The organism is Veillonella tobetsuensis, assembly GCF_002959935.1.
GTDB lineage: Bacteria > Bacillota > Negativicutes > Veillonellales > Veillonellaceae > Veillonella > Veillonella tobetsuensis.
The window spans coordinates 1-57,671 of the sequence record NZ_PPDF01000005.1; the positions used below are offsets into that span (position 1 = coordinate 1).

Annotated in this window: 51 protein-coding genes, 1 rRNA gene and 1 other annotated feature (1 of these 53 running past the window's edge); of the genes, 44 read left to right on the plus strand and 8 right to left on the minus strand. The window is 41.2% G+C overall.

Annotated features, from left to right (window positions below; genetic code table 11):
- The 20 genes from rrf to VTHSUH11_RS01945 form a co-directional block, all read left to right on the plus strand.
- Positions 1–115: ribosomal RNA gene (gene rrf, locus VTHSUH11_RS01850) — 5S ribosomal RNA — on the plus strand; the annotation flags it as partial.
- Positions 116–732: 617 nt separating this feature from the next.
- Entirely contained in the window at positions 733–1,623 is an 891-nt protein-coding gene (locus tag VTHSUH11_RS01855; protein WP_105092433.1) for a pirin family protein, read from the plus strand.
- A gap of 124 nt (positions 1,624–1,747) precedes the next feature.
- Positions 1,748–2,104, plus strand: a complete 357-nt coding sequence (locus VTHSUH11_RS01860) for a CGGC domain-containing protein (protein ID WP_105092434.1) — start codon at positions 1,748–1,750, stop codon at positions 2,102–2,104.
- A 40-nt stretch (positions 2,105–2,144) separates the two neighbouring features.
- A complete protein-coding gene (locus VTHSUH11_RS01865; RefSeq protein WP_105092435.1) occupies positions 2,145–3,266 on the plus strand; it encodes a M48 family metallopeptidase in 1,122 nt (373 codons plus the stop codon).
- Positions 3,267–3,349: 83 nt separating this feature from the next.
- Positions 3,350–4,411, plus strand: coding sequence for an ABC transporter substrate-binding protein (locus tag VTHSUH11_RS01870; RefSeq protein WP_105092436.1), 1,062 nt, complete (start codon positions 3,350–3,352; stop codon positions 4,409–4,411).
- A gap of 94 nt (positions 4,412–4,505) precedes the next feature.
- On the plus strand, positions 4,506–5,456 hold the full coding sequence (locus VTHSUH11_RS01875) for an ABC transporter substrate-binding protein (protein ID WP_105092437.1): 951 nt from the start codon (positions 4,506–4,508) through the stop codon (positions 5,454–5,456).
- A gap of 604 nt (positions 5,457–6,060) precedes the next feature.
- Complete coding sequence (locus VTHSUH11_RS01880) at positions 6,061–6,672, plus strand: MotA/TolQ/ExbB proton channel family protein (RefSeq protein WP_059361016.1); 612 nt, start codon at positions 6,061–6,063, stop codon at positions 6,670–6,672.
- Positions 6,669–7,073 (plus strand): ExbD/TolR family protein, encoded by a 405-nt coding sequence (locus VTHSUH11_RS01885; RefSeq protein ID WP_105092438.1) that lies wholly within the window; start codon positions 6,669–6,671, stop codon positions 7,071–7,073. Before VTHSUH11_RS01880 ends, VTHSUH11_RS01885 begins: the two co-directional genes overlap by 4 nt.
- Positions 7,074–7,077: 4 nt before the next feature.
- Entirely contained in the window at positions 7,078–7,821 is a 744-nt protein-coding gene (locus VTHSUH11_RS01890; RefSeq protein ID WP_105092439.1) for an energy transducer TonB, read from the plus strand.
- 46 nt (positions 7,822–7,867) lie between these two features.
- On the plus strand, positions 7,868–9,814 hold the full coding sequence (locus tag VTHSUH11_RS01895; protein ID WP_105092440.1) for a TonB-dependent receptor: 1,947 nt from the start codon (positions 7,868–7,870) through the stop codon (positions 9,812–9,814).
- A gap of 133 nt (positions 9,815–9,947) precedes the next feature.
- Complete coding sequence (locus tag VTHSUH11_RS01900; protein ID WP_105092441.1) at positions 9,948–11,897, plus strand: TonB-dependent receptor plug domain-containing protein; 1,950 nt, start codon at positions 9,948–9,950, stop codon at positions 11,895–11,897.
- Positions 11,898–11,978: 81 nt separating this feature from the next.
- Positions 11,979–12,941: an ABC transporter substrate-binding protein gene (locus tag VTHSUH11_RS01905; protein ID WP_105092442.1), complete on the plus strand. Its 963-nt coding sequence runs from the start codon at positions 11,979–11,981 to the stop codon at positions 12,939–12,941.
- Entirely contained in the window at positions 12,934–13,971 is a 1,038-nt protein-coding gene (locus VTHSUH11_RS01910) for a FecCD family ABC transporter permease (RefSeq protein ID WP_105092443.1), read from the plus strand. Before VTHSUH11_RS01905 ends, VTHSUH11_RS01910 begins: the two co-directional genes overlap by 8 nt.
- The gene (locus VTHSUH11_RS01915; RefSeq protein ID WP_059361043.1) at positions 13,971–14,816 is read left to right on the plus strand and encodes an ABC transporter ATP-binding protein; all 846 of its coding nucleotides are present in this window, start codon (positions 13,971–13,973) and stop codon (positions 14,814–14,816) included. Before VTHSUH11_RS01910 ends, VTHSUH11_RS01915 begins: the two co-directional genes overlap by 1 nt.
- 91 nt (positions 14,817–14,907) lie before the next feature.
- Positions 14,908–15,837 carry a magnesium chelatase ATPase subunit I gene (locus tag VTHSUH11_RS01920; RefSeq protein ID WP_105092444.1) on the plus strand — a complete coding sequence of 310 codons (930 nt, stop codon included), beginning with the start codon at positions 14,908–14,910 and terminating at the stop codon, positions 15,835–15,837.
- Between the two features lie 2 nt (positions 15,838–15,839).
- Positions 15,840–17,891 (plus strand): VWA domain-containing protein, encoded by a 2,052-nt coding sequence (locus tag VTHSUH11_RS01925; protein WP_105092445.1) that lies wholly within the window; start codon positions 15,840–15,842, stop codon positions 17,889–17,891.
- Between the two features lie 3 nt (positions 17,892–17,894).
- On the plus strand, positions 17,895–21,518 hold the full coding sequence (gene cobN, locus VTHSUH11_RS01930; protein WP_105092446.1) for a cobaltochelatase subunit CobN: 3,624 nt from the start codon (positions 17,895–17,897) through the stop codon (positions 21,516–21,518).
- Position 21,519: 1 nt separating this feature from the next.
- Positions 21,520–22,431 (plus strand): ABC transporter substrate-binding protein, encoded by a 912-nt coding sequence (locus VTHSUH11_RS01935; RefSeq protein WP_105092447.1) that lies wholly within the window; start codon positions 21,520–21,522, stop codon positions 22,429–22,431.
- 29 nt (positions 22,432–22,460) lie between these two features.
- Positions 22,461–24,320 (plus strand): TonB-dependent receptor plug domain-containing protein, encoded by a 1,860-nt coding sequence (locus tag VTHSUH11_RS01940; protein WP_105092448.1) that lies wholly within the window; start codon positions 22,461–22,463, stop codon positions 24,318–24,320.
- 147 nt (positions 24,321–24,467) lie between these two features.
- Positions 24,468–25,784, plus strand: a complete 1,317-nt coding sequence (locus tag VTHSUH11_RS01945) for an aminotransferase class I/II-fold pyridoxal phosphate-dependent enzyme (protein ID WP_105092449.1) — start codon at positions 24,468–24,470, stop codon at positions 25,782–25,784.
- A gap of 240 nt (positions 25,785–26,024) precedes the next feature.
- Here the strand turns inward: VTHSUH11_RS01945 and VTHSUH11_RS01950 are convergent, their stop codons facing one another.
- On the minus strand, positions 26,025–26,486 hold the full coding sequence (locus VTHSUH11_RS01950) for an ArsR/SmtB family transcription factor (RefSeq protein WP_105092450.1): 462 nt from the start codon (positions 26,484–26,486) through the stop codon (positions 26,025–26,027).
- Positions 26,487–27,039: 553 nt separating this feature from the next.
- On the opposite strand from VTHSUH11_RS01950, the gene VTHSUH11_RS01955 reads away from it, so the two are divergent.
- The 7 genes from VTHSUH11_RS01955 (at position 27,040) to VTHSUH11_RS01985 (ending at position 33,103) form a co-directional block, all read left to right on the plus strand.
- The gene (locus VTHSUH11_RS01955; RefSeq protein WP_105092451.1) at positions 27,040–28,347 is read left to right on the plus strand and encodes an FAD-dependent oxidoreductase; all 1,308 of its coding nucleotides are present in this window, start codon (positions 27,040–27,042) and stop codon (positions 28,345–28,347) included.
- Positions 28,344–28,622 carry a ferredoxin family protein gene (locus tag VTHSUH11_RS01960; protein ID WP_105092452.1) on the plus strand — a complete coding sequence of 93 codons (279 nt, stop codon included), beginning with the start codon at positions 28,344–28,346 and terminating at the stop codon, positions 28,620–28,622. The genes VTHSUH11_RS01955 and VTHSUH11_RS01960 overlap by 4 nt, the downstream gene beginning before the upstream one ends.
- A 4-nt stretch (positions 28,623–28,626) precedes the next feature.
- Complete coding sequence (locus VTHSUH11_RS01965) at positions 28,627–29,637, plus strand: electron transfer flavoprotein subunit beta/FixA family protein (protein ID WP_105092453.1); 1,011 nt, start codon at positions 28,627–28,629, stop codon at positions 29,635–29,637.
- Complete coding sequence (locus VTHSUH11_RS01970) at positions 29,637–30,638, plus strand: electron transfer flavoprotein subunit alpha/FixB family protein (RefSeq protein ID WP_105092454.1); 1,002 nt, start codon at positions 29,637–29,639, stop codon at positions 30,636–30,638. Before VTHSUH11_RS01965 ends, VTHSUH11_RS01970 begins: the two co-directional genes overlap by 1 nt.
- 340 nt (positions 30,639–30,978) lie before the next feature.
- Positions 30,979–31,737 carry an SDR family NAD(P)-dependent oxidoreductase gene (locus VTHSUH11_RS01975; RefSeq protein WP_105092455.1) on the plus strand — a complete coding sequence of 253 codons (759 nt, stop codon included), beginning with the start codon at positions 30,979–30,981 and terminating at the stop codon, positions 31,735–31,737.
- 135 nt (positions 31,738–31,872) lie between these two features.
- On the plus strand, positions 31,873–32,472 hold the full coding sequence (locus VTHSUH11_RS01980) for a hypothetical protein (protein ID WP_105092456.1): 600 nt from the start codon (positions 31,873–31,875) through the stop codon (positions 32,470–32,472).
- Positions 32,473–32,518: 46 nt separating this feature from the next.
- On the plus strand, positions 32,519–33,103 hold the full coding sequence (locus tag VTHSUH11_RS01985; RefSeq protein ID WP_105092457.1) for a hypothetical protein: 585 nt from the start codon (positions 32,519–32,521) through the stop codon (positions 33,101–33,103).
- Between the two features lie 229 nt (positions 33,104–33,332).
- Here the strand turns inward: VTHSUH11_RS01985 and VTHSUH11_RS01990 are convergent, their stop codons facing one another.
- The 3 genes from VTHSUH11_RS01990 to VTHSUH11_RS02000 form a co-directional block, all read right to left on the minus strand.
- Entirely contained in the window at positions 33,333–33,680 is a 348-nt protein-coding gene (locus tag VTHSUH11_RS01990; protein ID WP_105092458.1) for a hypothetical protein, read from the minus strand.
- 227 nt (positions 33,681–33,907) lie between these two features.
- On the minus strand, positions 33,908–34,180 hold the full coding sequence (locus VTHSUH11_RS01995; RefSeq protein ID WP_105092459.1) for a type II toxin-antitoxin system RelE/ParE family toxin: 273 nt from the start codon (positions 34,178–34,180) through the stop codon (positions 33,908–33,910).
- Positions 34,181–34,186: 6 nt separating this feature from the next.
- On the minus strand, positions 34,187–34,468 hold the full coding sequence (locus VTHSUH11_RS02000; protein WP_005387422.1) for a type II toxin-antitoxin system RelB/DinJ family antitoxin: 282 nt from the start codon (positions 34,466–34,468) through the stop codon (positions 34,187–34,189).
- 184 nt (positions 34,469–34,652) lie between these two features.
- Between VTHSUH11_RS02000 and VTHSUH11_RS02005 the strand changes: the two genes are divergently transcribed.
- The 9 genes from VTHSUH11_RS02005 (at position 34,653) to VTHSUH11_RS02045 (ending at position 44,082) form a co-directional block, all read left to right on the plus strand.
- Positions 34,653–35,282, plus strand: coding sequence for a hypothetical protein (locus VTHSUH11_RS02005; protein ID WP_105092460.1), 630 nt, complete (start codon positions 34,653–34,655; stop codon positions 35,280–35,282).
- A 495-nt stretch (positions 35,283–35,777) separates the two neighbouring features.
- Complete coding sequence (locus tag VTHSUH11_RS02010; RefSeq protein ID WP_105092461.1) at positions 35,778–36,185, plus strand: hypothetical protein; 408 nt, start codon at positions 35,778–35,780, stop codon at positions 36,183–36,185.
- A gap of 82 nt (positions 36,186–36,267) precedes the next feature.
- Positions 36,268–36,471 (plus strand) — a binding site (T-box leader).
- 307 nt (positions 36,472–36,778) lie between these two features.
- A complete protein-coding gene (locus VTHSUH11_RS02015) occupies positions 36,779–38,317 on the plus strand; it encodes a 2-isopropylmalate synthase (RefSeq protein WP_105092462.1) in 1,539 nt (512 codons plus the stop codon).
- Position 38,318: 1 nt separating this feature from the next.
- Positions 38,319–39,578, plus strand: a complete 1,260-nt coding sequence (gene leuC, locus VTHSUH11_RS02020) for a 3-isopropylmalate dehydratase large subunit (protein WP_105092463.1) — start codon at positions 38,319–38,321, stop codon at positions 39,576–39,578.
- A gap of 1 nt (position 39,579) precedes the next feature.
- Positions 39,580–40,071: a 3-isopropylmalate dehydratase small subunit gene (locus tag VTHSUH11_RS02025; protein ID WP_016476163.1), complete on the plus strand. Its 492-nt coding sequence runs from the start codon at positions 39,580–39,582 to the stop codon at positions 40,069–40,071.
- 381 nt (positions 40,072–40,452) lie between these two features.
- On the plus strand, positions 40,453–41,523 hold the full coding sequence (gene leuB, locus VTHSUH11_RS02030; protein WP_105092464.1) for a 3-isopropylmalate dehydrogenase: 1,071 nt from the start codon (positions 40,453–40,455) through the stop codon (positions 41,521–41,523).
- Between the two features lie 140 nt (positions 41,524–41,663).
- Positions 41,664–41,993: a DMT family transporter gene (locus tag VTHSUH11_RS02035; protein WP_105092465.1), complete on the plus strand. Its 330-nt coding sequence runs from the start codon at positions 41,664–41,666 to the stop codon at positions 41,991–41,993.
- A 100-nt stretch (positions 41,994–42,093) separates the two neighbouring features.
- Complete coding sequence (locus VTHSUH11_RS02040) at positions 42,094–42,636, plus strand: hypothetical protein (RefSeq protein ID WP_059361103.1); 543 nt, start codon at positions 42,094–42,096, stop codon at positions 42,634–42,636.
- A gap of 258 nt (positions 42,637–42,894) precedes the next feature.
- Positions 42,895–44,082: an oxygen-binding di-iron domain-containing protein gene (locus VTHSUH11_RS02045; RefSeq protein ID WP_105092466.1), complete on the plus strand. Its 1,188-nt coding sequence runs from the start codon at positions 42,895–42,897 to the stop codon at positions 44,080–44,082.
- A gap of 69 nt (positions 44,083–44,151) precedes the next feature.
- On the opposite strand, the gene VTHSUH11_RS02050 is transcribed toward VTHSUH11_RS02045, so the two are convergent.
- Genes VTHSUH11_RS02050 through VTHSUH11_RS02060 form a run of 3 tightly spaced genes read right to left on the minus strand, consistent with a single transcriptional unit; the run spans position 44,152 to position 46,017 of the window.
- On the minus strand, positions 44,152–44,727 hold the full coding sequence (locus VTHSUH11_RS02050; RefSeq protein WP_146104607.1) for a hypothetical protein: 576 nt from the start codon (positions 44,725–44,727) through the stop codon (positions 44,152–44,154).
- Between the two features lie 41 nt (positions 44,728–44,768).
- Positions 44,769–45,368 carry a hypothetical protein gene (locus VTHSUH11_RS02055; protein WP_105092468.1) on the minus strand — a complete coding sequence of 200 codons (600 nt, stop codon included), beginning with the start codon at positions 45,366–45,368 and terminating at the stop codon, positions 44,769–44,771.
- Positions 45,369–45,378: 10 nt separating this feature from the next.
- The gene (locus tag VTHSUH11_RS02060; RefSeq protein ID WP_059361112.1) at positions 45,379–46,017 is read right to left on the minus strand and encodes a hypothetical protein; all 639 of its coding nucleotides are present in this window, start codon (positions 46,015–46,017) and stop codon (positions 45,379–45,381) included.
- Between the two features lie 122 nt (positions 46,018–46,139).
- Here VTHSUH11_RS02060 and VTHSUH11_RS02065 point away from each other — a divergent pair, with 122 nt between their 5' ends.
- A complete protein-coding gene (locus VTHSUH11_RS02065) occupies positions 46,140–46,793 on the plus strand; it encodes a hypothetical protein (protein WP_244899963.1) in 654 nt (217 codons plus the stop codon).
- A 74-nt stretch (positions 46,794–46,867) separates the two neighbouring features.
- Here VTHSUH11_RS02065 and VTHSUH11_RS02070 read toward each other — a convergent pair whose 3' ends face one another.
- The gene (locus VTHSUH11_RS02070) at positions 46,868–48,145 is read right to left on the minus strand and encodes an STAS-like domain-containing protein (protein WP_105092470.1); all 1,278 of its coding nucleotides are present in this window, start codon (positions 48,143–48,145) and stop codon (positions 46,868–46,870) included.
- Between the two features lie 371 nt (positions 48,146–48,516).
- On the opposite strand from VTHSUH11_RS02070, the gene VTHSUH11_RS02075 reads away from it, so the two are divergent.
- The 7 genes from VTHSUH11_RS02075 to VTHSUH11_RS02100 all read left to right on the plus strand — a co-directional run.
- A complete protein-coding gene (locus tag VTHSUH11_RS02075) occupies positions 48,517–49,443 on the plus strand; it encodes a YiiG family protein (RefSeq protein WP_105092471.1) in 927 nt (308 codons plus the stop codon).
- Positions 49,444–49,861: 418 nt separating this feature from the next.
- The gene (gene ileS, locus VTHSUH11_RS02080; protein WP_105092472.1) at positions 49,862–52,696 is read left to right on the plus strand and encodes an isoleucine--tRNA ligase; all 2,835 of its coding nucleotides are present in this window, start codon (positions 49,862–49,864) and stop codon (positions 52,694–52,696) included.
- A gap of 362 nt (positions 52,697–53,058) precedes the next feature.
- Positions 53,059–53,310, plus strand: coding sequence for a hypothetical protein (locus tag VTHSUH11_RS09620; RefSeq protein ID WP_244899964.1), 252 nt, complete (start codon positions 53,059–53,061; stop codon positions 53,308–53,310).
- A 6-nt stretch (positions 53,311–53,316) separates the two neighbouring features.
- A complete protein-coding gene (locus VTHSUH11_RS02085) occupies positions 53,317–54,201 on the plus strand; it encodes a HipA domain-containing protein (protein WP_244899965.1) in 885 nt (294 codons plus the stop codon).
- A 510-nt stretch (positions 54,202–54,711) separates the two neighbouring features.
- Positions 54,712–55,845 (plus strand): inverse autotransporter beta domain-containing protein, encoded by a 1,134-nt coding sequence (locus tag VTHSUH11_RS02090; protein WP_105092473.1) that lies wholly within the window; start codon positions 54,712–54,714, stop codon positions 55,843–55,845.
- 43 nt (positions 55,846–55,888) lie between these two features.
- Entirely contained in the window at positions 55,889–57,115 is a 1,227-nt protein-coding gene (locus VTHSUH11_RS02095; RefSeq protein WP_105092474.1) for an inverse autotransporter beta domain-containing protein, read from the plus strand.
- A gap of 122 nt (positions 57,116–57,237) precedes the next feature.
- Positions 57,238–57,671 carry the beginning of an inverse autotransporter beta domain-containing protein gene (locus tag VTHSUH11_RS02100; RefSeq protein WP_105092475.1) on the plus strand. The gene runs 700 nt beyond the window's last position, so only the first 434 of its 1,134 coding nucleotides appear in the window; the start codon lies at positions 57,238–57,240; its stop codon lies off the right edge, out of view.

Sequence of the window (57,671 nt, forward strand, 5' to 3'; positions counted from 1 at the left end):
GCGATAGCTATGAGGGTCCACCTGTTCCCATCTCGAACCGAACACAGTAGTTAAGCTCATAAACGCCGAAAGTACTTGGCTGGAGACGGCCTGGGAGGATAGGAAGTCGCTGATTAAGCTAAAGGCACACCTAAGGGTGTGCCTTTTTTTGCATGTGCGACTTCCTATCCGACCAGGGGATCTGGGAAACCTAGGGCAATAGGGCGTAAAGGAGCGCAGCGACGCGTACGTCCATTGCATCAGGTTCGACGAAGCCCTACCATTAGATCCGTGCATTAAAAGACTATTTTAAATACGATCATGGGCGAGTGTGATAGGAAGCCGCGGCTAGTGGTAGGAGGCAAATCATATCCATCCAGTAACGCGGTGCGAAGCACCAATGTTACTGAACCGTACAACTGTTGAGCTTCTTCAAATACTTGTAATTAACCGATACCGCGGTGCGCAGCACCTATGGTATCGCATCGTAAACTAGTTGAGTAACTTTAAATTTATGTAAATTAACTATAGCTAATCAATTTCGCAGCACATATCACTAATGGTATTATGGAGCCGTAAACTAGTTGAGTAGCTCGAAACTTATGTAAATTACTATTCTAATATCCCACCCTTGACATATCGAAAAAAATAGATATAATAGTATTAAGATATATGAGCAGCTATTCATATATAATGCAACTATTCATATATAATGCAACTATTATGAATCCTGTTCGATTAAGAGGTGATAGAATGAATCCTGTAAGAACAATTGAAAGAATTATTAAAGCTCCTGATATTCATTGGGTAGGCACTGGATTTAGAGTACGTCAGTACTTCCCTAATGGCGATGAGTCACCTATGCTTGATCGTATGTCTCCATTTTTGTTACTCGACTATAATGAGCCATATTATTTTGAGGCTAGTCCTTTTGATACAGGTGACACTCCACATCCCCATAAAGGCTATGAAACGGTAACATTTTCTTTTTCCGGCTCCATTGAACATAAAGATGCAGCTGGTAATAGTGGTGTTATTCACTCTGGTGATGTGCAATGGATGACTGCAGCTAGTGGTGTTTTGCACAAAGAATTTCATGAAAAAGAATATGCAAAGCGGGGACGTTTGTTCCATGCTTTACAATTATGGATAAATCTACCTGAACGTCATAAAAATGATGCACCTGCATATCAATATATACCTGCTACCACAATGGGGCGGTATCAATCTCTTGATGAAACAATCGATGCCATCGTTTACACCGGTGCTTTCAGACATATAATAGGCCCTGCTAAATCCCATACACCGATGAATATTTACAAATTGAAACTTCAACCTAATTCATGGATCTCTATTTCTGAGAATATGACTTGGAATACAGGTTTTCTTGTGATTAATGGTACAGGTAGTGCCAATGGTGAAAGCATAGAATCTGGAGACTTTGTACTTTTCAACAATGATGGAGAGCGCTTTGAGGTAGAGTCTGGTGATGAAGGTCTTGAAATCTTCGTTCTCGCTGGAGAACCACTCAATGAACCCGTGGTAAAACAAGGGCCATATGTTATGACAAATAAAACAGAGCTTCTCCTCGCTTATGGGGAATACATAAACGGTAAATTTGGCCGCGAAGAAGCTATTATGTAATATAACACCCTGATGTATAATGGTATACATCAGGGTGTTTCTTGTAAGTAATGTATCCTGAGACACATTGTTTTATATTGATTATGGTATAATTATTGCGTACAATGTTTTGACAGGAGGTTTTATGTCTAAAAAAATTGCGGTCCTCGTGAATGAGGATACAATGCAGCGCTGTTCTTGTGGCGGTTGCTTAAAAGCATTTATGAATAAAGCGGATTCCTTTGAGCGTTATGCAGATGAGGATATTGAGTTGGTAGGTTTCACGCATAGTGGTGGTGATCTTGCCAAGAAAATTGAGTCTTTCAAGAAAAAAGGTGTTACTACGGTACATCTTTCTACATGTACGCGTGGTAAGAATGAAAATTATGAAAGCATAGCCCAACAATGTGCAGAGGCTGGCTTTGATGTGGTTGGTTATACGCATGGTTCTAAAGTATCAAAAGAAGGTAAAGTTGCAATAGAATTGAATGCTAAAAATTAATTGCTTCTACTTCGATTGAGAGAGAATGAGAGGATACAATATGAATAAGAAATTTAAATCTACTATGTTAGCCGCTGTTATGGGGCTTTCACTAACGACAGCTGCTGTTGTACCTGCAACAGTGGAGGCTGCAGGGGCCGTTGAAACATTGGCAGGTGGCGCTTTAGCCTTTGCGTATGTATCGACTGCGGTTAATAAAATGGATAATTCTGCGGAAGGGCAGGCTGAAAGTTTAGCTCGTGCTAAGTCTCAAACGGGTTATTTAGAGGATAGTGCAGCGCAAGCACGTGTTGAACGTATCATGAAAACCTTGGTGGCAACGCCTAGCGTAAAGCGTTCTTATGTGGTGTATGCAAACCCTAGTGACGAGTTTAATGCTTTTGCTACCATCGGTCGTGTTATGTCTGTCAATCAAGGGGCCTTAGAGCTTTTGGATGACGATGAACTAGCATACGTTATGGCCCATGAAATTGCTCATGGTGAGCACAAGGACATCGTTAATGGCCTTAAGAAACAAGTAGGTCTATCTACGGCTGTAAGCCTTGCTGGTAGTGGTGATGTAGGTATTTTATCTAATATTGCTGGCAATTATATGGCGAACCAAGTATTTACGATGAGCCAAGAGAAAAAAGCGGATGAATTGGGTTTTCAAATTCTCAGTGAATCCCCGTATAACGTAGGCGGTGCGGCTGCTTCTATGGCAGTTCTTCGCAACAAATATGGCGATTTGTATCGTGAAGGTTTGAATCAAGTATTTACCCCTAATAATCATCCTAAGACGAGCAGTCGTGTGAAGGACAATATCGATCGCATGTATACCTATTCTGGTAATCACGTAAACGTCGATAATGGAGCTGTGTTTGTAAATGATGTGAATATCTATAGCCCTGCCAATAGCGGTCGTTATACAGGTGAAGAACGGGCTTATTTCATGGCTGGTAAATTGGCTCGCTTGTATCATAATGGTCAAATTCAGCCGGGCAGTGCTTCTTACACAGGGCCTACTGTAACCGTAGCAGGTCAATCTATCGTGACCACACCGAATGCGGATGTGGCGCTTATGGTGGCGACAAATTTAAATAACTCGTTTGTGAAAGCCGCAGGCCCAGCGAAAGGGAAACAAGCAGCAAAACCAAGTAAGAAAAAATCTAGTAAAAAATAATTCGTATTTTTACTAAAGAATAATTTGTACTTTTACTAAGAAAATCGTATAAGTCGTAAGTGATATACGAAGAGAGACTACTTATGTTTAAAAAATGGGTTCTATTACCTTATGTAGTGCTTGGAATTTGTCTTGCTATCGGCCTACTTATTGGGATGGCCCCAGATTTACTAGGTGATGTCATACCTAGGCATGGCGTGATAGGCCGTATGTTGGCCTCAGCTAATCAGCGGAAAATAGAGGATAGCCAACATACTGTGATGGTGGTACCTGATTACGTGCGCCGTGTTGTCACATTGGGGGCAGGGACTGTTGACTTGGTTAGTGTGGCCGGCGAACCTTATGTTGTGGCCACCGATGGATCTCCTTATAGCTCTAGTGCTGTTATAAACGGCCGTGTGCAGCCTACAGTGGAATCTATACAATCTTATGAACCGGATGTGGTAGTGGCACCGGACACAACGCCGCCAGGCTTAGTGGCATCGTTGCGTGCTGCGGGTATTCCCGTGTTTATTTACACCATGAAAGATAGCCTGAAGGATATTAGCCTTAATACGAAGCAAGTGGCTAAGCTATTTAACAGTACAAGTGCAGAATCTTCGATTAATAGTTCTGTTATGAATGTCAAAAAACAGGTGGAGCCTCATAAAAATGATGTGAAACCGGTGATTGTGTTATATAATCCGACGCATGGTTTGTATCGTTCAGGTGTACTTCGGGATATGATTGAAATGATTCATGGTATCGATGGTGCAGGAAACTTGAAAATCATAGAGCGTGGTAAGGATCCTAATGTTCTATCTGATGTTTGGGATTATCGGGCGAGCAGCCCTACTTTCAACATGCAAGAAAACATGGGGACAAAAGCTGATTTAATTCGCATCAACCCAGATGTTATTTTTGTACCAACGCGATATATTGATAAATTGCCTGACTATAAAGAAGATCTTAATGCGGTTATTAAGGATCCCGAGTTACAGAATGTGACGGCCATTAAAAAGGGGTATGTATATCCTATTCATGAAATGCATATAATGAGCTATTCGTCATGGATGTACTTTGGGATGCAGCAAATGTCGAAATGGCTATATGGCGATTGGTCGTATGATAATTTTGTAAAATACCAAAGCGTGCCGGCGAATTAACGATATAAGTCATATGTCGTTGTTGATGGTTTATCGTGAGTACATCATTACAATGAGTATATCATATCATTTTGAAAGCATAGGAGGAGAGCTTGTGCAACTACGACGTTTAATGATTTTTTTGACCATTTGTATTGTGGGCCTAGTGATAGCAGCACTTGGTATGTACCATTCTTGGCAGGATTTTAAGAGTGGTGGTATTTGGGGACTATTGACCTCAAAAGGGCATTACTCCATGGTGGATGGTACGAGTGAGACCGTCATGCTAGACCATAAGGCGGAGCGTATTGTTGCAGTAGGACCTAATGCTGCGGATTTGGTGAGTGAACTAGCCGGTGATTCCGTCGTGGCTAGCACAGAGGCGCCGTACCAAGTTACCAATACTGTTAAGCAACGGGTGGCACCTAATGTAAATGCCATTGCTGCATTAAAACCAGATATTGTTATTATTGAAGATGCGAATGGATCGACAGAACTAGTTCGGCCTTTGCGGGATAAGGGCATCAAGGTAGCCTTGCTTAGAGCGCCTGAGACTGTGAAAGATGTAGAAGATCAAACTCGAAATGTAGGGCGATTACTAGGTAGAAAAGATAAGGCTGAAAGCCTCATCGGTACAATGATGAACTACATTCGCGATACAGAATCACTTCGCTTTGCGCGTCGTGATGAACCGAAGAAGACCGTTGCTGTGTATAACCAAAATGGTTTGTATGGCAAATCAAAGACCTTAGTTGCCGATATGCTTACCTATGTAGTGGTAGACAATGCAGCCATTAAATCGGGTGTAAGATTAACTGACTATGGCACAAAGGCGGACCTCATCAAGGCGGATCCTGATGTTATTATCGTGCCGATGGATACACGGGCACCCGACTATAATCGAGATGCGGTTTATGCAAGCTATTATAATGATCCAGCGCTAGCAAATCTCAAGGCCATAAAGAATAAAAAGATTGCCATCGTATCTAATGAATCAATGCTAGCTAAGACCTACCATGTAGGTCGAGGCATCTATAGCATGGCTCAAGTGGTGTACGAGCGTTAAATTGGTGCGAACGTTAAATTGATATGAGTGTTAAATTGGTGCGAACTTTAAATTGATATGAGCGTTACATTGGTACGCGCGTTACATTATGTAATGAGGACGAGTGATTCATCCTCTGTAAGTCTTGTTATATTTATGGAGATGAGTATAATTATACTCAGTTTCATAAAGCTATAAAAAATATTCATAACTCAAAATGAAGAGAATAAATATGTATTTAGGCGCACTCCATAACAATATATAATAAGCTATGATAATACTGATAAATACTGGAAAAGCAGTCTGTAGGGATAATTTCTATAGACTGCTTTTTTTATATATTCACAAGGTTAATGAATGTAATTTTTTTGGAATATAATTATTGTTTTTCTTGAATAGAAATATGTCTATATAGAATGGAACAAATCGTTATATATACAATATAATGCATTGAATATGAATACCCATACAGGGTATAGGTTTATTGTACTAGCTATGGCTTTATGGAATAATAAACTAATTGAAGATTAATCGTAATTTATCGATTAATGACTAACTTGTTGGTGTGTAACACTTGTTAGCGTATAAGTTATTACTGTAAATCTTAAAATGTATGGAGGTTATTATGGAGTATGCAATTCATCTTTTTAATGCGGGTGGCGTAGTCATGTATCCGCTAGTTTTATTTATGTTGGCAGCATGTACGATTTTATTTGAGCGAATTCGTATGTATCGTCGCATTGACAGTGAAATTCAACAATTGTCGTCTAGCATTGAAGCAGGTCGTAATGCGAATGATTGGATTGCATTAGAACAAGCGATTAAGAATAATGATGATGCACTTAGTCAATTTGTAACACCGATTGTAGATTCCGTATATAACTTTGAAGGTTTGGAAAACCGTCTTCACGATGTAGTTGGTTTCATGGATGAAAGACTAAAACGCGGCTTACACTGGCTTAGTATGATGGTTACAATGGCTCCATTACTTGGCCTATTGGGTACAGTAGTGGGGATGATTCGTTCTTTCGCTGCCGTTGGTGGCGATATTGGGGCGCCTACAGTTATTACTGGTGGTGTATCTGAAGCATTGATTGCCACTGCTACAGGGCTTTCAGTAGCCATCGTAGCATTAGCCATCCACAGCTGGTGCACAGATAAGGTTAACTATGATATTGCAAAATTGGAACAACGATTAGGTTCTATCTTGGATTTATATATTAGGAGTCAACGATGAAACGTAGTTCAGTAGGGATACAAAAAGAACCTACCATCATGATTATACCTATGATAGATATCGTTTTTTTCTTGCTCGTATTTTTCATGATGAGTACATTGTATATGAATACTGAGGAACAAATTCCTCTTAACTTACCAAAGGCATCTGCATCGACAGCAAAAACGATTGAGCCTATTACTATTTCTTTAACCGCTACCCATAAGATGTATCTGAATGAACGTGAAATTAAACCTGATGATTTGGGCAATGAAATTCAAGCTATTGTTGCGAAGGAACCACAACAGGCTTTTATCGTCCGTGCATCTGAAGATATTGCGTATAAGGATGTTATTAGCATTTTGGATAATCTAAAGATGAGTGGTGCTCGATTTGTCAGCGTAGCGACAGAACGGAAGTGATCATATGGTGAGTAAACGATATGGCATTCCTTTTATAGCTGCATTGGTGGTCAATTTAGCATACTGGGGTGTTGTAGGCGATTGGTTTGGTCATATAAAACCACCAGAAACGCCAAAGAAAGATTTGGTCATCAATCTTGACATGGTGCAACCGGAACCTCCTGAGCAGGAGAAGAAACAGCAAGAGAAAATTGTCTCTGATGATAAAGAAAATGCTGCGGGCGGTAAGTCGGGTAGTGTATTACCGGATTTATCGGGGAAACCGACACCGGGTTTAAAAGACCTTAACCCCTACTTAGGCGGCAATGAAACAGCTAGTGTGAACCTAAAAGGGAATACGGATAACCCGTTAGGCATATCTGGTAGCGGTGATGTTAAGGGTCCAGGTGGTGGCCCCGTTGGCAATGGTGGTAAAGCAAATGACGGCCCTGGTACACAGGACGGCAATCCTGGGACTAGTGATACGGAAGGTTCGGGATACTTTGATGCTTCTGGGTATATTGCTAGTTTAGATGCCAATAAAGTCATGCCAGCACAAGCTGTACGTAGAGGAATTACAGGGACAGTTACCATTAGGGTTTATTTTGATGGCGAAGGTAATTATGTAAGTGCTGCAATTGAGAGGAGTAGTGGTTCTAGCCTTCTTGATAATGATGCATTGGCACTGGCGGCTAGGTCCGGTGGTGCTACAAATACGACCGGAGAACCTAAATCAGACATTTTTTATATAAGATACGAACTTGAATAGAGATGTATATTATATATTTAAAATAGTTTTTAGTAGAAAATATAGGATGATGAGCGATATGAATAAATATGTATATGTGACCACGATGATGGCCTTACTTAGCATGAGTATAAATGGTTATGCAGAAGATATAACAACTCATCAAAATCAAGAATTGTCCAATGTGATTAATGTAACCGCTAATCGCACAGCCCTCCTAGATTTGGACACACCTGTAGCGATGAATGTAATTACACTTGAGGAGTTAAAAAATACTGGTGCTACCACTGTTTTTGATGCGGTGGCGACCGTACCAGGGGTAACAATAAATTCTTATGGTGCCGGCGGTGCCGATTTTGGTGGCATGGATAGCCGTACGAATATTCGAGGCCTTGACCGTGGTGCCCTTGTTCTTGTAAATGGCGTGCCTATGAACCTCAATGGCAAAGGTGGACTCGGCTCTATTCCTACGAGTGCCATAAAACGTATCGAAGTAGTGAAAGGAGCTGCTTCTACATTGTATGGTGCAGAGGCATTAGGTGGTGTTATTAACGTTATTACCAAGACTCCATCTACAGAGGGTGGCTCTGCTACAGTTGCTATAGGTAATCGTGGGTCTAAACGTTTTGATGTGTCATACGGTACAGAAAAGTTTATCATTGGTATTGATAGAAAATATTGGGGTACACAGGATCCATCCACACCGATTCGCTACGACTATGCAGGTACTAAACACTACGATTACTATAGTACTCGCAACAAGGGCAATTCGTTGGGGCTCTTTATGAGTGGTAAGCTTTCAGATAAGGTAACATTGAATTTTAATCGTGCTGAAAGTAAATCGTCCTTTGGTCTAATCAGTACGGAAACAAATCCGGTTAATCAAGCAAGACATTCTACGACGTATCATTATAAGGATGACCGCAATAATGCTTCCTTAATTTATAAGGACAAGGGTACTACAGGAACCTTGTTCTATAATGACCGTACGATGCGTGGTACGAGCCGGGCGCACAATACGTCCCAAGCTAAGGCGACTGAAACAAGCTATCGCGCACGTCAATATGGTTTTGATGTACAGCATGAATGGGATTTTAGAGATGGTAAGGACTATTTAATCGCAGGTGTTACAGGTAAACAAGAAATCTATCATGCAACGGCTGTTCCTGTGTACGTTCATCCTAAACGCAATAGTTATGCTGTGTATGGTAGTTATTCTTATGAAATTAACCCTAAATGGACATCTATTGTAGGTTTGCGTTACACCATAATCGATGACCCAATTAGGAATCAACATGTGTTGACGCCACAATTCCAATTGTTGCACTCTATCAATAAACAATCCTCCATGTATGTGAACATAGGGAAAGCTTTTACAATGCCTAGTTTGAGCGATACATTCCGTAGCGTTAGCCGTCGTTATACAGCGGTAAGCAGCAAAAATCTCAAACCAGAAGAGGGTTGGAACTATGAAATTGGGTACAAGCGGATTAACAAAAAGGATAATTGGAAGGTTGATGTGTTCTATATGGATTTCAAAAACTTCTTCCAATGGCAACCGGATGCAAATGGTCGGCCTTTGGTGCGAGTAAATGGAGGGAAATTCCGCAACGTGGGCATCGAAGCCGAATATGGTAGACGTTTGTCCGACCGCCTCAAATGGAACGTGAGCGGATCTTACTCTAATCCAAGACAAAAGGAAATGAATGAAAATTACTGGAAACAAGCGGCTCCTAAATTGCAATTCACTACAGGCATTCGCTATGAAAGCCCAACGTGGGAAGCAGGCACATCCTTTAGCTTTGTTACAAAACGGTTGCGCAATCGAGATGGTGGCTTAAACCCTAATATTGCCCTTTGGAACGCTTATGTGGGCTATCATTTCAATAAGGATGCAACACTTCGTCTAGATGCACGCAATTTGTTAGACCGTCACAACGTTATCACCAATGGGGATTATGAATACTGGGGTGATCCATTCACATATGAATTGAGTTATACACAAAAGTTCTAATATTTATTTGTAGAGATTTATATAAAATCCAGTACTGATAGGGGGTATGGGTTTTGTGTAGTCCTTTTAAATGTGTAATAATACAAATATGTAGTTTTTATGAATAATTAGTGTGTGTTATGAGGGTTTTGTTATGAATAAACAAATGAAACGACGTACGTCTCTACTTATCTGTATGGCTTTGATGGGTTTAACTGTGAATGCTTATGCAGCAGATGTAACTGCTACATCATCTGACACAGAAACACATGTTATCAATGTGACGGCAAATCGTACGGCGCTTATGGATTTAGATACGCCAGCAGCGATGGATGTCATCACTGAGCAAGATATTATGAATAGTGGTGCTAAAAATGCTTTTGATGCGGTTAATATGGTGCCAGGTGTTACGTCCTTCTCCTATGGTGCATCGGGGCTCGAATATGGTGCTATGGATAGCCGTGTGAATATCCGTGGCCTCGAACGGGGATCTTTGATTCTCGTAAATGGCGTTCCCATGAACCTTAATGGTAAGGGGGGTCTTAGCTCTATTCCGACGGACTCTATTGCTCGTATTGAAGTATTGAAGGGGGCTGCATCTGCTCTCTATGGTTCTGATGCAATGAGTGGCGTTGTAAATGTTATTACTAAGACACCTAATAAAGAAGGCGGTTCTGCTACCGTTGCAGTTGGTAATAGAGGCAGTCACTCCTATCGCGTAAATTATGGTACGCCTCGTTTCTTGATTGGTGTAGAACGGGGCTTCTTTGGTGAACAAGATCCTTCCACACCAGTTCGTACAGACTCAGTCGTTCGCCCTCGTGGCTATGAGTATTATACGGCTCGTGAAAAAGGTAATTCCTTAGGCCTATTTATGAGTGGTAAGGTGAGCGACAAGGTGACATTCAACTTTAGCCGCTTTGAAGGTAAATCTGCTTATGCGCAGGTGAGTACTGAAAGTAACGTAACAAACCGCAATCGTCACTCTACTACATATGCCTATGATGATACGAAAAATAATGCATCCTTGATTTTCAAGGATGATAATACAACAGCAACTCTTTTCTATAATGATAGAGATTTGAAGGGTAAAAACCGGAAACATAATCTTTCATCCTACACATCTAATGATAGTAACTATATTGCTCGCCAATATGGTTTTGATGTGCAACACGAATGGGATTTCCGAGGTGGAAAGGACTATTTAATTGCAGGTGTGCTCGGTAAGAGAGAAACGTACCGCACTACATCAGGTCCCGTCTATGCAAGTCCTCATCGTCATAGCCTTGCTCTATATGGTAGCTATTCCTATCAAATCAATCCAAAATGGACTACTGTTCTAGGCTTACGTTATACGGATATCAAGGATCCTGTGAAGAATCAACAAGTGTTGACGCCACAATTCCAGTTAAATCATACAATCAATAAGGAATCATCTCTGTATATGAACGTAGGTAAGGCTTTCACCATGCCTAACCTCAGCGATACATTTAAAACTGTAAATCGACAATATCAATCGGTTAGCGGTCGTAATTTAAAGCCTGAAGAAGGTTGGAATTATGAATTGGGCTATAAGCATATTACAAAGAAGGATAGTTGGAAGGTTGCCGCATTCTATATGGATTTCAAAAATTTCTTCTCTTGGAAACCAGATAGCAATGGTAAAATGACGATTCGCGTTAATGGTGGCCGTTTTAGAAATGTTGGCGTTGAGGCGCAATATGGCCGTAGATTAACAGATCGCTTGAAAGTAACTGTGGGTGCAGCGTATATGAATCCTAAACAACGGGAAATCGATAAGACCTACTGGGAACAAGCAAATCCTAAGTTGCAATTTACAGGGGGCATTCATTACAACAGCCCAACATGGACTGCTGGTTCAAGCCTTAATTTCGTAACGAAACGCTTGAAAAACCGCGATGGCGGCATCAATCCTAACCTCGTGGCTTGGAATGCCTATGTAGGCTATCAATTCAATGAACATTCATCCTTGCGAATCGATGCACGGAACTTGCTCAATCGTCATAATGTTATCTCCAATGGCGATTGGGAATACTGGGATGAGCCATTTAACTATAAGGTTAGCTACACATATAAATTCTAGAGTAATAGATTGGCTTTAAATTAGGATAATTATTTAGACTAATCATTTACAGTCGGTTATAACTATACAAGGAGTATCATCATGAATAAGAACATCAGGTTTCTCATATGTTTGATGGTACTCTTTTGTGTATGTATAACAGGTTGTGGACCACTTGTGTCCTATAATGAGAGTTCCCATACGCCTCATACGCGGTATGTTGACAGTTACGATGGGGTTCGTGTAGCAGTACCTGAAAATCCAAAGCGCATTTTATCATTGTCCTCTGCATTTGATACGATTTTATTAGGTCTTGTAGAACCAGACCGCTTGGTTGGTATCAATAAATTGTCCACCTATGAGGATTACTCTTTAGAAGCGAAACGGGCTAAGCAGGTTAAGCCTGTTATGAGTTCCTATCCTTTAGAGAAGATAATTGCTTTGAAACCAGATCTTGTTATAGCCCCAGATTATACATCTGCTGATGTTATTTCTGGCTTGCGCCATATGGGTATTGCAACAGTTGTCGTATCATCGGACTCTACGGTGGAAGGGGTTATTAAAAATGTAAAGGATGTTGCGTATATCGTAGGAGAAGAGGAAAAGGGGCAGTTTTACGATCAAAAGATACATCGTGAGTTAGATGAAATGAAGCGTCTAGGCGCATCCATACCTCTAGAGCAGCGCAAGACAGTTCTTTTTGTATCCTCTATGGATGGTTACACGGGAACGGGCAGTCTCTTTGATGATATGTGTAAATACATGAGTATTTATAATGCACCTAATAAGATTGGTTTGCCGCCACGGATACCCTTTGGGGAGGAACGTGTGTTAGCTATGAATCCAGATTTTATCTTTATTCCGTCCTATAAGGGGATGGATAAGGGGTTAGCAGATAGATATTTAGCAAATCCAGCCTTTCAGAATCTGCCAGCTATAAAAGAACATCGCGTTAAGCCTTTACCGGCTGCGTACTTATATACTATGAATCAGCATATCGGCGAAGCGATGCTTGCTATTATGCATACTGTGTATCCTCAGTTAGAAAGGAGTTCTCATGAGTAAACAGAAAAAACGAATCATGGCGATAACTCTGATTGGGGTATTACTATGTGTTGTAAGCCTCTTGGCACTACATGTAGGGACTATTATGATTCCTATTGGCGGGGGCATTCAAAGCATTTTAAATGGTATGGGTATGCCAGTGAACTTTACAGAGCCTATTACGGCTGAACAAGAGGCGGTACTATGGTTTATCCGCATGCCACGCCTTATCATTGGTCTTCTCGTAGGTGGCGCCTTAGCACTCGCTGGTGCGGTTATGCAAGGCGTTTTCTCGAACCCCTTAGCAGACCCTGGTATCATGGGCGTATCTGCAGGGGCATCCCTAGGTGCCGTTATCGCTATTGCACTGGGTGTAACATCTCTCGGCATGTTTTACATGCCCGCCTTTGCCTTTGTAGGGGCCTTTGTATCTGTTGGGATTACTATTCTTTTGACCTTGCGCAATAACAAGTTAGACACGACAACCTTACTGCTGGCAGGTGTAGCCGTGAGCATGTTACTTGGTGCTTTTACATCGGGCATTTTGACGATGATTAACGAATACCGGTTGCGTGAATTCCTATTCTGGATGGTCGGTGGCCTTGATTTCCGTCGTTGGGATCATGTGGCACTAGCTGTAGGGCCTATCGTGACAGGCAGCGTTATTTTGATGATGCTCGGTCGTCATCTTAATGTACTCGTTCTCGGTGACACAGAGGCACGTGCATTGGGCTTACCTGTTATGGTGTACCGTATGCTATTCTTATTCCTTGCATCCGTTGTTACAGCTACTGCTGTATGTGTCAGTGGTTCTATTGGCTTTGTAGGCCTTGTGGTTCCTCACATTGTCCGTCTCTTGGTAGGACCGGATCATCGCATATTACTGCCTATGGCAGCTGTTGGAGGGGCGTTATTTCTCGTATTCTGTGATACATTGGGCCGAGTTATAGCACAACCTATAGAAATTCGTGTTGGTATCATGACAGCTCTCTTAGGGGCACCATATTTCTTATATTTACTACATCGTTTGCGCAGCAAAGGAGGGGCCTAATGAAACTAGATGTTCAATCCTTATCTGTCACATTAGGGGAAAACCACATTCTCAAGGATGCGTCCTTCTCTATTGATAGCGGTGAATTTGTCGGCATTATCGGACCTAATGGTTCTGGTAAAACGACGTTGTTAAAAACCTTGCGTGGACTCTATCCTATTTCTGGCGGTCAGGTTTTATGGGATGGTAAAAGCATCGCCTCTTTGAGCGACAAGGAAATTGCTCATCATGTAGCATACATGCAACAATCCGTTAATGTGTCCTTTGATTATGAAGCCATCGATATCGTGATGACAGCCCGTTATCCGTATCTAAAATGGTGGCAACAAGAGGGGCCAGAGGATAAAGCAATCGTAGAAAAGGCCATGAAAGAAGTGGGCGTGTACCATCTGCGTAATCGGTCTGTACAATTCCTCAGTGGCGGCGAGCGTCAACGGGTATTCTTGGCAAAGGCCTTGGCACAACAAACAGAGGTTTTGTTATTAGATGAACCGACGGCGGCTCTTGATTTAGTGTACGCTGACGATATCTTCCACGAAGGTCGTAGACTATGTGACGAAGGGAAAACGATTCTAATTGTCGTTCATGATTTAGAATTAGCTGCTAAATATTGTACTAAGCTCGTCTTGGTCAGCGATGGTCATATCGTAGATGTAGGAACGCCTCGAGAGGTGCTGACTGCAGAGAATCTACGAAACGCATTCCATCTATCGGCAGCGGTCTACGATGATCCATACTTTAAACAACAACGCATCTTTGTATTCCCGAAAGGGACTACGGATATCAAAGCGTATAAACAGACTAATGCTAGTACTGACATGTCTATCGATCCAGACCTGCAATAAGTATCTTGGGTTAGATAGTTAGTTATTTTTATATTACTAATTTTATTTTTGGCTACATCCTTGTATTGCGATTCCGAATGAGGTCAGACTTATGTTATATCCATTTACTGCTATTGTTGGTCAAGATGAAATGAAGTTGGCCCTGTTACTCAATGCTATTAATCCATCCATTGGTGGTGTGTTAATTGAAGGTGAAAAGGGCACTGCCAAATCTACGGCTGTCCGCGCTTTGGCGAACCTATTACCCCCTATGGAGACAGGGGCTACGGCCATGACCGTTGTGGAACTTCCTATTAATGCTACAGAGGACCGTGTTGTAGGGTCTATCAATTTAGAAAAAGCACTACAGGACGGTGTGAAAGCTTTTGAGCCAGGCATTTTGCACGCAGCACATCAAAACATTCTCTATGTAGATGAGGTTAATCTATTAGATGACCATATTGTAGATATTTTACTGGATGTTGCAGCAATGGGGGTTAACACCGTAGAGCGTGAAGGGGTGAGCCACTCTCATCCATCTCGCTTTATCCTCGTAGGAACAATGAATCCCGAAGAGGGTGACCTTAGACCTCAGCTGCTAGATCGTTTCGGTTTATCCGTCATGGTCTATGGTGAGCATGATCCAGCACAACGGATGGAGGTTATCAAGCGCCGTCTTGCCTTTGGCGACGACCCAGTATGTTTCGTAGCGTCTTATGCGGAATCGGAACGAGCATTACACGAACGCTTATTACAAGCTCGTGAATTATTGCCAAGTATCATTCCCACCGATGAGGTATTGTTGAAACTTGCAAGCATTAGTATTGGTGTTGGCGTTGATGGTCATCGTCCAGATATTACGATGATGCACACCGCTCGTGCACACGCAGCCTTTCACGGTCGCCATCAAATCACAGAGAGCGACCTTAAGATAGCAGCACGATTAGCATTGAAACACCGTTTACGTCGTTTGCCATTTGAGGAGCAAGGTCACGATGAAGACCGCATTGATACAGTGGTAACGGCTGTGCTTGAGGGCTAGCTATGGAAACATCTGTACAAGAGGCCCTCAAAATAGGACTTGTAAACAATCAGATTCATACTCTCGTTATTTCTGGTGGTACTGGTGTGGGTAAAAGTTATATCCTTCGCCAGTTCCTCGAGGCATGGCATATTCCCTATCGTTTGATACCCATTTATGTAGAAAATTCACAATTACAAGAGACTATCGATTTTGAAGCGTCCCTAGAGCAGGGCAAGATGATTATGTCCGCAGGTCTTTTAGATGACACTAGCGCTCGATGCTGGGTTGTCGATGATGGGCACGTTCTGGCACCTGAGGTTCGTCATGACTTATTAGTAGAGGCGAAGCGACGTCAAATACTGCTCATCATGACTATCAATCATGGAGATAGAACATTAGATGATGCGGAGTGGGAACTCGTCGATGTGCATGTATCTATGGGTGCACCTACACTAGAATCTCGTATAGCTGTGTTGCAACAAAATCGAGAAGAAATTCAATGTGGTAAAGCATCTATAGCAGGGGATAGTCAATCAGACTTGGACGATGCCTTATGTGAGGAGGAAACTAGCTCAATAGATGTTATTTCAGCTGAGGATATGTTATCTCTCATAGCTATTAAACGAGTTCAGAATATTGCTGTTTCGGATGCTATGCTTTCACTAGCCATATCCTATGCACTACAAGCACGCACCGTAGGCCATGGTGCAGAATACGTATTGCTGCAAGTTATGAAATCTCTTGCAGTTCTTGATGGCAGCTCGTACTGCAAGCCCATCCATGCAGACCGAGCCGCTTTATATGTCTTGCCCCATCGTATGAAGCGAGATGAAGCATCAGAATCTCAATCATCACAAGGGGATAATGGAAGCAGTACAAACGACCAAAATCAGTTGCAGAAGAATACTGAAATAGCAGAGGACTCTGATGTAGATAACTCGAGTAATTCGGGTGGAGAAGATTCTAATGGTGATGAATCCAATCCCAATGAATCAGATAATTCCAATAATGATATAAGTAGTGCCGAAGACGGAGCGTCTAATCAAGACGTATCCGGCAACGCTAATCAAGAAGAAACTAGCGGCACTAATGACGCTAACCCTAAGGAACCTGATAGTTCTGATTCAAGAAGCACTGATGTTGATGTATCTAACGGGCTATCTTCTGTATCCTTGCCGGATACTGTTGCCCGTATAGCTAACCAGATGTTTCATTGGAAATTACAGTCTTATAAGACGGTAGACCGCCAGTATCGCAAGGGTTCTGGTCGTCGCCTCATGACTAAAACAAAGGATACTCGAGGGCGCATGATTCGAGCCTATCAAGATGAGCATGCTCTTGAGGACTTAGCCTTAGTCGATACATTGCGAGCGGCAGCACCCTACCAACGGTTGCGAGCTGCTGTTAAGGTGGAACAAGAAACACAATCTACGCAGTCTCTGCCATTAGAACAGCAAGAAGCTAAGGGATTATCTATAGTGATAAAATCACAGGACTATCGCCGTAAAGCTCGAGAAAAACGTATTGGCGCATACCAGCTCTTTGTGGTGGATGCTAGCGGTTCTATGGCGGCACGGCATCGCATGGAGGCCACGAAATCCGCTATTTTGAGCCTCTTGAGGGATTCCTATATCCATCGTGATTCAGTAGGACTCATTGCCTTTCGCAAGGAATCGGCAGAGGTGTTATTGCCGTTCACCCGTAGCGTTGAGCGCGCAGAGCGACTATTAGCCTCTATGCCTACAGGTGGTAAAACGCCATTAGCTCACGGTTTACGCATGGCCTACACCATGTGCGATAGATTGTTGCGTGCCCATCGGGCAGAACGCATTCAGATTATATGTATCACCGATGGTCGAGCTACGTCGGGGGATTCTGAGGATCCCGTAGCAGAGGCTAAACAATGGGCTCGTATTCTTGGAACCTTGCCTGTAGATTGTATCGTTATCGATACGGAAACGGGCTTTATCAAGCTAGGCCTTGCTAAGGAATTATGTAAATTAATGAATGGCAGTTATTACGCCATGGATACTATTACGGCGGATGATATTTTACGAGTATCGCGGAGGTAGATCATGAGTCGTCTCATGTATATTTCTAATTTAGGAAAACAAATCCAATATATAGAAAAGGCTGTTGCCACCTATCCTGAATTGATACAGGGTGAGGTGGACATCTGTAATATGAAAAAACAGCCCCTTTGGGATGCGGATTTTGAAAGCCGCCTACGCGCTGCAGATGTTGTTCTCGTAACGAATATGGGGGTTGGCTTAGATTCGCCATTTTTAGAACGCCTAGAGCGTTGGCTGTATGCATATCATCCTAAGTATTGGATCGATGTGGTAGAGCCTAAGAAAACAGATATTCTCTATCGCAATATAGACGAAAATCAACGGAGATTTCTTGAAAGCTATCGCCGCACCAGTGGCGTCATGAACTATGTGCGCCTTATTAACGGTGCTTTCAGTGCAAAACCAATCTCCGAATGGGAGGAACCTGACCACATTCCGTGGCAAGCCATCATGGGCCGCGATGGAAATATCTACGAAACCTATGATGAGTTCATGGAGGCCGAAGGAAATCCAGATTGGCCGTCCATCGCGGTGTATTTCTATCGCGACGAATGGATTATGGGGGATATTGAGTATCAACAGGCCTTATTCGAAGAGATTTATAAACATCAGTACAATCCGATTATCTTTTATGGGCAGTATGGCTCGAATCCTCGTGTAGGCATTCCTAATATGAAGCTGTCCATGAATCATCTCTTTGGTAAGGATGTATTCCCCTTTGATGTGCTCATAAATACTTGTAAATTCTCCTATCAGTCCTTAGGGGCGCAAACTTTGGAGGAATTAAAGTTACAGGATGTGCCTATCATTCAGGGCTATACCATATACATGGATGAGAAAACCTGGGCTGCAGACCCGCAAGGCGTGACGCCTTTGGACGTGAATTTATCTATATCACAACCTGAGCTCGATGGCGTCATTCAGGGGGGCGTCGTGGCGTGTCAAACCTTTGATGAGCGTGGTCACTATGTGTATCTACCTGTAAAAGAACGCATTGCTGCTATTGTAGAGCGGGCCATTAAATGGTCTAAATTACGACATATTCCAGTATCGGAGCGAAAGGTAGCTATTATCCTGCATAACTATCCGCCTAAAAACTCCAATATTGGGTCCGCTGCAGGACTTGATACACCTGAATCGGTACGACGACTATTACAGGTCATGCAAGACGAGGGCTATACCGTAGATACTGTGCCAGAAACGAGTGCAGAGTTGATGGATATAGTCACATCTCATATGACGAATGACAGGACTATGCTTACTGATGAGCTCTTAGCTTCTGTAGAAGGGCGTTTGAGTAGTGATGATTACAAAGCGTATTTTGAAACGCTGCCAGCAGATACGCAAAATTCTATGATCGAGTCTTGGGGCGCGGCGCCTGGAGATGTATTCGTCTACGATGATGAGGTTATTATCCCTGGTTTCTCCAATGGGAATCTATGGATTACGGTGCAACCACCTCGTGGTTTTGGGGAGAATGTATCTGCTATTTACCACGATCCCTGTTTGCCACCACCGCATCAGTACTTGGCCTTCTACCATTGGGTACGAACCGTCTTTGAAGCAGATGCAGTCATTCATGTAGGTACTCATGGTTCCTTAGAATGGCTCCCAGGTAAGGGAGCAGGCCTCAGTGCTAGTTGTTATCCTGAAATAGGCATTTCTAGTTTGCCTAATATTTACCCTTACTGGACGACTATCATAGGTGAGGGGATACAGGCTAAGCGGCGTAGCTCTGCGTGTTTAGTAGGACACTTATCGCCACCGATGACGACGGCCGGGCTCTACGATGAGTTTGAAGAATTAGAAGTATTACTCGATGAGCATAGTCATTTTGAGCAAGAGCATCCTGAGAGTGTATCGGATATAGAGAACGTGATTCGAGAGAAAGCCATGGCGTGTCATCTCATCGATGAAGAGCAAGGCGCTACGATGGAGATGGACGATCTTATTACAGCTGTCCATGAAAAGTTAAGCGACCTAAAGCATATGCAGATGAGAAATGGCTTGCACATTTTAGGGCAGGGACCTGAAGGTGTAGAGCTAGAAGAATTTATTACCGCCATTGTACGGACGCCACAAGGGGATATTGCATCGGGTCTTGAAATCTTAGCCGAAGAATTAGGTTATGATTGGTCCTATATAGAGCAACATGCAGGGGACGTAAATGACGAGGGGATTCGTTATAGTCACATCATTGATCAAATTTGGAACGAACTGCGTGCGTTTGTAAGGTATGTGGTGAATACACCAGATTATACAGTACCAGAACGGCTAGCGCCTTTGGCCGCAGTCATTGTGCGTGAGTATATACCTAAATTAGAGCAAACAAAGAATGAGATTACATCCATTTCGCAGGGCTTGCAGGGAAAATATGTTGAACCCGGCCCTGGTGGGGCTCCTTCCAGCGGTCAAGTTGATGTATTGCCTACGGGGCGTAACTTCTATGGCCTCGATGAACGGGCACTACCCACAAAGATTGCTTATCAGCTAGGGATAGACTTAGCAGACCAAGTCATTGCTGACTATATCTTAAACGAACAACGGTACCCTGAAACGGTAGGCATCATTCTCTGGGCTAGTAGCAACTCTAGAAGCCACGGCCAGTGTTTAGGGGAATTTCTTTATTTATTGGGCGTTCGCCCTAAATGGCAGTCCAATGGTCGCATTTCAGGCCTAGAGGTGATTCCTTTAGAAGAATTACAACGACCTCGTATCGACGTGATGGGGCGTATCAGTGGCCTTATTCGAGATATGATGCCTACTGCCATTAGTTGGCTTGATAAGGCTGTTGAACTGGTGGCAGACTTAGATGAACCACTAGAAGATAACTATGTGAAAAAGCATATTCACGATGATGTAGATTGGCTCGTGGAGCAAGGAGAGGATCCTTTGTTGGCTACTAAAAAGGCGCGACTCCGTATTTTCGGTGACCCGCCACAGGCCTATGGTACCGGTGTAGGCGCCTTGATAGAAGGCAAAAACTGGCAGTCCGTAGAAGATATTGCGCAAGTGTATAGCAAGTGGAGTAGCTTTCACATACACAAGGATATTCCTCAGGATATGAGGCTATTCCAGCGTCGATTAACGACCATGGATGTGACCATTAAAAATGAAGATAATCGAGAAACTCATATTTTGAGTGCAGACGATTATTATAGTTATCACGGTGGCCTCATTGCAGCAGTGCGGACTGCAAAGGGCAGTGCGCCTCGTGCCTATGTGGGGGATAGCACCGACCGTAGCCGCGTTGTGATGCGGTCCTTGTCGGATGAGCTGCGCCGCGTTGTGCAAGGGGAAACGCAAAACCCGAAATTCATTCAAGCCATGATGAATCATGGTTACAAAGGTGCATCGGATATGTCCAATGTGGTATCCCATAGCTTTGGCTGGGATGCGACGAGCGATATAGTGCCCGACTGGGTCTATGAAGGTTATGCTAATAAGTATGCCTTAGATACAACGGTGCAAGACTGGATGCGTGATGTAAATCCGTGGGCCTTGCAGCGCATTGCCGAAATTTTGTTAGAAGCCGCTCAACGTGGCTACTGGGATGCATCTCCAACGATGCTAGAGGATTTGCAGTCCTTATATATTTCCATAGAAGGTGTTATAGAAGGTCGTTAGTATGAAACAAAGAATACCTATTATATGTACCATAGTAATGATGGTACTTCTGCTGTTCGGCTGTGGTCCTAAACAGATGGGAACTACGGGCGCCACACATCAGGTGACGGATGGTACAGGCACTGTTGTTACGGTGCCGACTGAACCTAAGCGCATCGTTCCTGTCGCTGCTAGCACAGAGGATATAGTCCTATCCTTGGTTGATCCAAGCCGAGTGGCGGCTATTGGTTCTTTACCTAATAATGTACCCGACGCGTCGGCTAAGGTAGAGAAACATGTGAAAGCATCTGCTGAGTCCATGCTCTCTGTACAGCCAGATTTAGTATTAGTACCTAATTGGATGTCTCCCGATGCGATTGGGGAAATGCGCAATATGCAGATTCCTGTTTATGTATATAAAACGCCTACTACGGTAAAAGAAGCAAAAGCTACTATTCATGAGATTGCCGGGCTATTACATGCATCTGATGAATCCATGATAGCCAGCATGGATGCAGATTTGAAAACTGTAGAAGAATTGGCCAATAAGCATAGTGGTGAACGTCCTTTGGTGGCGTTTTATTCCCAATTTGGCTTAACAGGCGGCAAGGGGTCTACCTTCGATGATATGTGTAACTACTTGAAGGTAAACAATGCGGCCGCTCAAATAGGTTTAGGCCCTTTTGATAATGGGACGAGAGAGGATTTAATAAAATCTAACCCTGATATTATTTTTATTCCTTCTGTGGCCTATACATCAGATGGCACTACACCAGCAACGGCAGAACAACTTTACTCTGATCCAGCCTTGCAAGGTGTTAAGGCCATCGTCAATCGTCGTGTATTTCTTGTAGATTCTTCACAGGTTATGAGTTATTCTCAATTCATGACTCGTGCAATGGTATCTATGGCACAAAATATTTATAGTATGTAATTTATAGTTTGATGTGTGTGGAGGTTTTTATGAAAGTATCAAAGAAACAACGTTTATCTCTATATGTGGGATTAGCTCTTGTATTTGGTAGCACAATTAGTGCACCTAGTGTATTAGCTGCTGATGCACAAGATTCTCATACCATTGTCGTTACTGCAACGCGCAGTGAACAACAGCTTTCACAAGTACCAGCTAGCGTAGGTGTAGTCACAGGCGACGATATCCGCGAACGTCACGCAACTAACATGAATGAAGCGATGCGTATCGTACCGGGGGTAGATATCAATACGTATGGTGGTGGCGTAGGTTACACGAATTCTAATGCGTTTCGTATCAATGGTTCCGACCAAGTACTATATTTAGTGGACGGTATCAATATGGGCGCGGCTGGCGTGAATCCACCGATGACAATTTTGAAAGATATGTCTAGCATTGACCGCGTAGAAGTTCAACGTGGCGCAGGTTCTACATTATACGGTTCTGGTGCCATCGGTGGTGTTGTGAACGTAATCACTGCAAAACCTGAGGAAGGCGTTCAAACTAAGCTTCGCATGATGGGCGGCAGCAATGATTTAGAACAATACGCTCTCTTGAACGAAGGTAGCAAAAAGGATTGGTACTGGCGTGTAGGGTACCAAAAAGATATCATCGGTTCCTATAAAGATGGTCATGGCAAACGCATTCCGCAACATGGCAACAGCCATACTGGTTCCTTCATGGTAGGCAACAAAATCAATGACAAAAATGATGTGAAGGTATTCTATGATACCTATCGCGGTGATGCGATGTATTCTGACCATATGGGGCGCCTAAATCACATTCGTTACGGTACAGAAGCAAGTGATTCCTTCCGTGCTGTTTGGAATAATAACATCAATAAACGTTGGAGCCATCAATTGTACGTATTAGATAATCATTATAAAACTAAATATGATGGTTATTTGACAGATATTAAGACTCGTGCGTTTGGTGACCAAGTGACGTATAAAGCAAAAGATCATACCATAGTTGGTGGTATTGATTGGCGTCAAGATAAGGTGCTTAATATGGGTGGTGTAAAACTTACGAACACATCTTACTTTGTACAAGATGAGTGGAAGGTTGCTCCAAAATGGACTGTAATTCCAGGTGTTCGCGTTGACCATCATTCTGCATTTGGTACACATACATCTCCATCCATTAGCGTTGGCTACGATGTGAATGCTAAAACGAATGTATATGCAGCGTATAAAGAATACTTCTTGGCTCCTACACCATATCAACTCTTTGATGGCACAAATGGTAACCGCAATTTGAAACCTGAAACTGGTCATGAATGGAGCGTAGGTGTTCATCATAAATTCGGTAAAACTTGGAACAGCAATCTCAGCTTCTTTAGTCGCAGCACAAAAGATAAAATTGGTTGGGTAATGACAAACCCTGCAGCGTTCTCAGGTGAATACCATAATTTTGATACAGAAAAGGCGCATGGTATCAATGCAGATGTACGCAAACAATTAACGAAACATGTATCTGCCCGACTCGGTTATACATATACTCATATTGATGCTACACCAACTCGCAAAGCAAATCGTGATGGCTATATACCTAAACATGCGGTTAATGCAGGTCTCGATTACAACGATGTTAAATGGGATGCTCATTTAGATATTCGCGGTGTCATCGACCGTCCAGGTCCTGCGGCTAACATCTTCCCTCGTACAACATATTGGATTACTGATATTAGTGCTAACTATCGCGTGCGTGAAAATGTGACTGTATTTGGTCGCGTTAATAACCTATTTGATACATACTACGCAGAACAATCTAACGTACGTTGGGGTAATGCAGGTGATTGGTGGCCAGGCCAAGGTCGCAACTTCCGCTTTGGTGTAGAGGTTACAATCTAAGAATTGTATAAAATATAAGAAAATTGATAAGGCTATTAGTTAATATGATTAAACTATAGATTTTCTATAGTAAAAGCTCTATAATAGAATGTATCTATATATATCCATGTATATGTATCATTTTTAGTAAGAGGAGTTGGATTCTGTATGGAACTACCGGTTTTATCCCCGTATATGATGGCTCGCAAGCCATCCGGGATCCGCATGGGGCAAATTAAATTTTTGGAACGAAAGGACCCACCTGTTTTGGTAAATGGTTCAATTGGCAATGTTATGCGTCCTATGCATCCCGCCATGCAGCGCCGACTATTTACATTAGGAAGTACTAATAGTCCTTTCAGTACAGGCATCGTGCCATATGTGCCTACGACGGGAACCAATGAATGTCGCGAAGCATTTTTGCATATTTTGCGCAGTCAAGGCTTTGATACAACGGGCCTTAATGTACTCGTTACAGATGGTGCGTCCATGGCGATGGAAATCATCATGCTTGGCGTTTGTGGCGGTGCAGGTGAAGAGGAACGTCCTCTATTGATGTTCAATCCGTCCTACACGAACTATGATGCTGTAGGTCAACGTATTGGCCGTAAAACAGTGGCTGTAGAACGTAGCCTTAATGAAAATGGCGAGTTCGAATTACCATCCATTGAGACCGTGGAAAAACGCATTATGGAAACAAAACCAGGTGCACTCTTGATTATCCCTTATGATAATCCGACGGGTCAGCTATTTAGCAAGGAAACCTTGATTGAATATGCAACATTGTGTGTAAAACACAATTTATGGATTATTTCCGACGAAGCATATCGTGAATTGGCATATCAAAAAGGTAAAGAAACATCTAGTATTTGGACATTGACCAACAAGGATGTGCCTGGCATCGAAGGTCGTCGTATTAGCCTTGAAACGGCTTCTAAGGTATGGAATGCTTGTGGCCTTCGCATTGGTGCTATCATTACGGACAATGCATTATGCTATGAAAAATCCGTTGCTGAATATACAGCAAACCTTAGCGCTAATACATTAGGTCAATATATTTTTGGTGCCTTAGCACATGAAAGTCATGCGGAACTTCACAATTGGTATGAACAACAACGTGATTACTACCGCCAAATGATCTTTGAACTTCATCAAGGTTTCAAGGATGTTGAACCAGAGTTCATCATTTCCAATCCAGAAGCGTCCATCTATTTCGTTATCGATGTACGCAATGTAGCTAAACCTGGATTTGATGGCGTAGAGTTCGCTGCTTGGTGTGCTGAACATGGCCGCGTAACCTTGGACGATGGCAATGACTATACATTGCTCATGGCTCCGCTAAATGGTTTCTATAGTGGCTTAAATGGCGACAATAACCCTGGTAAAACACAACTTCGCGTATCATTCTGCGAAAACCCAGAACTTTTAAAACTAGCGCCTGTATTGCTATCTAAATTATTTAGAGCATACGAAGCGCAACGATAAATAAAATGGATATAGAACTATATGCTGCATTAACAGACTCTATTGAGTATGCATTAGATGAGGCTGATTCTGCGGCAAAAGAAAGTAAAGTTAGATTCTCTGGCACCGATGTTTTTCGTCGTGTAAGGGAGAGAATCGATAGAACAGAAAAATAAATGTAAAAGGAGCTATAATGCTGAGAATAACTTTGGCATTATAGCTCCTTTTTGTGTCCTATGAAGTAGTGGTAGGATGTGGTATTTAGGTGTTATCGTTTTCATGGTCGAGTCCCTTAGTTGCGATACCAATAGCCTGTTCTTCTTCAGGCATAGAACTATCCTCTATTGATGGATAGGATGTATCGTCTAAGGTTACTGTTTCCAATAATTTGTCGATATTATCGGCTTGGATGGATACTTCTTTATTGTACCAGTCGCCAAACTCGCGGATAACTTTTTCATTGCGTCTATAGTAGGTGTATTGGTCAATTTTGCGCGATTCCACAAGGTCTGCACGTTCTAGCATAGTCATAAATGTGGATACAGACGATTGCGATACACCACAGCGCTTTTGAATACTTTTAACGCTGACGCTGTTTGAAAAGTCGATAAGAGTATTAGTGTGTACTTGAACACCGAATTCTTGCTCGGGGTGCTTCAACCACAATATAATATCTAACCGATGGGGATTTGATAATGCCTTTAGAATTCTTTGCGGATCCATATGGCCTCCTTTTTTAGGTACATACTAAATATTGAGTGCCTTACTTTGACCGTGGTCTTGCATTATGCGGTCGTATTATACGTGTCTTGCTCCGTATATATATACTTTCTTAATATTATCATACGCCAATTTTTGTGTGAAAGCTAGGAAAATTTATAAATTAATTCTACAGGTCGGTGGAGTGCAGTGATAAAAAGTCTCCACCGGCCGGGTCTGACTTCGCCCTACGGGCTACGCAGGGCCATAAGTAGGGTGTGAGGCAACAGAGGAGCCTTGCGACGCATGGGGCCCACACATCACTTAGTCCTGAACGTAAGATTTCGCATGGCGAAATCCACAGTGAGGGTAAAGTCAGCTTTTGAAAGTCCCCACTGTCTTGCCAAAAACTTTATGTGCTAGAGAAAAGGGCCTGCGTGGGACGCAGGCCCTTTTTATTTTCTTATAAAATTTTCATGTACATGTGGTATGTTAAAAAGGTATTTTCAATCTGTATCGTGAATATATAATATATAGACTTATGTAAGTTAGGCTTTCATAAAAAGGAGCTGAGTATATGGCAATAGATCGAAATGAAACATTTGATGTCATCGTCGTTGGTGCAGGGCCGGCAGGTGCTGCAGCGGCGTTGCGGTTGGCGGAGCAGCGTGTAAAGGTGTTGCTCATCGAGCGTGGTATGGCGCCAGGTGCAAAGAATATGATGGGTGGTCGTATTTATACGCATTCGTTAGAGAAATTGGTGCCGGATTTTAGGGACCGTGCGCCTCTTGAAAGAAAGGTGACGAAGGAACGTATATCCATCGGTGCTGGCAATGAGATGACGACCATCGAATATAGTTGCCAAGATGTGAAAGAAAGTGAAGAGTCCTACGTAGTATTACGTGCTAAATTCGATAAATGGCTCGCTGAAGAGGCTGAGAAAAAAGGGGCTTTGCTCGTTTCCAATGTACAGGTAACGGAGCTTATCACGGAAGGTGAAGGCAAGAATCGCCGCGTTGTCGGTGTTCGTTGTCACGATGATGAGGTGTATGCTAAGCTTGTTATCATCGCAGAAGGTGCTAATACGGTGCTCTTAGAAGAGGCTGGTTTAACTGGCCCGACCGATCCTAAGACGATGGCAGTCGGTGTAAAAGAGGTGTATAAACTTAAAAAAGAGGACCTCGAAAATCGCCTTATGTTATCTGGTGACGAAGGAATGGCGTGGCTCACCTTGGGGGACATGACAGATGGTCTCCTTGGTGGTGGCTTTATTTATACCAATAAAGATAGCCTATCTGTAGGTATGGTTGTAGGTCTTGAAGACATCGGTTCTGCGGGCAAATCCGTAGACGAAATGCTAGAGGCTTTCACCAGTCATCCTAGAATTGCACCGCTCTTGAAAAATGGTCAATTAAAGGAGCACAGTGCGCATCTCGTGCCTGAAGGTGGCTATAAAGCGATGCCGAAATTGGGCGGCAATGGTTACATCATCGTGGGCGATGCGGCGCGTATGTGTATGAATCTCGGTTATACAATTCGTGGCATGGACCTTGCCATTGAGTCCGGTATATGCGCGGCGGATGCAGTTAATGTGGCGTTGCGCGATGAAAATATGGACCGTGTACCAAAATTATATGAAAAACAAATCAAGGCGTCTTGGTTGCGTCATGATTTAAAATTGTATAAACATGTACCGAAATTCTTGGGCATAAATCCTCGTATTTTTAAGGTGTACCCTGCATTTGTAAACAATATTATGCATGACGTATTCACCGTGAATGGCGATGGTGCGGTGCCGTTGATGAAAAAATTGTTGCGCCGCGTGAGCGACGTAGGCCTATTCAAATTGATTCGTGATGCTTGGAAAGGGGTGCGTTCCCTATGAAATTAGAAGAGCGTTTGGGCGCCAATAAATACTATGTAGACGAAACGTGTCCTCACATCATTATTGATGGTGAAAGCGTAAGCCGAGAAGAGGCGATGAAACTCGTTAATGGTTGTCCCGCAGGTCTATATACATTACAAGAAGATGGCAAGCTAGCCTTTGATTTTGCTGGTTGCTTAGAGTGCGGTACATGCCGCGTTCTTTGTGGCGAAACAATCGTAAAAACATGGAAATATCCGCGTAACGCTAAGGGCGTTGAATTTAGACAGGGGTGAGTGTATGGAGTTATTAGTATGTATCAAACAGGTTCCAGATACATCTGAGATTAAGCTGGATCCGGAAACAAATAATCTCATCCGCACAGGCTTGCCTAGCATTGTAAACCCTGACGATATGCATGCGTTAGAGGCGGCTCTTGCGGTGAAAGACCAATATGAAGGTAGTCGTATAACCGTTCTATCCATGGGCCCTCCACAGGCTGAGGCAGCTCTTCGTGAGTGTTTATCCCTCGGTGCCGATGATGCAGTACTCGTGACAGACCGCGCGTTCGGTGGTGCCGATACATTGGCTACTAGCTATACCATTGCGTCTGCTATCCGTCATATTCAACGGACTATGAACCGTCAATTCCAAATCATTTTCTGCGGTAAACAAGCTATCGATGGCGATACGGCACAAGTAGGCCCTCAAATTGCAGAGGAACTCGGTATGGCACAAGCTACCTATGCCTGTGAACTATCCGTTGATCAAGCTGCACAAAAAGCAGTTGTGAAACGGCAACATGAAAATGGCTATGAAATCGTAGAGGTTCCGTTGCCATTGCTTGTAACAGCTACAGCTGAACTCAATGAACCACGTCAACCAGGTCTTTGGAGCTCTATTTATGCAAAACGTTATACCATTAATCATATTACATTGCGTGATATGCCTCATATTGATGAAAGTCGTATCGGTCTTAACGGCTCTCCTACGCGGGTGCGCAAGGTGTACCAACCACCTCTTCGTGGCAAGGTAGAAATGCTTTCATCCATCGATGAAGGGGCTAAAAAGGTGCTTGAATTGGCATACCACATCAAGCCTGAAAAATTCGCCCATCTCTTGGTGCCTAATGATGTACCTGTTGTAGAGTCTACAGAGGATGAAGGGGTTGATGTAAAAGACTCTGTGCAACGTGCTGCATCTGTTGAAAGCGTAGTGCCTAGCGAAGCAAAGGTAGAAGAGGTAAAACCAAATACATTTGCCGCAGAGGCTGCTAAAAGTGCTGATGTTTCCAAAGGAGGTGACCGATAATGGCCGTTACTAATTTTGATGAATATAGAGATGTCTATGTAGTAGCGGATACCATCGATGACGTAGTGCATCCCGTTACGTACGAATTAATCGGTCAAGCTCGCCGCATCGCTAAGGAACTGGGGCAACTCGTACAAGTTATGCTACTTGGTGAAAACGTTCAAGCTGAGGCGGAGGAACTTGTAGCTCATGGCGCTGATATTGTTCACGTTTTTGAAAGTCCGCTTTTGAAATACTATACAACGGATGGCTACACTAAGGTGTTAACAGACTTCTTTGAAGATCATAAGCCTAATATCCTCTTAATTGGTGCCACTAACAATGGCCGTGACTTAGCACCGCGCATGTCTGGTCGTATGCAAAACGGCGTTGTTGCGGACTGTACTATCTTGACGGTAGATACCAATGAGGGCCTTGTTGAATGGACACGTCCTGCCTTGGGTGGCAATATCTTGGCGGAAATTATTTCGCCAAACCATCGTCCACAAATGGGCTCTGTCCGTCCTAATGTATTTAAGAAACCTGAGCGCATTGCGGACAGTTGGGGCCGTATCCAACTTGAACAATTTGAACTCAAGCCCGAAGACATTCGCACCAAACGACTAGATTTTATTCCATTCAGCAAGTCTGGTTATAATATCCAAGAAGCGGATATCATCGTAGCTGGCGGTCGTGGTATGGGTTCAAAGGAAAACTTTGATAAACTCTACGAACTCGCCGATGCTATCGGCGGCGTCGTAGGCGCTACACGTCCACTTGTTGAAAAAGGCTGGATTGAATTGCCATACCAAGTGGGTCAAACAGGTAAAACCGTAAGCCCTAAACTATACTTGGCATTTGGTATCTCCGGTGCTATCCAACACGTAAGCGGCATCTCTGGTGCTGATACAATCGTGGCTATTAACAACGATCCGAAGGCGGAAATCTTCCAGCACGCTAACTATGGCATCGTGGGGGATTGCATGGAAGTGTTAAATGATATGTTGGCGCATCTGAAATAAAACTATATAAATGATTACAAAGGATTACCGTCCCGAAAGGCTCCATAGTGACCTAAGTCGCTTCCGGAACGGTAATCCTTTTTCATCTCTATACGATTTCCTTTCAGATGCGTCAATATGTCATTTGGGGAAGGGCGGAATGGGAGGTGTAGCGCCCAAGGCGGCTTCGAATAGGTATATCTATTTATTTTCTAGCTGTAGTAGGGCTCAATTATTACCTGCATCAACTTATGTATACACTATTTTTATAGATTATAGGGGGTAGGGTAGCGTTTTTTTGTTTTCATAATGGTATAATGAACTTGATAGAATAAAACGGATTGATGATGAGGAGGCTTTCATGGCTCGTAATGTTTTTGTCACTGGTGCAACGTCTGGTATTGGTCTTTGTATTGCTGAGGCTTATACAAAGCATGGTGATAATGTGTTGATTTCTGGTCGTCGGGTTGAGTTATTGGATGAGGTACAGGCTCGTTTATCTAAGGAGCATGGTGTGCGTGTTGAGACTTTAGTTCTTGATGTGCGTAGTCGCGAGGATGTTGAAAGCAAGGTTCCTGCTGCTATCGAGGCTTTTGGTGGCATTGATGTACTTGTAAATAATGCAGGTCTGGCACAAGGGCTCGATCCTTTCCAAGATAGTACCGTAGAAGATGCAGTCACAATGATTAATACGAATGTATTAGGACTTCTTTATGTAACAAAGGCAGTACTTCCTTTCATGATTGATAAAAATGAAGGTCATATCGTAAATATGGGTTCTACAGCTGGGATTTACGCATACCCAGGCGGTGCCGTTTACTGTGCAACAAAGGCGGCTGTTAAGATGCTGGCCGATGGCATTCGCATGGATACCATAGCTACAGATATTAAGGTTACTACTATTCAACCAGGCATCGTAGAAACTCCATTTAGTGAAGTACGATTCCACGGTGATGCGGAGCGAGCTAAATCTGTCTACGCTGGTATTGATGCAATCCAACCAGAGGATGTGGCCGATGTTGTACTATATGTAACAAACCAACCTAAACGCTTGCAAATCTCTGATGTAACCATCATGGCGAACCAACAAGCGGCAGGCTTTATGGTACATAAGAAATAATAGGCTAAATACTAAGCTTGTTAAAGTGATATAGGCAGTATTTATTACTTGAAATCCTATATCATTTAGGATATATTTATTAAGTATATTTTGATAAATATAATTTTACAAAACTTGTTTTTGGAGATTGTTGTTATGACAACAAAGATAAAGACATTACTAGTGGCTTCTTTAGCATGTGCAGCTATTGGTTCCTATAGCATTGCTAGTGCTCACGATTCATCTGTTGGGGAGCGTTCTGTGCCTATGACTGGTGGCATCTCAGTTGAACCTAGGGAACCAAATTTTATTATGCCGAGTCCTGTACATGTATTTACCACAGTTAAAGAAGCGGCGGAGTATATGAATATTACAGCACAGATGCCAAAGTTGTTACCTGTAGGCTTTAATATTCAATCTGTCATCACTTTAGAGAAAGATATATTACAAGTTGTGTATGTTTACAAATCTGGTGCGGAGCCATATTATAATCAAGATGGAGGCGCATATATTATATATCGTTCATCTAAGTTAACTGGTGACATCAGTGGTGACCATAAAATTCATAAGGTGATAGAAACTGAACGTGTAGACGGTATGAAGGTTACTTTCAAAGGTAGTGACAAAATGGTTTATCTTGCATCGTGGATGAAAGATGGACAAAATCATTCTTTAGATTTTTATCGCCCCGTTACACGAGATGTGGTAAAAGCTATTATCCGTAATATTGTTGAGGAAAAATCACATATAAAATAAATGTGTTTTTAATAATTTTTTTATTGACCGAAGGGAGATTATACTCATGGTTAAAAAATTTGTATTAATGGCAGTTGCGTGTGCTTGTGTAGGTTCTTACACTGTTGCTGGTGCGCAAGGTACTTTTGATGTAAAACCAGATCCAGCTAAACCTGTAGTTGCAGAACAGACAGCGCCAATGGTTGGTATGCCAAGCCCAATTCATAAATTCGCTACTATTGATGAAGCAGCTAAATACATGAATATTATGCCTCATCTACCTAAAGTATTACCTGTAGGCTATAATGTTGAGTCTGTAAGTACAATCAATAAAGATGTTTTGCAAGTAGTGTATGTTTACCAAGCTGGTGAAGATGCAACGCGGAACCAAGCGGCAGGTAAGCGTATCATTTATCGCGTAGGTACTACAAAAGGTGATATCAGTGGTAATTATAAGGATTATCGCGTTACAGCTACAGAAAAGGTAAACGGTACAAAGGTTACTTTCAAAGGTGGCGAAAAAATGGTATACCTCGCTGGTTGGACAAAAGATGGTCAAAACCATGCGATGTACTTTGAACGTCCTGTAAATCGCGATATGGCAAAAGCGATCATTGCTAATACAGTTGCACCAAAATCACATATGAAATAATACAGCCTGATACAAACTATTCTTGATGGAATGGCATGCGAGCTGTGGTGAAGCACTCGCATGGACACTGTAAGGGTTATATAAGAAGCGGCTCCTCTTATGAGGGGCCGTTTTTGTTGTATATAGAACCCCCCCCCCCCGGACTATCCGGGGGTTTTCTATATACAACAAAAGTGGTTATCTACAATATGTAGATAACCACTCAATAGGTAGTATTCTATTTATAGTATTATACAATTTCTGCTTTCAAATCGATAATATTTTTTGCGGCTTCGCAGGCAGGGCAGTCACAGAATTCTGCGCCTTCAGCTTTGATGTCTTTAGCGTGTTGTAATAGGTTAGCTGCGCCTTCTTTGCCAAGGATTTGTGTAGCGTGTTCAGAGCCTGCAAAGCCGATTGTTTCGTCGATAAGCGCAATATTTTGTTCTGCTACGGATACGAGTTGTTTCGTGAGTTCTTCTTGCTTAGGAGTACCTTCTGCATCAATCCAAGACTGAGCAAATTCTTTTACAGTTGGATTGCTATTGGGTGCATCTAATAAAGCTTGTACGAGTTGTGTTAATTGTGTATGTATCATGATAATCTCCTTGATATAACTAGTAAATATGAGTTTGAAAAGATGCACTTACTATCATATGAGCACCTGTTCGTTTTTATAAGTTCATTATAGCACTTACAGTAATTTTAAATAGTAGAATGATTTGCGATAGATACTATCAAATAGGATAGATTTGTGATGATAACTGGTATAAATTTTTGGGGGAATAGAAAAGAGGAATGCTTTCACATTCCTCTTAAGCTTAGTTAGAATAAATCTGAGTGGCTACCCGTACGAGTTAAAGATAATACTAATATGTCATCTTTAATTGCATAAATTAGAAGCCAATCTGGCTCGATATGTAACTCTCTAAAGCCTTCGTAGTTTCCTGTTAATGGATGATCTTTATAACTAGGATCTAATAGCGTTTGATTCTGTAATTTATTGATGATTGAATAGAGTTTATTGAGATCTTTACCGCGTTTTTTTGAGCGCTTTAGGTCCTTTTTGAACTTACTGCTAAGCACTAATCTCAACATAACTGATTACTCCAATCCTAAATCCTCAATCATTTCTTTTACATTAGCATATGATTTTGCTTTTATTTTTCCTGCCAATATATCTTTCGTTTCTTGAATAGCAGCTTCTGTTTCTGCATTATAACGAGGTTGTTTAGGTTGAAATGGAAATCCGCCTTCCATTAGTGATGTGTGGAGAAAAATATTAATTGCATCAGTTACAGATATGCCAAAGCTAGCATATAGTGCTTCTAATTGTGCTTTTACAGCTGGCTCGATACGCAAACTGATAGAGGCCGTTTTAGCCATAGTATCACCTCCTGTTACTTATATTGTAATGCAAATGCTTTATAGTTGCAATCAAATAAGTGCGAATTGCAAGCGTAATGCTTATCTTTTCCTGGACAAAAAATACTTATGAATATAAGAATATTAGCTTTTTAGGTGATATAATTTACTTAATAAATATAGTTTGTTTACAGGAGATTGTATCATGAAAAAGGTTGTATGTGCGTTAGCTACGCTAGCTTTTATAGGTTCCATTAATGTTGTGTCCGCAGATGATTTGATGCGGTTCCGTCTTAATGGTAATTCTATTTATGATCAGCCTTATGGTGATCGAAATGAGTTTCCTTGTCCAGATAGACTTGGAAGTTGCACTATGACTGATGAGGATTATAGAAGCACTCGTAAAGGTCAATCGCTAGAGGTGTTTGATACTGTATATGAGGCTAAGCAACATCTGAACTTTAAAGCGCAGTTGCCAAGTGGTTTAGAGGGATTACGTCCTGTACATGTATCCATTGTGGATCACGATGTATTACAAGTTGTGTATGTCTATCATGAGCTTTTAAAAGGAACATATTTTGACCGTGTAGACGATATGCCAAAGTATATTAAATATCGCGTATCTACAGTGACAGGGAATATCGCAGGTGATTATAAGGATTACTTACCTCAGAAAAACGATATTGTAAATGGAGTGATGATATCCTATCGAATGGTAGATGACGCTGTTTACTTAGCATCTTGGGAACATGCGGGGCAGAGCCATGTGTTTTTATTCAATGAACCAGTTTCTGTTGAGCGGGCTAGAGAAATGATTAACAGTGTAGAATATTGAAAAAACACTTTAAGTATAGTATATTCTAGATAGGCAATTGATAGTTGTGCAATTAACTATAAAATCCCCCGGAGCGGCAACTCCGAGGGATTTTTTGTATTATATATGAAAATGAAGTTATTCATAGTGACAATATTTTGCTTTTTATGGTAGAATATCGATAGAGCAAAGTGTTGATTAAATGCACTAAAGAAGCCCTTGCAAAGGATGCCGGTCCTAGCAAGGGCTTTTTTGTCAAATCGTGGTGACAAACCAAGGTTAGTTACCAATAATCGATAGTAGCCAATCTAACCATTTGCAAATATAATAACTTATTACATTTGCCATGATAGCTACAAGAATCGTTGAGAGCGTGTTGATTTAAATGCACCTCCTTTCCGTTACCTGATTTGGAAAGGAATTGGTAACACCTATAGTATAGCAAAATACTCTTTACACAAATAGCGATATACAGTCCTCTTTGTTGTGATTTATATTAAAAATAACGGAGCTTATATGAACGCAGATAATTATAAGATTTCAACGTTGCCATATATAGAAAATGCTAGCAATGAGATAATGGAAAAGTACAATATAAAAGCGCAATATGAAACGGAACCGCCTCATGGAGATGCTATATATTCTATTTCTATAAAGGGGAAAGTATTGCCGTTTTGGATTTATGGTAGGGATGTTACTTTCATAGGTAATAGTATGGTTATGGTTGAGTCTGTAAGATGCAAAACTTGGGATCCCATTGAAACCATCATTATTGATTTAGAGAATGAAGTGTATGCGGGTTTAAAGGAATGGTATACAGATATTTCATTTATTAATTGTCAAATAGAGCTATCTAATCAAGTGGTAAAAATGGATAAACGAATTCTAAATAATTTTGAGAATTTAGAGTGGATTAGTTACTAACAAGAATGCTAGATGCATAATATTCATTTTATTTTAATTGACATAAGTCTATAGAATACAGTACAATACCCTTATATCTTAAAAACAAGCTATGAATGGGTATAAAGGTTTACAAATCCTGCTTTCAGAGAGTTGCCGGTTGGTGCGAGGCAATAGAGGTTGTACGCTGACACTCTCCCGTGAGCTTTGGTGGCGAATGCAGCAGTAGTCATCGACGGTGGTTCCGTTATACCCGCAATGAGTCCCAATTAGGGTGGTACCGTGTTATGAATATAACGCCCCTTTGAGCAACGACAGTTGTTCTGAGGGGCTTTTTTTATACTCTCAAATGCTGGTCGAAGCCTCCACCGGCCGGGTCTGACTTCGGCCTACGGCCTTCGCAGGGCCAAAGTCGGCTGCGACCAGTATTTGAGAGTATGTATTCAGGACGATAACGGTCTTCGGCCTAGGGCCTCGACCTACTAAAGTCGCTTGCGAGCACGCACTTTAGTTCTAGGTTTACACTTTACTTTAAGTTAGGATTTTACTAAACTTTCACAATGGATAGATATAATACAGCGTTATGTTTTATTAGTATAGAAAAGGTGAAGATTATGGATCAAAATCGCGTATATTTCTTCGATACAACCCTTCGTGATGGGGAACAAACACCAGGTGTGTCTTTACAAACTCCTGAAAAAATTGAAATTGCGAAAGGCCTAGTACGCCTCGGCATCGATGTAATCGAGGCTGGTTTCCCAGCAGCATCCCCTGGGGATTTTGAAGCAGTACAAACGATTGCACGCGAAGTGAAAGGCGCAACAATTTGTGCGTTGGCACGTGCAAATGAAAAGGACGTACAAAAAGCGATTGATGCATTGAAAGATGCGGAATGTAGCCGTTTGCATGTATTCATTGCTATTTCTGAACTTCATATGGAATATAAATTAAAAATGACTCGCCAAGAGGTATTAGATAAGGTTAAATCCGTATTGGCATATGCAAAAGGTAAGGTTGATGAAATCGAGTTCTCTGGTGAAGATGCGGCACGCTCTGATTTAGATTTCGCATGCCAAGTATTTGGTGTTGCAATTGCTGGTGGCGCAACGATTATTAACGTACCAGACACAGTAGGTTATATGAACCCTAATGAGTTCGGTGATAAAATTCGCTACATTAAAGAACATACACCAGGTATTGAAAATGCAATTATCTCTGTTCACTGCCATGACGACTTAGGTCTTGCTAATGCAAATACGTTAGCCGCTATTAAAGCAGGTGCACGCCAAGTAGAAGGCACAATTAATGGCCTAGGCGAACGGGCTGGTAACGTAGCGATTGAAGAAGTAGTAATGGCTCTTAAAACACGCCATGATTACTTCGGCGACCTTCAAGTGAACATCGATACAAAACAATTTACGAAAGTTTCTAAACTAGTAAGTCGTTTGACAGGTGTCGTAGTTCCACCAAACAAACCAATCGTAGGTTCTAACGCCTTTGCTCATGAGTCTGGTATCCACCAACATGGTATGATGAGCAATCCTGAAACATATGAAATCATGACTCCTGAGTCCGTAGGTGCTGAAAAAACAGACCTCGTATTGGGCAAACACTCTGGTCGTCATGCCTTCGCTGATCATTTGGCAAAACTTGGTTTCCAATCTTTCACAGAAGAGAAAATCAACGACCTCTTCGCTAAATTCAAAGAATTGGCAGACCGTAAAAAACAAGTATACGACGATGACATCGTCGCTCTTGTAGTAGATAACTTACATCACAAAAAAGCATTCGAGCTTGTGGCTCAATATTACAAATTGGGTGAAAAAGGCTACGCCTATGCTGACGTTCGTCTCATGACACCAGAAGGTGAAAAAGCTGATGCTGCCGTAGGTGATGGTCCAGTAGACGCATCTCTTAAAGCGGTTGAACGTGTGGTTGGCTTGCCAATTAGCTTAAAAGATTACCAAATCCGCGCCATCACAGCAGGTAAAGATGCCCTTGGGGAAGCAACCCTTAAGGTAGAATATAATGGTCGCTTGTACCATGGTCGTGGTATTAGTACCGATATCGTTAAATCAAGTGTAAATGCATATATTAATGCAGTAAACTCAGTATTCCTAACTATGGAGCTAGAACAACAGGAGGAAGAATAATATGGGTATGACCATTACTGAAAAGAATATGGCTCGCCACGCGGGTCTTGATGTTGTAAAACCGGGCCAAATCATCGAATGTCATCTGGACGCTGTTTTGATGAACGACATCACATTCCCACCAGCGCGTAAAGAGTTCTTGAAAATCGGCAAACCTGTATTTGACCGTCATAAAATCTACTTGGTGCCTGATCATTTCACACCTAATAAAGATATTCAATCTGCTACACAAGCGAAAGTCATGCGCGACTTCGTACGCGAACATGGCATTACAAACTACTTTGAAGTCGGTAGAATGGGTATTGAGCATGTTATTTTGCCAGAAAAAGGCCTTATCGGTCCTGGGGAAATGATGATTGGTGCTGACTCCCACACTTGTACATATGGTGCGGTAAATGCATTCTCCACAGGCGTAGGCTCCACTGATGCGGGCGTAGCTATGGCAGAAGGTAAAACTTGGTTCAAAGTGCCTGAAACAATCAAGGTTGAACTTATCGGCAAACCTAACAAATGGGTAACTGGTAAAGACGTAATTCTTGATTTAATCGGTAAAATCGGCGTAGACGGTGCTCGTTACATGGCCCTTGAATTCTCTGGTGAAGGCGTACAACACATGACTATGGCTGACCGCCTTACAATCTGTAACATGGCTATCGAAGCTGGTGGTAAATGTGGCGTATTCCCATATGATGAAATTACTGAAGAATACATTAAAGGTCGCGTAAATCGTCCTGTAGAACCAATTAATCCAGACCCTGATGCTGTATATGCTCAAACTGTGACTATCGATTTGTCTAAATTGCAACCAGTGGTAGCATTCCCTCATTTGCCATCCAACACACATTACATCAACGAGATCGACAAAGATATTAAAATCGATCAAGTTATCATTGGTTCCTGTACAAATGGCCGTTACGAAGACTTGGTGGCAGCTGCAGAAATCTTCAAAGGTCGCAAAGTAGCTCCATTCGTTCGTTGTATCGTAATTCCTGGTTCCCAAGATGTATACGATCAAGCTATGAAAGATGGTTTATTGGACATCTTCATTCAAGCTGACTGCGCCGTGTCCACGCCAACATGTGGTCCTTGCCTAGGTGGTTACATGGGTATCATGGCTGAAGGGGAACGCACAGTTTCCACAACAAACCGTAACTTCCGTGGTCGTATGGGTCACGTTGATTCTGAAGTATATTTGGCAAGCCCTTACGTGGCGGCAGCAAGTGCTGTATTAGGCCGTATTGCAGGCCCTGAGGAGGTTTAATATGGATTTTGAAAGTAAAAAAATCTGGCGCTACGGCGACGATGTAGATACAGACGTAATCATTCCGGCTCGTTACTTGGCGATTGCTGATTGGAACGAATTAGCTGAACATGCGATGGAGGACATTGATACTACATTCGCGCCAAATGTGAAAGCTGGCGAAATCATGGTAGCTGGTAAAAACTTTGGCTGTGGTTCCTCTCGTGAACACGCACCAGGCGTTATCAAAGCAAAAGGCGTGCCTGTTATCATTGCACACTCCTTTGCCCGTATCTTCTTCCGTAATGCTATCAATATCGGGTTACCAGTAATTGAAATCGGCGAACAAGTCGATCGTATCGATGCTGGCGATGCAATCGGCGTAGATTTATCTAAAGGCATCGTGTACAACTTGACTAAAAACGAACAATACCAAGGCACTGAATTGCCACAATTCATTCAAGACATTGCGGCAGCAGGAGGTCTTGTGAACTTTGCGAAACATCGCAAATAAGTACGTAGCCGAGCCTCGGTGATGCTCTGACGCTCCAGCTAGCTTAACGGTCTTCGGAGGCGAGCCAAACACCCGTCTCAACCTCCACCGGCCGGGTCTGACTCCGGCCTGCGGCCTTCGCAGGGCCAAAGTCGGTTTCAACGGGCATTCGGCTCTTAGCAATTTGTCGGTGAGGTTTGAGCCAAATTGTAATCTTCTGTTCTGAGGGTGGATGTGTTTTTCGGTCTTGCGGAGTTCCGCAATGTATTGATGATGTAGAGGCAAGGTGAAGTCCTCAAGCGACTTTAGTAGGCCGAGCCCCTTGGGCGAAGGCCGTTAAGCTAGCTGGAGCTTTAGGACTTCACCTTGCCTCGGATGAATGTAGTATATGAGGAAATAAGAATGAGCGAAAAAAATATCGTATTGATCCCTGGTGATGGTATCGGTACTGAGATTATTGCTGCAGCGAAGGCTGTGTGTGATGTGGCTTTTGAGAAAGCCGGTGTAAAGGTTAATTGGATTGATAAAAAAGCGGGCGGTGCGTCTATTGATGCATACGGCGTGCCTTTGACTGAGGATACGATTGAGGCTTGTAAAGCTGCTGATGCTGTATTACTTGGTGCTGTAGGCGGTCCTAAATGGGATAATGTAGATCCTTCTATCCGCCCTGAGAAAGCAATCCTTGGTCTTCGCAAGGAGCTTGGTTTGTTCTGTAACTTGCGTCCTGTAAAAATCTATCCATCTTTGCAAGAGTATTCTCCTCTTAAAAAGGAACTTGTGCAAGATGTAGATTTCGTTATCGTTCGTGAATTGACTGGCGGTATTTATTTCGGTGAACGCGAAGAGGCACAAGGCGAAGGCGCTAACGAGTTTGCTTGGGATAAAGAAACTTACAGCCGTTACGAAGTAGAGCGCATCATGGACATTGCTATGGAAACAGCTCGCAAACGTAATAAAAAGGTTGTATCCGTAGATAAAGCAAATGTATTGGCTTCTTCTCGTTTGTGGCGTAAAATCGCTCAAGAGAAAGCGGCAGCAAATCCAGATATCGCAACAGATTACTTTTACGTAGATAATACAGCGATGCAACTCGTTGTAAATCCTGCACAATTCGACGTTATCGTTACAACAAACTTGTTCGGCGATATCTTGTCTGACGAAGGCGCTGTTATTTCTGGTTCTATCGGGCTTTTACCATCTGCATCCATGGGTACTGGCACAGCATTGTACGAACCAATCCACGGTTCTGCACCAGACATTATGGGTCAAAACTTGGCGAACCCATTGGGTACAATCTTGTCTGCAGCTATGATGTGCCGTCACTCTCTTGATTTGCCTCAAGTGGCTGATGCTATTGAAAAAGCTGTTGAACAAGTGCTCGTTGATGGTTACCGCACAGGCGATATCTACCGCGAAGGCTTGAAACGCGTAGGTACCACAGAAATGGCGCAAGCTGTTATTGAACGTCTATAATCGTAGGGAACAAGGTTTTGAAAGCGCATAAAGTGAGCGAAATTATTTCAAAATCTTATCATATGCTTTATAATATAGAAATATTATATATGCTATTATATAAGAGAGGGCTAGTCCCTCTCTTTTTTGCGGGAGGAGTTATGTTATCTTATTTTTTACTTGCCTTGTCTATAGGGCTTGAGCTGTTTGCTACGACCATGTTGAAAGCCTCTGATGGCTTTACGCGACCGTTACAGACCGTTGCTTGTGTGCTTGGCTATGTAGGATCTTTCTATACATTGACGCATGTACTGAAATATATTCCACTCAGTGTTACCTATGCTACCTGGTCTGGCGTAGGCCTCGTGGTGACAGCACTCATTTCTGTCTTTATCTTTAGTGAGGGCTATAATATGTACACTATTTTGGGGATAGGTCTTATTGTGGTTGGTGTTGTCATCCTTAACTTGTGGGGGAACGTAGGTCACTAATCTATAAGACTGTTAACTTAGCCATTAATTAGATTGGTCTTATATCATAATTACTATAATCATATTGTTAGATGAGAGAAGAGCTAATAAGGAGGGCTTTATGAATTCTTCCATGTATCGAAACTTAACCATTACTGCGTTATTGATGGCATTAGCCATTATGATTCCTATTATGATGCCGTTGAAAGTCGTCATACCGCCGGCATCGTATACACTGGCCAGTCACGTGCCTATATTCCTGGCGATGTTCTTGTCTCGTAAGATGGCGGCTTGTGTTGTAATAGGTTCTACACTAGGTTTCTTTGTGGCAGGGTTCCCTCTTGTTATCGTTATGCGCGCTGCCTCTCATATCATCTTTGCTTTGATGGGGGCATACTACATTAAACACCATCCAACTGTGTTAACGGGGGCTTTATCCTTCGCTGCTTTCAACCTTGTCTGTGCTATCGTTCACGCCATTGGCGAAGTACTAGCATGCCTCTTGTTCTACACTACAACTACGATGCCTAATATTGATCTCATCTACGTTGTATTCGTTCTTGTTGGTGGCGGTACTATAATCCATAGCATTGTTGATGGTTATATTTCTTTATATATCTATAAAGCGATTCCTGGCTTGAAACCGAATACACATGTAGAATGATGCAGAATGTAAGGACGCAATACTTGAATAATACTAAAGTTGCATAATGCTAAATCCGTATCTGCAGATACAGACGGTTTCTTGTGATTTCGATATAATGAAAGTATAGTTAATGACCGATTGGTGTTACCTCATTTGATGTAACATTTGGGCCATAGATTTGGTTGTAATGGTGAAAGTTACTTATATTCTTTGTTTTATATAAAACGATATAGGAATGAGGTAAGTTCCTCAACTTTCACAGAATTGGAGGTTATTATGAGAAAACACATTAAGAATAACGTATCTTGGGTTGGTAAAATCGACTGGGAATTACAAGAGTTCCACGGTTCTGATTACAGTATTAACAATGGTTCAAGCCAAAATGCGTACTTGATTGAAGAGGAGAAGACTGTCCTCATCGATACTGTGTGGAAGCCTCATTCCTCCGAGTTTATCGATAATTTGGAGTCTGAAATTGATTTGAAAAAGATTGATTTCATCGTATGTAACCACGGCGAAGTAGATCACAGCGGTTCCTTGCCGGCGTTAATGGAAAAAATCCCTAATACGCCGATTTACTGTACAGAAAATGCCGTTAAATCCTTGGTTGGTCAGTATCATCATCCAGAATGGAATTTTAAAACAGTTAAAACAGGTGATTCCGTAGATATTGGTAATGGTAAATCTTTAGTATTCGTAGAAATGCGTATGCTGCACTGGCCTGATTCTATGGCGACTTATATGACTGGTGACAATATTTTGTTCTCCAACGACGCCTTTGGTCAACATTTTGCAGTAGAAGAGCTATGGGCAGATAAGGCAGATCAATGCTGCCTATGGGAAGAGGCGATGAAATATTACGCTAATATTTTGAACCCATTCTCTCCATTGGTAAAAGCTAAAGTTGAAGAGATTCAAAAGCTCAACTTGCCAATTGATATCATCGCTACTAGCCATGGTGCTATTTGGCGTGAAAATCCAATGCAAATCGTAGAAAAATACTACGAATGGTCTCAAGCCTATCAAGAAGATCAAATCACAGTTGTATACGATACAATGTGGGATGGTACAAAGAAATTGGCTCATAAGATTGCTGAAGAGATTGCAAAACAATCTCCAGATACACGGGTTAAAATCTTTAATATCAGCAAAACTAATAAAAATGACATCATGACAGAGGTCTTCAAATCTAAAGCTATCGCTGTAGGCTCTCCAACCGTAGGCAATAGCGTGTTATCTGCTGTAGCTGGGTGGCTCGACTTCTTACGTGAGTTGAAGTTTAAAAATAAAAAAGCTGCTGTATTTGGAACCTATGGCTGGTCTGGTGAATCCACGAAAGTACTACGCGAAGACTTAACTAAATATGGTTTTGCTGTAGTAGAACCAGAAATTAAATGTAACTGGAATCCAGAAGCCTCTGATTTAGATAAAGCTGAAGAACTTGTAAAAGCTTTATTAGCATAATAATTGCTTATATGGCAAGACATTAAAACAGGTGTACCAACACAAATGAACGTGTTGGTACACCTGTTTTTATTTAGTTGTTGTTAAAGCACTATCGTCAAAAGTAATTTTACCTAAGGTAACATGGTCTGTTGATTTACTGAGACCACGTTTTCCGTATTGGTGGTATTCTATTTTTAACTCTTGATTCATTGCAAATTGTAGTTGTTTTAAAATAGTATCAGTAACGTCTTGAGAGGTTTCCTTTTTAAAGCGGATACCGTTGAATAACAAAGAATTATCTTTTTCAATGAAATAAATGTTACCAAGACCTTTACCTACAATCAATTGATCTTTATCCTTGTTGAGTTGAGCTGTAGCACTAGATAAGTCTGACTTTTGTTTAGTAAGTACAAAATTTATATCAAATGTAACATCTTTAGGTTTTGCTTCATTAAGGATAATGGATAGGAAATAACTAGTTGGCATAGGGTAGCCTTTCTCTGGTTCATAGGTGTAAGCATCTTCCGTGACGAGATAAGAGTCACCATTTTCTTGGACGGTTAATCGGTACATGGTCTTATCACCATCGTAACCAATCCAAGTGCCTTCAAAGTTATTTTTACTACAGCCGGATGTAATTACTAACGCGACAAGTGCAATCATAAGTAGGCTGAGTTTTAATATATTTTTCATCGTAAACCTCCTTAGTGTGCACCATCTAAAATAGAATCATCATAAGTGAAATCAAATTGAATTGTTGGTTTTTGAAATGAATCTTTCATATATTCTTTGTTTTTTTCGATGTTACTATTTTTTATAGCATCCTGCATTTTTGGTAAATATGTTTTTACCGAATTATCGTCAGATTGCTTATGGAATACAATATCTTCGATAATTAATGTATCATCTTTTTCATTGTATAAAATAGACATATTTATATTGTCTGTATTTAGCATTATACGATTATTGGACACATTGCCAACTACATTGTATATAGCTCCATTCTTTCTCTGTAAAAGATAGTCAGCGTGAACAGTTGCTGTTTCTCCAGTTTTTCGAAGCATTTGTGCATCGAAAATTCCGCTTGAGGAGGAATCCATCAAAGCTTTATAGTTATAGTTGGTTAAAGAAACAATAGCTTGTTTATTTAAGCTTTCAACTTTTAACTCAGAGACACCTTTATTTTTATCATAAGCAATCCAAGTACCTTCAAACTTGCTAGCATTATTACCAGTACTACCACATGCTGTGATGAGCATCATCGTGAAAGCCAGCAGTAACCCAATCAGAATGTTTTGTTTCATACTAGACTCCTTATGCTGCGTCGCCATAATATTTACGACGTAAGTAGAACATGTAACCAACACCGCCTACAATAGCAATACCGATGACGATTGCACCGTAGAACAACCAGCTGTGACCTGGTTTGAACGTAAAGTGAATATTGCTATCCTCTGGGAATGTTACTGTATTATCTTTGATAGAACCATTTTGTACGCTTTCAGGTACAATTGTACCTTCTACAGTAATCTTAGTTTGACCTGCAGAGCGACCTAGATCGACGATATAGGAGCCATCATCTGTTTTTTGTAATGCCGGTTCTTTAGATTTGCCTTTCAATTGTGTTGTAACGGCATCACGCATTTGTTCGAGCTCAGTAGCGTTATCAAATTTTGTTTCAATTTTCCATACTGGCTTAGATCCAACATCTGCATCTGCAACAGTTTCCATTTTTCCCTCGGCATTAGGTGCTTTTAATGTATATTTTTGTACATTGTTTTTAGTTAATGCATCGGTAATAACTTTCTTCTCTAATGGACCTGATTGGGAGTTAACAGTTGCATCCCAAGTGCCGCTACCATCACTGTTAATCATGATGTCTGAATTGATAGTGGCACAACCAGATAACACTAACATACATAAACTAAGAATCATAAGTCCTAATCGTCTCATAATACTCCTCACTTTCAAACTACAAAATTTAAACTATCTATAAAATGCTAGTTGTGATATATTGTACATTAATTAGATAAACGTAGGCAATACATGTAGTTGAAAGGAATGATGAAATGTTAATGAAGTTTAAACACTTTGGTGTTGTAAAATGTACACTGAGTATTGTAATAGTGATTGGAATACTTGTGTGCGCTGGATATGGACTCTATCATAAGATGACTTATAAATCTACGCCAGAATATTCATTGAAATTGATATACGATGCTATCCAAAATGGTGATGAAGAAACTTTTAAAAAGATGGTTGATATTGAGGCTATAGGTCATAGACGTTATGATAAGACAATCGCCTTTTATGAGAAACTGGTCGCTGAAGAAAAAGAAAAAAAGATACTATTTCCCTATGACGGTAAAATGCTTAATCTGGGAGAACATAGATTTGCTATGGCGAAACGAATTTTTTCTAATGATATACATACAATTTTTACTAGTGGGGATACGGAGAGTATAAAACATGGTTCTGCTTCTAATACTAGATTTATAGATCATATTGTCATGTTACGTGAGACTAATCGTTTTAAACTCGTTTCTGTAGAATCTCATATGATGAGCCCAGAACAAGTTAGTATGGTAGTAATTGGACAAGATATGACTGATAATAATCTGAAAAGTCTATCTCTGGAAATGAAAAGAATATCAGATGATGAATGGAAGATAGTCTGGTACGACTTTGACTCTTTTGGATTCCCTGATATGGAACGTGATCATAATTAGTATTTAACTTTGAAATAAAACACCCCGTATGCCGTGATAAATGGTATACGGGGTGTTTTGTTATGTAGTAGCTTCTAGTTAGTATATGTATCAAACACAAAATCTATAATTGTTCGAATGGTTTCATTAGCCCCTATAATCTTGATTTGTTTATATGATTTGAGACCTAGAATTTTAATTGGATCTGCCAATAAAGCGGTTAAGAAGCTGTGTGTAGCTGTTATAGCTTGAGAGAAATCGAGGATTACGGTTTCTCCTTTTTTTATGGCTGGAATGATTTTTCGTTTTCTAAGATTAATAGCTTCTAATTTGACTTCACACCGTTCTCCGCAATAGTTATACATATCAATGTACAATTCTGGAGCACGGACGATGTTATTTCGTTTAGCTACAGTTTCCGTAGCGTGTTTTCTGAAATCCTCTAGGTGTTTATGAAGATCATATGTTTTTAATCTATCAAAACCAATGGTCATGTATATAAATGTGCCAGGCCAAGCGTTTTCTAGTGTTGTGTAGGTTACATCTAGTGGAGAAATATGTGCGACACCATCGCCTGATACGATGTACATATCTGCTTCTAATGTTTTGCCAAGATTACTAGATAAGTAAAGGCCCATGCCTGCATTGTTTTGCTGTTTATAAGGTCCTACGTTGACGCCAAATGTACCAGAAATTTCAGGCTCTAGTGCCATAGCGATGGCATCTGTATTGTTTGTGAAAGGTGCATAGGTTTGCTCTAAATGTGTTTTAATACCTACACCAAGATCAGCAAGAATAAATGATAATTGGTTTTTATCTCGATACCAGTTAAATTGTAATAATGATGGAATCTGAGGATTAAAACCGTGTTCTAATGTATTATATGTTAGTTCGGATATGATATAACGAACTGCATCCTCATATCCTCTAATTAAATCTGTAGGTAAATCTAAGGCGTAATCACGAATCGTATTTAGCATTTTCGTAATATTATGATCTTTGTATTTGATGGCGAATATGGGCTTGTTGTAGACGTAATGAAAATTGTCTTGTGTGTTGTCTAGAACGTTAAAACAACCCTTGCCATCAATATTTTTCCACATATTATAAAATTGAGTATTTTTTGTATATCTCAAATTTACATATACATGGTTTCTTTTTAGATACCATATATATTGAATTAGTAGAATTAAAGACTGATAATCCGCCATTTTACATTGTCTTGCATCAATTGTTACTGAGTTACCTTCGTAATCCCACCTAAATAATTTAAGAATATAATCAAAGTCGATAATCCCCTTGTGTTTAAATGTTAATGTATTTGGTATTGTTACGATTAGAAGTTTTTCTTTTGTTATACCTGTTGTGTTCATACTCTCTCTCCTTTACGTTGACATAGGTACATGTTGTTGATATACTTTGTTTAAAGATAACGTCCTAGAGACATTAAAGAGCGGAATGTTCGTCTCTCGGTTGTCTCAGTTGACCCCATACTGTGTATGGGGTTTTCTTATATTTATATTATAGAACTAATGTTTGTGAAAACAAGAGAAATATCACTGTTATGATTAATTGATACACCAATGCGATTATTCGAAGTTTTTTGCGTATTTATCATACTGTTCCGAAGTAGTTTCATTCTTCTGTATGTCTAGCTATTTCCTCAACTTGAATTGGATGTATTAATTTTATACAATATCTGTAATATTAATTTATGGGAATGTAGAGCATTTAGGAGAGATAGATGATAGGTCAGAACTGGTGGAGTCGCATAGGTTTAGTTATGTGCATCATGGCGAGTGTAGGCAGTGTAAGTGGCTGTGAATTCAATATGGATAATTTAAAGAATAATAGTCAGGTGAAAGCCACTCAAAACGATAGTGAGAAGGAAATCTGGCGTGTTTTTAGATTTTATTTGGCTGCTACGAATGAGTTTAATTTTGATAGTGTGAAATATAGTCATCAACATGTAGAAACGGTGCAGCAAGCACGGCAAAATGTACCGTTAGCTGAGTTTAAGGTGCGAGATTACGAACGCCTTGAGCAAGAACTCATTGCTGCACGGGAAGCAGGGCATTCACATAGTGACTTGGAAGCGGCTACAGATGCTTTATTACCGGTGTTGCACGAAGTTGTGGTGGCTGTAAAAGAGCTAGACACTTATTATAAAGAAAAGCGCTATGAATCAGATAATTATGCATTTGCCCAGACGCAATTGGAGAAACTTTCAACATTAATAGATGCATTTAGGCCGAAATATGATGCGGTAGACACAATTGTTAATACCTATCATAAGCAGGAGGGTAAACGTCTTGTTAAGGTGATGCGCAACAATGGACAAATTAATGGTGCCGATATGGTGGAAATGATGCTTATTTATAGTGATATAGTAGATCATATTGTGGAGCGTAAATCGGATAGTGATTTCCAGTGGTTGAAGGAACAGAAAGAAGCAGCCAGTGAAATTGGGGCCAAGATTACTGCTGCCGAGGCGCAGAATCGTCTAGATCAACAGAAAAATCTAGATAAAGCTATTGCGGATTTTATTGCCGACCCTCGTATTGCAACAGAGGATGCCGTTGTTGAGCAATATAATGAACTGGTAAGTAGACCGATGAATTTTAAATTATTAGACTCTGTGCAGAATCCATATGTGCCTGAAAAATTATAATGTGAAATGGTATATGTTAAAAATGATATAAATTTTACGTAGAATATATTTGACAATATGCCCTCATGAGCCCTATAATTATCTATTATATGAATATTGCGTTGAAAAAGACGGTACGTCTCAGACGGATTTAGTAGAGATCAAACTCATGGGCTGAAAGGTTTGGAAATCTAGAGAGGTGCGGATCACTTTGGAGCAAGCAGGAACCCTGCCGGTGAACACCGTTATATGTTTAAGTGGCTTTCATAGTTATGTGATGAGTTGCGTCCTATAAGTTACCATCATGCAGGTGCATGGTGTGACGATTGCAGAATATGTGGTGGCGCTAGCTTTCACAGAAGGTCAGTAGGGTGGTACCACGGATATTACGTCCGTCCCTTCGGGGACGGGCGATTTTTTTATGTAAAAGGAGCATATCATGGATTACGGTAAGACGTTACATTTGCCTGAAACAGAATTCCCAATGCGCGGCAATTTGCCTAAGCGCGAACCAGAAATCTTAAAATTCTGGGAAGATAACAAAATTTACGAAAAACGTTTGGAATTGCGAAAAGACGCAAAACCTTTCATCTTGCATGATGGCCCTCCATACGCAAATGGTAAATTGCACATCGGTCATGCCCTCAACAAAACGTTGAAGGACATCATCATGAAATACAAAACAATGACTGGTCATTATACTCGCTATATCCCTGGTTGGGATACGCACGGTTTGCCAATCGAGCATGCGGTTATTAAAAATACTGGTCTTAACCGTCATGAAATGGCGCCTCTTGATTTGCGCAATAAATGTAAGGAATATGCATTAGAATGCGTAGAAAACCAAAAACAAGATTTCATTCGCTTTGGTGTATTAGGTGAGTGGGAGCGTCCTTATTTGACATTGCGCCCTGAGTTCGAAGTAAAACAACTTGGTATCTTCGGCGAAATGGCAAAACGCGGTCATATCTATAAAGGCCTTAAAACTGTATACTGGTGTACTCACTGCGAAACTGCATTGGCAGAGGCAGAAATCGAATACGCTGAGAAAAAATCTTTCTCCATCTACGTAAAATTCCCTTACGTATCTGAGAAAAAGGTAACATTGCCAGCTGGCGTAGATCCAAAACAAGCATTTGCTGTTATCTGGACAACTACTCCTTGGACAATGCCTGCCAACGTAGCAATCTCCGTTAACCCTGAGCTTGAATATGGCTGGGTAAAAGTAGGCGAAGAATACTACTTGATGGCGACTGAACTTGTTGAAGCAGCTATGAAAGATATCGGCATTGAAGAATACGAAATCGTAAATCGTTTCTCCGGTGCAGACTTAGAATTGGCTGATTTCAAACATCCATTTGTAGAACGTAATTCCACAGTATTGCTTGGCGATCACGTAACACTTGATGCTGGTACTGGTTGTGTACATACAGCGCCTGCACACGGTGAAGACGACTTTAACATCGTTCAACGTTACAATAAAGAAGGCAAAGCTGAGCTTCCTATCGTATCCCTTGTTAACGAAACTGGTAACTACACTAAACAAGTAGACGACAATCGTTATGGCGATACTGAGTTCCCATTGGCTGGCGTAGAAATTCACGATGCAGAGGTGCCTGTAATTAAAATTTTGGCGCACAATAATGCATTGCTTAGCAAATCTAGCTTGCGCCACCAATACGCGCACTGCTGGCGTTGTAAAAACCCTGTTATCTACCGCGCTACAGAACAATGGTTCTCCTCTGTAGATGGGTACCGTCAACAAGCGCTTGATGCTATCGATAACCAAGTACAATGGATTCCTAAATGGGGCCATGACCGCATCTTTAACATGGTTCGTGACCGCGGTGACTGGGTAATTTCTCGTCAACGTATTTGGGGCGTGCCAATTCCTATTTACTATTGTGAAAGCTGTGGCGAGCACATCATCAATGACGACACTATGTCTGCATTGCTTGAAAAAGTAGCTGCAGAAGGTTCCGACGCATGGTGGGCTCACAGTGCTAAAGAATTGTTACCAGAAGGCTTCAAATGTCCTCATTGCGGTCATGATGAGTTCAAAAAAGAAACAGATATCATGGACGTATGGTTTGACTCTGGTTCCTCTTGGGCTGGTGTACTTGAAGTTAACGATCTTGAAGTACCATGTGCTATGTACCTTGAAGGTTCTGACCAACATCGTGGCTGGTTCAACTCTTCCTTGTTAACTGCAGTAGCAACAACAGGTAAGGCACCTTACAACTCCGTATTGACTCACGGCTTCGTTGTGGACGGTGAAGGTCGCAAAATGTCTAAATCTGTCGGTAATACAGTAGCACCTAGCGACATTATCGACGTATACGGCGCTGACGTTATGCGTTTGTGGGTATCCTCTGCGGATTACCAAGCAGACGTACGTTTGTCCAAAGACATCGTAAAACAATTGTCCGAAGTATATCGTAAGATCCGTAATACATTCCGCTTCTTGCTTGGTAACTTGGATGACTTCAATCCAAATACTGATAAAGTGGCTTACGCAGATATGTCCGAATTCGATAAATGGGCTTTGTTGCGCTTAGAAGAAGTACGTCAAAAGGTTACTGATGCGTACGAAAACTATGAATTCCACATGTTATACCATGCAATTCATAACTTCTGCACAGTAGACTTAAGTTCTATCTATCTTGATGTAATGAAAGTTACTATGTATGCTGAAACCCAAAATAACGTAGCTCGTCGTTCTGCTCAAACAGTAATGTATGAAATCTTGAAAACATTGGTAGCTATGGTATCTCCTGTACTTTCTTTCACAGCAGAAGAAGTTTGGAAATACATGCCTAAAGAAGACGGCATGCCTGAGTCTGTTATGCTTCAAGATTGGCCACAAGGTCATCCTGAACACTTCAACCAAGAATTGGCTGATAAATGGAATCAATTGTTAGACTTGCGTACATCCGTACAAAAAGCATTGGAACTTGCTCGTCAAAACAAAACAATCGGACACCCACTAGATGCATCCGTTACAGTGTATGCTGAAGGAGCTGCATTCGACGCATTAAATGCACTTGGTGAAGAAGACTTAGCTGCATTCGTTATTGTATCTGAAGCTCACATTGTAAACGGTGCTGCACCAGCAGAGGCTGTAAAAGACGAAGAAACAGGCGTAGCGACAGTAGTTGCTCCATCTGAACTTGAAAAATGTGAACGCTGCTGGATCCACCGCGGTACAGTAGGTCAAGATAGCGAACATCCTACACTTTGCCAACGTTGCGCAGAGATTGTTGAATCTCTATAATAGCAACTTATTTTAACACAATATAAAAAATATCCCCTCCGATAAGCTCCACCGGCTTTAACGACCTAGCGGTCTAGCCAAAGTCGCTTCTCGAAGGGGATATTTTTATTAGTCCCAAAACTACGCTCTCTATTATAGAACCTTTCGTGGGGAAGGCCAAAAGTCGCCTTCTAAAGGGGATATTTTTCTGTATTTCAGTCAATCTGTGGGATTATAGCACTAGGGGAGGAGAGTAGTCGCTTCTCGAAGGATATATTTTTATTGGCGTTTAAACTACATTCGTTATCAGAGTGCTTTTCTGGTGTTTTTGTTATGTGATACAATGATGGAAATATTGGCTGCTAGTAAAGGGAGGGAATATCATGCAATTTCTGTTAATGCATAGGGATGTACCTGTCTTACAGTTTGCTATTTTCGATGATAGAAATTGGGCTCGTATTATTGATGTATTGAATGCGGCTCATGTACCTGTTAATATGCTTGTGCAACCTCATAACAGGGAGCATGCTTTAAATGAATTTATTGACCATCGATTTATTCCGCAAAGTCGTTCTAATTATGATGTTATTAAGGCCTTGTATAAGGCAAAAGATGCGTTTGAATTGTCCATGTGATCATATATGGTGAGTATTTCTGACCATTATTGGGTTAAACCTTGCGATAGTTCTGCGACTTGGTCTGATGTGAATTTTTATGATAATCCAATTCCCGATGATCAAGTGTTAATAGGCGCTATTGATACATTACATCAATATGATCCGTGGCGTCGGACGCCGAATACATCGAATAATGGGACATTACGTCAGATTTGGTTGCACCGTGGGGATGAGATTTTACTTTCAAAAGCGGGAGAATTGACCTTTAAACAGGAACCATTTAATGAGGCCGTTGTTAGCGATATATTAGCATATTTTGATGTGCCTTATATAACGTATTATTTGGATTATATGTCGGATGAAGCTGAGAATGTATCGGTCTGCAACTGTTTTACGAATCGTAATGTAGAATACATTCCTGCATGGCAATTGACGACTAACACAAAACCAAATGATGTGAGTGAGTACGAGCATTACGTGAATCAGTTGCATTCATTTGGTCTTACTGATGTGACGAGTCAGTTAGAGCAAATGATTGTGCTTGATGCGCTCATTGCTAATGAAGATCGTCATTGGGGCAATTTTGGGGCTCTTCGTAATAGTGAAAGCCTAGAATTCATCGGGCTTGCTCCTGTTTTTGATAACGGAAACTCCTTGGGGTATAAAGCGGCATCTGTTATGCGAAACCGTAATACTGATGTGTCCGTAGCCTTCAACAAGACTCATACGCTGGAATTGCAACATGTGTCCTCTGCTGTGAAAGTAGATTGGGATGGCATTATGAATCACTGTATGGAGATTGTAGAACATAGATACAATCAACTGGTAGAACCGGAGTTCGGTATGGATCGTGCACATATGATTGGTCAATTCATACAAGAACGAGCAAAAAAATTAATAACTTTTTAGATTTATGAATTCATTGTATACTACCATTCTCCTCGAATATATGATGATAATTATTATCGTCCTGTTTTCCTCATGAAACCTTTATGTGTAAAAATCTACTCGTTTCATATTAGAGTTAAAATAATCATTTATGATATTTATAGTTAGTTTAGTAAATGAGTATATGAGAAGGAGGAATATACCATGGTAGCAGCAATTATAAAAGCCATTTTGGCAGCTCTTACTGGTTTAGCAAATGCACTTTTGCCTTTATTCAAATAAGATAAAGTCCCTAAAACCCTCATAAAACCTCAAAGCTTGAGTATGTATGCTTAGCTTTGAGGTTTTTTCTTTATATACTGCGCTCCTCATAATTATGTTAAATGATATGTACCATTAAGATTTAAACGATGTTAATTGTTGATTTAAATGTGGTTGCCTTCATTGACTACATCTAAAAATATTCATATAATGAAATGTGAATTAAAAATGAATCGTGTATTCACGATTAATACCGAGGGAGAAGATACAATGAAAGATTATTTTGCATTGAAAGCTATAGTCTTTGGTACCATAGCCTGTGCTATTAGTGCTACTGGTATTGCGGCTGATGTGGAGGGGCATAATGTACTCCCTCCAACTAATAAACAACAACTAGATATCCGTGATATCGCCAGACATGAAGCGGTACTTTCAGATTGGATGGACCACACAGATATTAAGGTTGGCACACAGTCTAAAGTGGGTACACAAGTGTCTATAGAAACATTGCAACCCTTAACTCATTATGATGAAAACTCTAAGTCCGTACTTTTTGTACAAGGTGGTATTGATAAAGGTGGTCAAGAGCATAAGGTTAATTATTTTGATGGAAGTGGTGGAGTTTGGTATCCATACGACCCAGTTACAAATACTGTGGAAACAAAAAGTAAACCAGAACGACATGATGAGACAAAATCTTTAGGTACTGTGGGGAATATTGGTTTAGGGTATCGTCAGCTCAGTAAACATGAACATGCTTATGTAGGTATTAATGTATTTGCAGATCGCGCTTTTTCCGAGAATGCTAATCGAGTTAGTGGAGGCTTAGAATATGTGGCCGGATTTAACGAAGTTCGTGCCAATGTATATAGAGGTTTAGGAAATATAAAATCTCAATCTTATATTGTGGGCGTACCTGAATCGCATCTACCATTTCCATTGAATGGTGGGACTGCTAATTACACGGTATATAAGTCTCAAAAAGTATTATCTGGTTATGATATAAGTTATGCTCGTACCTTTAAGAATGCTCGCTGGGCTCGTGTGCACATTGGGGCTTATCACTGGAATGGTCTCGGCATTTCTTCCTATAGTGGAGGGACCTCTCCGATTTCTGATCTTGGGAATAGTTCTGGTTGGCAAGTGGGCACTACATTACAAGTGACCCCGCATGTATCCTTAGATTTAGGCTATACATCGGATAATAAGTATGCTAGTGGTGCTTATGGATTTATTAAGTATACATTGGGGACATCTAAATTTGCTTGGCATGGTGGTAAACATAGTGATGATACTATTACGAATGCTCGCGCTAGAATGTTAGACAAGGTAAAACGCAGCCCTATGATGATTGGCCGTGGTTATGAAGAGTATTGGGTGGTAGTGCCTTGGGATAATTTATAAAATTGATGATAATTTATAAAACTAAAAGGAGAGAAGTTTCGTAATGAAATATAAGTTAGTATTAACATCTATGGTTATGGGGGCCATAGTGTGTAGCACAAGTGCTGTAGTGGGAGCGGCCAATGTGGCGCCACAAGTGAGCGATACAGCAAAGCATGAGGCAGTACAATCTACATGGAAAGATCGTACTGATATAAAATTAGGAATCCAGTTTAGTCGTTCTTCTTCCTTCCACGAAGGACTTTTTCCTGATGGAGTTAATAATAACTTTGTTCGCACAAAATCTGATTATAAAAACCTAACTAAGGTATATGTTGAAACATTACAACCAGTTACTCATTACAATGAACATAGTAAGAGTGTTGTATTTGTACAAGGTCAAATCGGTCATGGTGGAGAGAAAATCACAACTGAAGGAGTACGAGGCTACATAATTCCAGAGTTTGTTACAACTTCGTATGGTATACGCTCTATGAAGCTCATAAATAGTGATACTGTTGGTTCCGAAACACTTGGTACTACCGGAAGCCTCGGTGTAGGCTATCGTCGCCTTAGTGAGAGTGAAAATGCTTTTGTTGGGGTAAATGCATTTGTAGATCGTGCATTTACCACAGATCGTACTCGTTTAAGTATTGGTCTTGAATATGTTGCTGGATATAATACTTTCTATGCCAATGCATATAAAGGTATAGGTGGCGACCAAAATATTACTTTTAGTGCCATCCCTTTTCCAAAACGATTATATCCAAATGGATATCCCTCCACATATCCAGATGATACTATCCGGGAAGAAACCGCTTATAACTATACTCAGGACAAGGCTCTAAGCGGTTACGATATTGGCTATGTAAGAACCTTTAAGAATGCTCGTTGGGTGAATGCATATATTAATGTTTTCGACTGGAGAAGTGGTGTTTCGGATCATAGACAAGCATACTACACCGGTGGACAGACTGTACCGAAGTTTGGAACCTCAGGGCATACACATTATAGGGGTGTTAAGGTTGGTACAGAGTTACAATTGACACCGCATATTAATGTCGATGCAGGGTATAACATGGGTAGTCATACGGCTAAGGGGGCTTATATTACGGTGAAATATACTTTGGGCAAATCTAAATATGCTTACTTTGGTGGAAATCATAGTCAAGATATGGTAATAACTCCAGCAAGAGCTCAAATGTTAGATAAGGTTCGTCGTAATGATATTGTTGTTGAACATCTAGATGATACAGAATATGACTACATGGCACCTTCACAACATCTATAATATGGTTAAAACAAGAAGAACCCCTGCTTTAATTATGTAATAGAATTAGGGGTTCTTTATTAATTAATATAGTCAGAGCGATTAGAATTATTAAAATAATACTATAAGAGGGAGACGATACAATGAAAGATTATTTTGTATTGAAAGCTATGGTCTTGGCGACCATAGCCTGTGCTATTAGTGCTACTGGTATTGCGGCTGATGTGGAGGGGCATAATGTACTCCCTCCAACTAATAAACAACAACTAGATATCCGTGATATCGCCAGACATGAAGCGGTACTTTCAGATTGGATGGACCGTACAGATATTAAGGTAGGTACACAATCTAAAGTTGGTAATCAAGTGGCTGTAGAAACATTACAACCCTTAACCCATTATGATGAGAACTCCAAGTCCGTATTGTTTGTACAAGGCGGTATTGGCAGAGGTGGTCAAGAACATTCTGCTAGTTACTATCACGGATATAATGAGATTTGGTATCCTTATAATCCTGCAACGGGTAAAGGTGATCAACGGTATAGAGCAGAGAAGTATGAAAATACGAAATCATTAGG

Bases quoted from the DNA above. Each gene is read 5' to 3' on its own strand.
- VTHSUH11_RS02075 (WP_105092471.1), top strand. From the start codon at position 48,517: ATGATAGGTCAGAACTGGTGGAGTCGCATAGGTTTAGTTATGTGCATC.
- leuB (WP_105092464.1), top strand. From the start codon at position 40,453: ATGAGCGAAAAAAATATCGTATTGATCCCTGGTGATGGTATCGGTACT.
- VTHSUH11_RS01940 (WP_105092448.1), top strand. From the start codon at position 22,461: ATGAAAGTATCAAAGAAACAACGTTTATCTCTATATGTGGGATTAGCT.
- VTHSUH11_RS01975 (WP_105092455.1), top strand. From the start codon at position 30,979: ATGGCTCGTAATGTTTTTGTCACTGGTGCAACGTCTGGTATTGGTCTT.
- VTHSUH11_RS01855 (WP_105092433.1), top strand. From the start codon at position 733: ATGAATCCTGTAAGAACAATTGAAAGAATTATTAAAGCTCCTGATATT.
- VTHSUH11_RS09620 (WP_244899964.1), top strand. From the start codon at position 53,059: ATGCAATTTCTGTTAATGCATAGGGATGTACCTGTCTTACAGTTTGCT.
- VTHSUH11_RS01885 (WP_105092438.1), top strand. From the start codon at position 6,669: ATGAAACGTAGTTCAGTAGGGATACAAAAAGAACCTACCATCATGATT.
- VTHSUH11_RS02065 (WP_244899963.1), top strand. From the start codon at position 46,140: ATGAAGTTTAAACACTTTGGTGTTGTAAAATGTACACTGAGTATTGTA.
- VTHSUH11_RS02005 (WP_105092460.1), top strand. From the start codon at position 34,653: ATGAAAAAGGTTGTATGTGCGTTAGCTACGCTAGCTTTTATAGGTTCC.
- VTHSUH11_RS01910 (WP_105092443.1), top strand. From the start codon at position 12,934: ATGAGTAAACAGAAAAAACGAATCATGGCGATAACTCTGATTGGGGTA.
- VTHSUH11_RS02060 (WP_059361112.1), bottom strand. From the start codon at position 46,017: ATGAGACGATTAGGACTTATGATTCTTAGTTTATGTATGTTAGTGTTA.
- VTHSUH11_RS01990 (WP_105092458.1), bottom strand. From the start codon at position 33,680: ATGATACATACACAATTAACACAACTCGTACAAGCTTTATTAGATGCA.
- VTHSUH11_RS02010 (WP_105092461.1), top strand. From the start codon at position 35,778: ATGAACGCAGATAATTATAAGATTTCAACGTTGCCATATATAGAAAAT.
- VTHSUH11_RS01945 (WP_105092449.1), top strand. From the start codon at position 24,468: ATGGAACTACCGGTTTTATCCCCGTATATGATGGCTCGCAAGCCATCC.
- VTHSUH11_RS01870 (WP_105092436.1), top strand. From the start codon at position 3,350: ATGTTTAAAAAATGGGTTCTATTACCTTATGTAGTGCTTGGAATTTGT.
- VTHSUH11_RS02090 (WP_105092473.1), top strand. From the start codon at position 54,712: ATGAAAGATTATTTTGCATTGAAAGCTATAGTCTTTGGTACCATAGCC.
- VTHSUH11_RS02015 (WP_105092462.1), top strand. From the start codon at position 36,779: ATGGATCAAAATCGCGTATATTTCTTCGATACAACCCTTCGTGATGGG.
- VTHSUH11_RS01980 (WP_105092456.1), top strand. From the start codon at position 31,873: ATGACAACAAAGATAAAGACATTACTAGTGGCTTCTTTAGCATGTGCA.
- VTHSUH11_RS01895 (WP_105092440.1), top strand. From the start codon at position 7,868: ATGATGAGCGATATGAATAAATATGTATATGTGACCACGATGATGGCC.
- VTHSUH11_RS02055 (WP_105092468.1), bottom strand. From the start codon at position 45,368: ATGAAACAAAACATTCTGATTGGGTTACTGCTGGCTTTCACGATGATG.
- VTHSUH11_RS01995 (WP_105092459.1), bottom strand. From the start codon at position 34,180: ATGTTGAGATTAGTGCTTAGCAGTAAGTTCAAAAAGGACCTAAAGCGC.
- VTHSUH11_RS02070 (WP_105092470.1), bottom strand. From the start codon at position 48,145: ATGAACACAACAGGTATAACAAAAGAAAAACTTCTAATCGTAACAATA.
- VTHSUH11_RS01935 (WP_105092447.1), top strand. From the start codon at position 21,520: ATGAAACAAAGAATACCTATTATATGTACCATAGTAATGATGGTACTT.
- VTHSUH11_RS01865 (WP_105092435.1), top strand. From the start codon at position 2,145: ATGAATAAGAAATTTAAATCTACTATGTTAGCCGCTGTTATGGGGCTT.
- VTHSUH11_RS01900 (WP_105092441.1), top strand. From the start codon at position 9,948: ATGAATAAACAAATGAAACGACGTACGTCTCTACTTATCTGTATGGCT.
- VTHSUH11_RS01880 (WP_059361016.1), top strand. From the start codon at position 6,061: ATGGAGTATGCAATTCATCTTTTTAATGCGGGTGGCGTAGTCATGTAT.
- VTHSUH11_RS01890 (WP_105092439.1), top strand. From the start codon at position 7,078: ATGGTGAGTAAACGATATGGCATTCCTTTTATAGCTGCATTGGTGGTC.
- leuC (WP_105092463.1), top strand. From the start codon at position 38,319: ATGGGTATGACCATTACTGAAAAGAATATGGCTCGCCACGCGGGTCTT.
- VTHSUH11_RS01985 (WP_105092457.1), top strand. From the start codon at position 32,519: ATGGTTAAAAAATTTGTATTAATGGCAGTTGCGTGTGCTTGTGTAGGT.
- VTHSUH11_RS01965 (WP_105092453.1), top strand. From the start codon at position 28,627: ATGGAGTTATTAGTATGTATCAAACAGGTTCCAGATACATCTGAGATT.
- VTHSUH11_RS01905 (WP_105092442.1), top strand. From the start codon at position 11,979: ATGAATAAGAACATCAGGTTTCTCATATGTTTGATGGTACTCTTTTGT.
- VTHSUH11_RS02000 (WP_005387422.1), bottom strand. From the start codon at position 34,468: ATGGCTAAAACGGCCTCTATCAGTTTGCGTATCGAGCCAGCTGTAAAA.
- VTHSUH11_RS01860 (WP_105092434.1), top strand. From the start codon at position 1,748: ATGTCTAAAAAAATTGCGGTCCTCGTGAATGAGGATACAATGCAGCGC.
- ileS (WP_105092472.1), top strand. From the start codon at position 49,862: ATGGATTACGGTAAGACGTTACATTTGCCTGAAACAGAATTCCCAATG.
- VTHSUH11_RS01960 (WP_105092452.1), top strand. From the start codon at position 28,344: ATGAAATTAGAAGAGCGTTTGGGCGCCAATAAATACTATGTAGACGAA.
- VTHSUH11_RS02025 (WP_016476163.1), top strand. From the start codon at position 39,580: ATGGATTTTGAAAGTAAAAAAATCTGGCGCTACGGCGACGATGTAGAT.
- VTHSUH11_RS01920 (WP_105092444.1), top strand. From the start codon at position 14,908: ATGTTATATCCATTTACTGCTATTGTTGGTCAAGATGAAATGAAGTTG.
- VTHSUH11_RS02085 (WP_244899965.1), top strand. From the start codon at position 53,317: ATGGTGAGTATTTCTGACCATTATTGGGTTAAACCTTGCGATAGTTCT.
- VTHSUH11_RS01915 (WP_059361043.1), top strand. From the start codon at position 13,971: ATGAAACTAGATGTTCAATCCTTATCTGTCACATTAGGGGAAAACCAC.
- VTHSUH11_RS02035 (WP_105092465.1), top strand. From the start codon at position 41,664: ATGTTATCTTATTTTTTACTTGCCTTGTCTATAGGGCTTGAGCTGTTT.
- VTHSUH11_RS02045 (WP_105092466.1), top strand. From the start codon at position 42,895: ATGAGAAAACACATTAAGAATAACGTATCTTGGGTTGGTAAAATCGAC.
- VTHSUH11_RS01950 (WP_105092450.1), bottom strand. From the start codon at position 26,486: ATGGATCCGCAAAGAATTCTAAAGGCATTATCAAATCCCCATCGGTTA.
- cobN (WP_105092446.1), top strand. From the start codon at position 17,895: ATGAGTCGTCTCATGTATATTTCTAATTTAGGAAAACAAATCCAATAT.
- VTHSUH11_RS01925 (WP_105092445.1), top strand. From the start codon at position 15,840: ATGGAAACATCTGTACAAGAGGCCCTCAAAATAGGACTTGTAAACAAT.
- VTHSUH11_RS01955 (WP_105092451.1), top strand. From the start codon at position 27,040: ATGGCAATAGATCGAAATGAAACATTTGATGTCATCGTCGTTGGTGCA.
- VTHSUH11_RS02040 (WP_059361103.1), top strand. From the start codon at position 42,094: ATGAATTCTTCCATGTATCGAAACTTAACCATTACTGCGTTATTGATG.
- VTHSUH11_RS01970 (WP_105092454.1), top strand. From the start codon at position 29,637: ATGGCCGTTACTAATTTTGATGAATATAGAGATGTCTATGTAGTAGCG.
- VTHSUH11_RS02050 (WP_146104607.1), bottom strand. From the start codon at position 44,727: ATGATTGCACTTGTCGCGTTAGTAATTACATCCGGCTGTAGTAAAAAT.
- VTHSUH11_RS02095 (WP_105092474.1), top strand. From the start codon at position 55,889: ATGAAATATAAGTTAGTATTAACATCTATGGTTATGGGGGCCATAGTG.